The 43140-nt window shown below is 72.2% G+C and carries 41 protein-coding genes; 27 read left to right on the top strand and 14 right to left on the bottom strand.

Features of this window, described 5'->3' with window-relative positions:
- Nucleotides 1-113: 113 nt before the first annotated feature.
- The 7 genes from DZF91_RS00475 to DZF91_RS00445 all read left to right on the top strand — a co-directional run bounded on the left by DZF91_RS00475 (nt 114) and on the right by DZF91_RS00445 (nt 11503).
- Entirely contained in the window at nt 114-4718 is a 4605-nt protein-coding gene (locus tag DZF91_RS00475) for an SDR family NAD(P)-dependent oxidoreductase (protein WP_235833950.1), read from the top strand.
- Nucleotides 4719-4737: 19 nt separating this feature from the next.
- Nucleotides 4738-6168 carry a crotonyl-CoA carboxylase/reductase gene (ccrA, locus tag DZF91_RS00470; protein WP_117355541.1) on the top strand — a complete coding sequence of 477 codons (1431 nt, stop codon included), beginning with the start codon at nt 4738-4740 and terminating at the stop codon, nt 6166-6168.
- A gap of 53 nt (nt 6169-6221) precedes the next feature.
- The gene (locus DZF91_RS00465; protein ID WP_117355540.1) at nt 6222-6731 is read left to right on the top strand and encodes a nuclear transport factor 2 family protein; all 510 of its coding nucleotides are present in this window, start codon (nt 6222-6224) and stop codon (nt 6729-6731) included.
- Between the two features lie 119 nt (nt 6732-6850).
- Nucleotides 6851-7711, top strand: coding sequence for an alpha/beta fold hydrolase (locus DZF91_RS00460; protein WP_117355544.1), 861 nt, complete (start codon nt 6851-6853; stop codon nt 7709-7711).
- Between the two features lie 350 nt (nt 7712-8061).
- Nucleotides 8062-9474, top strand: a complete 1413-nt coding sequence (locus DZF91_RS00455; RefSeq protein WP_117355539.1) for a DUF7507 domain-containing protein — start codon at nt 8062-8064, stop codon at nt 9472-9474.
- Nucleotides 9475-9801: 327 nt separating this feature from the next.
- A complete protein-coding gene (locus tag DZF91_RS00450; RefSeq protein WP_147340918.1) occupies nt 9802-11139 on the top strand; it encodes a DUF7507 domain-containing protein in 1338 nt (445 codons plus the stop codon).
- Nucleotides 11140-11218: 79 nt separating this feature from the next.
- Nucleotides 11219-11503, top strand: coding sequence for a DUF6968 family protein (locus DZF91_RS00445; RefSeq protein ID WP_117355537.1), 285 nt, complete (start codon nt 11219-11221; stop codon nt 11501-11503).
- A gap of 58 nt (nt 11504-11561) precedes the next feature.
- Here DZF91_RS00445 and DZF91_RS00440 read toward each other — a convergent pair whose 3' ends face one another.
- Genes DZF91_RS00440 through DZF91_RS00425 form a run of 4 tightly spaced genes read right to left on the bottom strand, consistent with a single transcriptional unit; the run spans nt 11562 to nt 12980 of the window.
- Entirely contained in the window at nt 11562-11741 is a 180-nt protein-coding gene (locus DZF91_RS00440) for a DUF397 domain-containing protein (protein WP_117355536.1), read from the bottom strand.
- A gap of 28 nt (nt 11742-11769) precedes the next feature.
- Nucleotides 11770-11955: a DUF397 domain-containing protein gene (locus DZF91_RS00435; protein WP_117355535.1), complete on the bottom strand. Its 186-nt coding sequence runs from the start codon at nt 11953-11955 to the stop codon at nt 11770-11772.
- Between the two features lie 27 nt (nt 11956-11982).
- The gene (locus tag DZF91_RS00430; RefSeq protein ID WP_117355534.1) at nt 11983-12168 is read right to left on the bottom strand and encodes a DUF397 domain-containing protein; all 186 of its coding nucleotides are present in this window, start codon (nt 12166-12168) and stop codon (nt 11983-11985) included.
- Nucleotides 12165-12980, bottom strand: a complete 816-nt coding sequence (locus DZF91_RS00425) for a helix-turn-helix domain-containing protein (RefSeq protein ID WP_117355533.1) — start codon at nt 12978-12980, stop codon at nt 12165-12167. The genes DZF91_RS00430 and DZF91_RS00425 overlap by 4 nt, the downstream gene beginning before the upstream one ends.
- Before the next feature lie 138 nt (nt 12981-13118).
- Between DZF91_RS00425 and DZF91_RS00420 the strand changes: the two genes are divergently transcribed.
- The gene (locus DZF91_RS00420) at nt 13119-13523 is read left to right on the top strand and encodes an ATP-binding protein (RefSeq protein ID WP_199486310.1); all 405 of its coding nucleotides are present in this window, start codon (nt 13119-13121) and stop codon (nt 13521-13523) included.
- Between the two features lie 179 nt (nt 13524-13702).
- Nucleotides 13703-14641: an SDR family NAD(P)-dependent oxidoreductase gene (locus tag DZF91_RS00415; protein WP_117355531.1), complete on the top strand. Its 939-nt coding sequence runs from the start codon at nt 13703-13705 to the stop codon at nt 14639-14641.
- On the opposite strand, the gene DZF91_RS00410 is transcribed toward DZF91_RS00415, so the two are convergent.
- Nucleotides 14629-15171, bottom strand: coding sequence for a TetR/AcrR family transcriptional regulator (locus DZF91_RS00410; RefSeq protein ID WP_117355530.1), 543 nt, complete (start codon nt 15169-15171; stop codon nt 14629-14631). The genes DZF91_RS00415 and DZF91_RS00410 overlap by 13 nt on opposite strands.
- On the opposite strand from DZF91_RS00410, the gene DZF91_RS00405 reads away from it, so the two are divergent.
- The 5 genes from DZF91_RS00405 to DZF91_RS00385 all read left to right on the top strand — a co-directional run bounded on the left by DZF91_RS00405 (nt 15165) and on the right by DZF91_RS00385 (nt 20166).
- Nucleotides 15165-15794: a hypothetical protein gene (locus DZF91_RS00405; protein WP_158587815.1), complete on the top strand. Its 630-nt coding sequence runs from the start codon at nt 15165-15167 to the stop codon at nt 15792-15794. The genes DZF91_RS00410 and DZF91_RS00405 overlap by 7 nt on opposite strands.
- Nucleotides 15795-15836: 42 nt before the next feature.
- Nucleotides 15837-16481 carry a hypothetical protein gene (locus DZF91_RS00400; RefSeq protein ID WP_117355528.1) on the top strand — a complete coding sequence of 215 codons (645 nt, stop codon included), beginning with the start codon at nt 15837-15839 and terminating at the stop codon, nt 16479-16481.
- A 345-nt stretch (nt 16482-16826) separates the two neighbouring features.
- Nucleotides 16827-17882, top strand: coding sequence for an abortive infection protein (locus DZF91_RS00395; RefSeq protein ID WP_147340916.1), 1056 nt, complete (start codon nt 16827-16829; stop codon nt 17880-17882).
- Between the two features lie 289 nt (nt 17883-18171).
- Complete coding sequence (locus tag DZF91_RS00390) at nt 18172-18642, top strand: GNAT family N-acetyltransferase (RefSeq protein ID WP_117355526.1); 471 nt, start codon at nt 18172-18174, stop codon at nt 18640-18642.
- A 240-nt stretch (nt 18643-18882) separates the two neighbouring features.
- Nucleotides 18883-20166, top strand: coding sequence for a helix-turn-helix domain-containing protein (locus DZF91_RS00385; RefSeq protein ID WP_328589097.1), 1284 nt, complete (start codon nt 18883-18885; stop codon nt 20164-20166).
- A gap of 91 nt (nt 20167-20257) precedes the next feature.
- Here DZF91_RS00385 and DZF91_RS00380 read toward each other — a convergent pair whose 3' ends face one another.
- From DZF91_RS00380 to DZF91_RS00370, 3 genes are all read right to left on the bottom strand, one after another.
- Nucleotides 20258-21322, bottom strand: coding sequence for a sensor histidine kinase (locus DZF91_RS00380; protein WP_117355525.1), 1065 nt, complete (start codon nt 21320-21322; stop codon nt 20258-20260).
- The gene (locus DZF91_RS00375) at nt 21322-22002 is read right to left on the bottom strand and encodes a response regulator transcription factor (protein WP_117355524.1); all 681 of its coding nucleotides are present in this window, start codon (nt 22000-22002) and stop codon (nt 21322-21324) included. The genes DZF91_RS00380 and DZF91_RS00375 overlap by 1 nt, the downstream gene beginning before the upstream one ends.
- Nucleotides 22003-22172: 170 nt before the next feature.
- Nucleotides 22173-23654, bottom strand: coding sequence for a glutamate--cysteine ligase family protein (locus DZF91_RS00370; protein ID WP_117355523.1), 1482 nt, complete (start codon nt 23652-23654; stop codon nt 22173-22175).
- A gap of 274 nt (nt 23655-23928) precedes the next feature.
- Between DZF91_RS00370 and DZF91_RS00365 the strand changes: the two genes are divergently transcribed.
- The gene (locus tag DZF91_RS00365; protein WP_117355522.1) at nt 23929-25305 is read left to right on the top strand and encodes a sensor histidine kinase; all 1377 of its coding nucleotides are present in this window, start codon (nt 23929-23931) and stop codon (nt 25303-25305) included.
- A gap of 114 nt (nt 25306-25419) precedes the next feature.
- Here the strand turns inward: DZF91_RS00365 and DZF91_RS00360 are convergent, their stop codons facing one another.
- Complete coding sequence (locus tag DZF91_RS00360; RefSeq protein ID WP_117355521.1) at nt 25420-25968, bottom strand: YceI family protein; 549 nt, start codon at nt 25966-25968, stop codon at nt 25420-25422.
- 175 nt (nt 25969-26143) lie between these two features.
- On the opposite strand from DZF91_RS00360, the gene DZF91_RS00355 reads away from it, so the two are divergent.
- From DZF91_RS00355 to DZF91_RS00335, 4 genes are all read left to right on the top strand, one after another.
- Nucleotides 26144-26761, top strand: a complete 618-nt coding sequence (locus tag DZF91_RS00355; protein ID WP_117355520.1) for a TetR/AcrR family transcriptional regulator — start codon at nt 26144-26146, stop codon at nt 26759-26761.
- A 47-nt stretch (nt 26762-26808) separates the two neighbouring features.
- Nucleotides 26809-28773, top strand: coding sequence for a WD40 repeat domain-containing serine/threonine protein kinase (locus DZF91_RS00350; RefSeq protein WP_117355519.1), 1965 nt, complete (start codon nt 26809-26811; stop codon nt 28771-28773).
- A gap of 961 nt (nt 28774-29734) precedes the next feature.
- Nucleotides 29735-30880: a radical SAM protein gene (locus tag DZF91_RS00340; RefSeq protein ID WP_235833948.1), complete on the top strand. Its 1146-nt coding sequence runs from the start codon at nt 29735-29737 to the stop codon at nt 30878-30880.
- 14 nt (nt 30881-30894) lie between these two features.
- On the top strand, nt 30895-31446 hold the full coding sequence (locus DZF91_RS00335; protein ID WP_117355517.1) for a class IV adenylate cyclase: 552 nt from the start codon (nt 30895-30897) through the stop codon (nt 31444-31446).
- 64 nt (nt 31447-31510) lie between these two features.
- Here DZF91_RS00335 and DZF91_RS39250 read toward each other — a convergent pair whose 3' ends face one another.
- The 3 genes from DZF91_RS39250 to DZF91_RS38670 form a co-directional block, all read right to left on the bottom strand.
- Nucleotides 31511-31660 (bottom strand): hypothetical protein, encoded by a 150-nt coding sequence (locus DZF91_RS39250; RefSeq protein ID WP_158587814.1) that lies wholly within the window; start codon nt 31658-31660, stop codon nt 31511-31513.
- Between the two features lie 240 nt (nt 31661-31900).
- Nucleotides 31901-32332 (bottom strand): hypothetical protein, encoded by a 432-nt coding sequence (locus tag DZF91_RS00330; protein ID WP_117355516.1) that lies wholly within the window; start codon nt 32330-32332, stop codon nt 31901-31903.
- Complete coding sequence (locus tag DZF91_RS38670) at nt 32302-32496, bottom strand: hypothetical protein (RefSeq protein ID WP_147340914.1); 195 nt, start codon at nt 32494-32496, stop codon at nt 32302-32304. Before DZF91_RS38670 ends, DZF91_RS00330 begins: the two co-directional genes overlap by 31 nt.
- A 268-nt stretch (nt 32497-32764) precedes the next feature.
- On the opposite strand from DZF91_RS38670, the gene DZF91_RS00325 reads away from it, so the two are divergent.
- From DZF91_RS00325 to DZF91_RS00305, 5 genes are all read left to right on the top strand, one after another.
- Nucleotides 32765-33646: a Scr1 family TA system antitoxin-like transcriptional regulator gene (locus tag DZF91_RS00325; RefSeq protein WP_147340913.1), complete on the top strand. Its 882-nt coding sequence runs from the start codon at nt 32765-32767 to the stop codon at nt 33644-33646.
- A gap of 5 nt (nt 33647-33651) precedes the next feature.
- Nucleotides 33652-33855, top strand: a complete 204-nt coding sequence (locus DZF91_RS00320) for a DUF397 domain-containing protein (protein ID WP_235833947.1) — start codon at nt 33652-33654, stop codon at nt 33853-33855.
- 151 nt (nt 33856-34006) lie between these two features.
- Entirely contained in the window at nt 34007-35602 is a 1596-nt protein-coding gene (locus DZF91_RS00315; RefSeq protein ID WP_117355513.1) for an acyl-CoA synthetase, read from the top strand.
- 10 nt (nt 35603-35612) lie between these two features.
- A complete protein-coding gene (locus tag DZF91_RS00310; RefSeq protein WP_117355512.1) occupies nt 35613-36452 on the top strand; it encodes a MaoC/PaaZ C-terminal domain-containing protein in 840 nt (279 codons plus the stop codon).
- A 51-nt stretch (nt 36453-36503) separates the two neighbouring features.
- Nucleotides 36504-37370: a hypothetical protein gene (locus DZF91_RS00305; protein WP_117355511.1), complete on the top strand. Its 867-nt coding sequence runs from the start codon at nt 36504-36506 to the stop codon at nt 37368-37370.
- A 121-nt stretch (nt 37371-37491) separates the two neighbouring features.
- Here DZF91_RS00305 and sigE read toward each other — a convergent pair whose 3' ends face one another.
- Nucleotides 37492-38070, bottom strand: coding sequence for an RNA polymerase sigma factor SigE (gene sigE, locus DZF91_RS00300; protein WP_117355510.1), 579 nt, complete (start codon nt 38068-38070; stop codon nt 37492-37494).
- Between the two features lie 325 nt (nt 38071-38395).
- On the opposite strand from sigE, the gene DZF91_RS00295 reads away from it, so the two are divergent.
- On the top strand, nt 38396-39982 hold the full coding sequence (locus DZF91_RS00295; protein ID WP_117355509.1) for an acyl-CoA synthetase: 1587 nt from the start codon (nt 38396-38398) through the stop codon (nt 39980-39982).
- Here the strand turns inward: DZF91_RS00295 and DZF91_RS00290 are convergent.
- Nucleotides 39940-41355, bottom strand: coding sequence for a glycosyltransferase family 4 protein (locus DZF91_RS00290; RefSeq protein WP_117355508.1), 1416 nt, complete (start codon nt 41353-41355; stop codon nt 39940-39942). The two genes, DZF91_RS00295 and DZF91_RS00290, sit on opposite strands and share 43 nt — an antisense overlap.
- Nucleotides 41356-41467: 112 nt before the next feature.
- Here DZF91_RS00290 and DZF91_RS00285 point away from each other — a divergent pair, with 112 nt between their 5' ends.
- Nucleotides 41468-42553 (top strand): PIG-L deacetylase family protein, encoded by a 1086-nt coding sequence (locus DZF91_RS00285; protein WP_117355507.1) that lies wholly within the window; start codon nt 41468-41470, stop codon nt 42551-42553.
- Nucleotides 42550-43140 (top strand): lysylphosphatidylglycerol synthase domain-containing protein (locus tag DZF91_RS00280; RefSeq protein ID WP_199486309.1); only part of this gene is annotated, 591 nt, incomplete at its 3' end. The genes DZF91_RS00285 and DZF91_RS00280, both read left to right, overlap by 4 nt.

Genomic DNA, 43140 nt, shown 5'->3' with positions numbered 1-43140 from the left:
TGCGCCGCCGCGACGGGCGGGGACGCGCCCGGGCCGCCGTCGCCGCCCGCGACCGCGCCGGGCTGGTCGACGGGTTGCGGGCGCTGGCCGAGGGACGTCCGCATCCGGGCGTGGTGAGCGGCGCGGCCGTGGGTTCGCCGGGACGTCCGGTCTGGGTGTTCTCCGGGTACGGCGCGCAGCGCACGGGCATGGCGCAGCGGCTGCTGGAGGAGGAGCCCGCGTTCGCCGAGGCCGTCGACGACCTGGACGCGCTGTTCGCCGAGGAGGGCGGACCCGAGCTGTGGGCCGTCCTGGAGGAGGGCGAGCCGGTCGAGGGCGGCCCGGCCGTCACGATGCCGCTGCTGTTCGCGATCCAGATCGGGCTCGCGCGCATGTGGAAGGCGTACGGCGTGACGCCCGGCGCGGTCGTCGGGCACTCGATGGGCGAGGTCGCGGCGGCCGTCGTCGCGGGAAGGCTGTCCCTGGCGGACGGCGTGAAGGTCATCTGCCGCCGCTCCCGGCTGCTGGACCGGCTGGTCGGCGGCGGCGCGATGGCGGTGCTCGGCACGTCCGCCGCCGGGGTCGCGCGGCTCGCCGCCGGCCTGGACGAGGTGTACGCGGCCGTCCACTCCTCGCCCCGGCAGACCGTCGTCACCGGCGACGCCGGGCAGGTCGCGGCCGTGGTGGCGCGCGCCGAGGCCGAGGGCCTCCTCGCCCGGATGATCAAGGCGGAGGGCGCGGGGCACTCGCCGCAGGTCGATCCGCTCCTGCCCGACCTGCGCGACGCTCTCGCCAAGGTCGGGGCGGAGCCCGGCACGCCGCTCGCCGAGGGCGTCCGCCTCTACACGACGGCGCTGGACGACCCGCGCGCCGACGTCCCGATGGACGCCGGGTACTGGGCGGAGAACCTGCGCAACCCCGTCCGGCTCACCGACGCGATCGCGGCGGCGGCCGACGACGGGTTCCGGACGTTCATCGAGGTCAACGCCCATCCGATCCTCGCGCACGCCGTCGGCGAGACGCTGGAGGGCGTCGGCGCGTTCGTCACGCACACCCTCAAGCGCGCGCCGAGGGGCCAGGAGACCGACGACACCCTGACCTTCCACGCGCGGCTGGCCGAGCTCGCCGCGCACGGCCACCCCGTGGCGCCGCCCGCCGACGGCGCGGTCGCCGACGTGCCGTCCGCATCCTGGCGGCACGAGCGGCACTGGATCGACACGTCCCGGTCGCGCCGCGCCGCGCGCCGCGACGAGCACCCGCTGCTCGGCGCGCACGTCGAGCTGCCCGGCGAGGACCGGCACGCCTGGCGCGCCGACGTCGGCACCGCCGCCCAGCCGTGGATCGCGCCGGTGCACGGCCTGCACGTGCTGCCGCCCGCCGCGGTCGCGGAGATGGCGCTCGCCGCCGGGGCCGAGGCGCTCGGCGTCGAGGCGGTGCGCGTCCACAGCCTGTGGATGGAGCGTCCGCTCGCGCTCGACGCGTCCACGACGGTCACGACCACCTTCGACGAGGACGAGCGGCGCGTCGAGGTCCACGCGCTCACCCCCGCCGGGACCTGGACCCGGCTGGCCCGCGCGGACGTCGCCGAGGACCACCGCCCGCCCACCGGCCGGCCCGCCGGTCCCGCCGACGGTCCGGTGACCGCGATCGCGGGGGCCGAGCGCGGCAGCCGCCACTTCCGCCTGCACCCGGAGGTCTTCGACCGCGCCCTCGCCGTCCTGTCCGCGGCGGCGGGCGAGGGGACGTGGACCGTCGACGCGATCGGCGCGCTGCGCGTGCACGGGCCGACGCACCGGGGCGGCGACGTCCGCGCCGCGTTCGACGGCACCCACGGCGACCTGCGGATTCTCGGCCCGGACGGCGAGGTCCTGGTCGAGGCGACCGGCATCGCGCTGCGCCGCGTCGAGCGCGCCGACCTGCCCGTGCCGCTCTCCGCCAAGCTCGCCGAGGTCGTCTGGGACATCTCGGACACCCCGGAACCGGTCGTGTCGGACGCGTCCTGGCTGCTGCTCGCGGACGACGCCGACCCCCTCGCCGACCCCTTCGCCGCCGCCGTCGCGGCCGAACTGGAGGCGCGCGGCCACACCGTCGCGCGGCAGCCGATCGGCGCGGTCCCGTCCGGCGATGTGCACGGCGTCGTCCTGGTGCCGGGCGGGCTCGCGGACGAGGAACTGGTCCTCGCGGTCGCGCGCGCGTCCGTCGCCCTGCCGGACGGCCCGCGCCTCTACGTCGCCACGCGCGACGCGCTGCCGGTGCTGCCCGGCGAGGCCGGCGACCACCGGCGGGCGCACGTCCGCGCGCTCACCCGCGTGCTGGCGTTCGAGCGGACCGTCCAGCGCGCCACGCTCGTGGACGCCGCCCGGCCCGAGGACCTGGTGGCCGAACTCCTCGCGGACGACCCGTCCCGCGAGACCGCCTACCGCGGCGGCGTCCGCCGCACGGCCCGGCTCGACCGGGCCGTCCTGCCGGAGACCGGCCGGCGCAGGCGCGTCGTCCGGCGCGGCGGCGCGTACGTGATCACCGGCGGGTACGGCGGGATCGGGCTGGTCACGGCCCGGCTGCTGGCCGAGCGCGGCGCCGGGCGGATCGTGCTTTCGGGCCGGTCCGGACCGTCCGCCGAGGCCGAGAAGGCCATCGCGCGGCTGCGCGAGGACGGCGTGGACGTCGAGGTCGTCCTCGGCGACATCGCCGAGCCCGGCGTCGCCGGACGGCTCGTCGCGGCGGCCCGGGAGGGCGGCGCGACGCTGCGGGGGATCGTGCACGGCGCGGGCGCGATCGACGACCGGATGCTCACCGACCTCGGCCCGGACGACCTGCACCGGGTGTGGACGGCGAAGGTGGCGGGCGCGCGGGCGCTGTCCGAGGCGACCTGGGACGCCGACCTCGACTGGTTCGTCCTGCACTCCTCGGCCGCCGCGCTGCTCGGCTCGCCCGGCCAGGCCGCCTACGCCGCCGCGAACGCCGCGCTGGACGCGCTCGCCGCGCACCGCCGCGCGCACGGCCGCCCGGCCACCGCGATCGACTGGGGCACCTGGTCGCAGGTCGGCGGGGCCGCGGGCCTGCGGGTCGCGGTGATCGAGCCGATCACCCCGGACGAGGGCGTGCAGGCGCTGGAGGCGCTGCTCGCCGCCGACGCCACCGCCGCCGGGGTGCTGCGGTTCGACCCGTCCGCGGCCGTGGGCCTGTTCCCCGAGATCGCGCGCATGCCGTACTTCGCGTCGCTCACCGAGGCCGTGGCGGCGGAGTCCCAGGACACCGGCGACTGGCCCGGCATCGACGCCGTCAGGGAGCTCCCGCCGGACGAGGCGCGCGCCCGCATCGCCGCTCGGCTCCGCTGGCGGATCGCGTCCGTGCTCGGCTTCGCGCCCGACCGGCTCGACCCGGCCGTCCCGCTCACCGACCTCGGCCTGGACTCGCTGGTCGCGGTCCGGATCAAGAGCGGCGTCGAGCACGACCTCGGCCTGACCGTCCCGGCGTCGGTGCTGCTCAAGGGCGCGTCGGTCGACGTGTTCGAGGAGTGGGCCGCCGAGGAGCTGGGCCTCGCGGCGGCGCCGACTCCGGCCGCCGTTCCGCTCGCCGAGTCGAACGCGGAGGCCGGGTACGTGATGGCCCGCGACGCCGCCGAGCGCCTGGCCGTCCGGTTCTTCGAGGACGTCCTCGGCCTCGACCGCGTCTCGGTCGTCGCCGACTTCCACGCCGACCTCGGCGGCACCGACGAGCAGGCGGACGAGGTCGTCGCGCTGCTGCTCCGGGAGCTGGGCGGCGAGGCGACCCGGGGCGAGCTGTTCGCCACCCCGACGGCCGAGCACGTCGCCGAGTACATCCGGGCCGCGGACGAGGAGGCCGCGCGGCAGATCGTCCGGCCGCTGAAGCCGTCCGGGACCCGGCGGCCGATCTTCATCGCGCACCCGGCGGGCGGCACCACCGCCTGCTACCGGCAGCTCGTCGAGCTGCTGGGCGACGACCAGCCGGTGTACGGGCTGGAGCGGTTCGACGACGCGCCCTCGGTCGAGGAGCGCGCCGAGCGCTACGTCCGGCACCTGGTCGAGGCGCAGCCCGAGGGCGCATTCCGGCTGGCCGGATGGTCGTTCGGCGGCGTCCTGGCGTACGAGACGGCCCGGCGGCTGCGCGCGGCCGGACGCGAGGTCGAGTTCGTCGCGCTGTTCGACGCCGGGCTGCCGCTGCCGGTCGAGGACGAGTCCGACACGCTCGCCCGCCGCTTCGCCGCGTTCACCGAGTACATCAACGAGACCTACGGCCTGGACGTCGCGCTCACCTACGAGGAGCTGTCGGGGCTGCCGGAGGAGCAGCAGTTCGCGCTGGTCATGGAGCGGGCCGCGCCGCTGGCCGAGCTGATCCCGCCCGCCGCGCTGCACCACCAGCTCACCTCGCACCAGGACACCCGGTCGCTCGAGGCGTACGAGCCCCGTCCCTACGACGGGCGTGTCATCCTCTACTACGCGCCCGAGGAGACCCCCTGGGCGGTGAAGGACGCCCGGTACGTCCTGGACGGGACGAACGGGTTCGGCTCGCTCTGCTCCGACCTGGAGAAGGTCACGATCCCCGGTGTCCACCACCTGAACCTGCTCGACCCGCCCGGCGTGCGGCTCCTCGCCGCCCACCTGGACGGCCGCCTCGCCGCCGCCTCCGACGGCACCGCCCCCCACGGCGCCGCCGGCGGCGCCCCCGCTTCCGGTACCGCGTCCGCCCCCTCGGCCGCCCTGTCCACGGCCCACTGATCCCGCGGAGGAACCCCCCATGTCCGAGCTGCTCGACGCCGTCCGGTCCGGTGCGTCCGGCCGGGAGCTCGCCGAGATCGACCTGCCGACGCGCTACCGCGCCGCGTTCACCCGCAAGGACGAGGTGGGCGTCTTCGAGGGGCAGGCCGACAAGGACGTGCGGCGGTCGATCCACGTGGGCGAGGTCGAGATGCCGGAGATCGCGCCGGACGAGTGCGTCGTGGCGGTGATGTCGGCGGCGATCAACTTCAACACGGTCTGGTCGGCGATCTTCGAGCCGGTGCCGACGTTCGCGTTCCTGGAGAAGTTCGGGCGGCAGGGCTGGTACGGCGCGCGGCACGACCTGCCGTACCACGTGCTCGGCTCGGACGGCGCGGGCGTCGTGGTGCGCACCGGCGCGGGGGTGAAGCACTGGAAGGTCGGCGACCGCGTGGTCATCTCGCCGTCCTACGTGGACGAGGAGGACCACGGCTCCTACGACGACGGCATGATGTCGGAGTCGCAGCTCGCCTGGGGGTTCGAGACCAACTTCGGCTCGCTCGGCGACTTCTGCGTCGTCAAGGCCAACCAGCTGATCAAGAAGCCCGCGCACCTGACCTGGGAGGAGGCGGGCTCCAACACGCTGTGCGCCGCGACCGCCTACCGGATGCTCGTCGGGACGCACGGCGCCCGGATGAAGCAGGGCGACGTCGTGCTCGTGTGGGGTGCGACGGGCGGGCTCGGGTCGTTCGCCACGCAGCTCGTGCTCAACGGCGGGGGCATCCCCGTCGCGGTCGTGTCGTCGGAGGAGAAGGCCGAGATCGTCCGCGCGCAGGGCTGCCGGCACGTCATCGACCGCACCGGCCTGGACCTCGGCGAGGGCGGCCTGCGCAACCCCAAGGCGGGGCGCATCCTCGGCGAGGCCATCCGCCGCGAGGTCGGCGAGGACCCGGGCATCGTCTTCGAGTACCTCGGCCGCGAGACGTTCGGCGCGTCCGTCTACGTCGCCAAGCGCGGCGGGAAGATCGTCACCTGCGGCTCGTCCACCGGCTACAAGCACGAGTACGACAACCGGTTCCTGTGGATGCGGCTGAAGAGCATCATCGGCTCGCACGGCTTCAACTACCACGAGGCGGTGCAGGTCAACCGGCTGTTCTCGCTCGGGATGATCCAGCCGACGCTGTCGCGGTCCTACCCGCTGGAGGAGGCGGGCGAGGCGACCCGCGCCGTCCAGACCAACCAGCACATCGGGAAGGTCGCGGTGCTGTGCGGCGCGACCGCCGAGGGGCAGGGCCCAGCACATCGGGAAGGTCGCGGTGCTGTGCGGCGCGACCGCCGAGGGGCAGGGCGTGGACGACCCGGCGCTGCGCGAGCGGATCGGCGAGGACCGGTTCCACCTGTTCCGGCGCTGACCGGCCCCCGGTCCGCCGCTTCCGCCGCTGACCGGCCCCCGGTCCGCCGCTCGGCGTGATGTTCTTGCTACGTTCGGTGACGAGAAGATCATCAGCCTGAACGGAGACGGGCATGGCGCCACACGACCCGACCGCCGACGCACGGCTCGACGCCCTGGCCGACCGCGCCGAACTGGTCACCCTCCTGGACCGCTACGCGCGCGCCCTGGACGACCGCGCGTTCGACGCCCACTCCCTCGCGGCCCTGTTCACGCCGGACGCGACCGTGGGCGTCCCGTCGCAGGAGCACGAGGGCCTGACCGACCTGTCCCAGTACCTGACCGACTCGCTGGCCGCCTTCGGCACGACCCAGCACATCTACGCCAACCACCTCATCGAGCTGCGCGGCGACGAGGCGTCGCTGCGCGTCAACTCCAACGCCACCTACGTCCTGCTGGACACCGAGCGGGTGTACGTGGCGGGCGCGGTCGTCACCGGCACCGCCGTCCGCACGCCGTACGGCTGGCGGCTGAAGACGCTGACGCTCACGCCGACCTGGGACACCATCGCCATGTCCCCGGCCGCCGAGCCCTCCGGGTCGGGCGGGTCCGTCGACGCGTCCGACCTGGCCGACGACGAGTAGCCGCCGAATTCTCCGTCGGGGTGTGTCAAGACGACGGCGGCGGCTCCGACCAATGTGCGAGACCGGCCGAGTCCGGTCCGGACCGATGAGCCAGGGACCTCGCAGGAGTCGATATGGGCATGAGCACGCACACCCTCGAGACCACCGGAGCGAACCTCGTCTACGACGTCGAGGGGCCGCTTCCCACCGCCGACGGCCGCCCGCCGCTGTTCATGATCGGGCAGCCGATGTGCGCGGACGGCTTCCGCGCGCTGGCGGCCCGCTTCCCGGACCGCACGGTCGTCACCTACGACCCGCGCGGCCTCGGCCGCAGCACCCGCACGGACGGCCGCACCGACAACGACCCCGGGACGCAGGCCCGGGACGTCCACGCCATCATCGAGGCCCTGGGCGCCGGCCCGGTCGAGATGTTCGCCAGCAGCGGCGGCGCCGTGACCGCCCTCGCCCTGGTCACCGCCCACCCGGACGACGTGACGACGCTCGTGGCGCACGAACCGCCGCTGGTCTCCGTCCTGCCCGACGCGGACGCCGCCCGCCGTGCCATGGCCGCCGTCAGGGACGCCTACCAGGCGAAGGGCTGGGGCGCGGGCATGGCCGCCTTCATGGCCGTGACGAGCTGGCAGGGCGAGTACACCGACGCCTACTTCGCGCAGCCCGTCCCGGACCCGGCCGCCTACGGGATGCCGACCGAGGACGACGGGAAGCGCGACGACCCGCTGCTGTCCGGCACGTCCGACGCGATCATGGACTACGAGCCCGACGTCGCGGCCCTGGCCGCCGCCCCCGCCCGCGTCGTGGTCGCCGTCGCCGAGGAGACCGGCGACGCCCTCACCGCGCGTCCGGCCCGGGTGCTGGCCGCCCGGCTCGGCGGGGAGGCCCCGGTCTTCCCCAGCCACCACGGCGGCTTCGCGGGCCCCGAGACCGGTTATCCGGGCAAGCCCGAGGCCTTCGCTGACAAGCTCCGCACCTTCCTCTCCTGATCCCGGTGCCGGCCCGCCGGGAACCGTCGCCTTCCGCCGCCTGACCTCAAGGCAGGTTGAGGGAGCAGCGTGGTGCCTTGCGGGCCGTCGCCGACGCCCACGCCGCGGTCGGGAACCGCGCCACCCCCGGCAAGACGCTGCTCATCATCCGACGCGGAGCGGCGTCGCCCCCACGCGGAACAGTGCGGATTTCGTCAATCTCGGTTCTTCGGCGAAAAGAGGTGCGCCGCCCGCCGCGCAAAATCGCGCCCGTTGATCATTAATTGTTTCGCCGTTAAGCCCACGGCCGGGGTTGGACGGGGCATTATCGAGGCACCCCCCGAGCAGATCGACGAATTGAGTGGGGGAATATGTCCAAGATTAGCCTTTCGCGCCGTTCGGGGTCTGTACTCGCGGCGGCGCTGGCGGTCATCTCCTTCGGTGTCGCTCCGGCGGCGGGAGGAGCCGAGCGGGACGGGGTCCCGAACGCCGCGCGCGCGGACGGCCCGCCCCGCGCCGACGGTCCGGCCCGCGCGGACGGCCCGCCCCAGGCGGAGTTCCACATCGTCTCGCCGGGCCCCGGCGCGTCGCTCTCCGGGTACGTCGGCCCCGAGTCGATGGACCCGCTGCACGGCTACGTCCCCCGGGGCTACAGCCCCAGGGACTTCCACCGCCGGGTCATCCGCCACGCGGGCATCATCCGCGGGATCCGGGAGGACGGCAAGCTGGTGCGCGCCTACTGCTTCGACCTGGAGCACCCGACGCGCGGCCACATGCCGTACCGGTACGGCACGTGGGGCGAGGCCCGCACGCGGAACCTCGGCTACATCGCGCGCACGATCCACGACTACTACCCGAACACGGCCGAGCCGGCCGGGATGAGCGAACGGGCGAAGGCCGCGGCCGTCCAGGCGGCGATCTGGTTCTTCTCCAACAGGTACGTCCTCGACCAGGACCACCCGCTCTTCCCCACGACGTCCCGGATCGTCAGCCGCGTCATCAAGGAGGGGCCGCTGGAGGAGCCGGCGAGCCCGTCCCTGCGGGTCAGCGGCCCGGAGCACGTCCGCGCCAACTCCCTCGCCGGCCCGTACTCGGTCGAGGGCACCTCGGACAAGGCGTCCGTGGACGTCACCGGCGGCGAGATGTACCGCGACGCCGCGGGCACCCAGCCGATCCGGAGCGGCGCACCGCTGGAGAGGGGCGCGTCCTTCTACCTGCGGTCCGCCCACCCCGGCAAGGTGCGGGTGCGGATCCGGGCGCGCGTCGTCCACCACATCGGGCAGGCCGCCGTGTACGTCCGCGAAGCGGGCTACCCGGGGATGCCGCGCGAGGGCCAGAAGATCATCCTCGCCCGCGAGGACTGCGTGGACGTGGTCATCGAGAAGCTGGTCGTCATCGAAGAGGAGCTTCCGCCGCCGCCTCCGGTGGAGCACCACCCGTCGCTCGAGGTGCACAAGTGGGTGCACCCGGGGACCTACGGCCACGCGGGCCAGCGGCTGCACTTCAAGATCAAGGTCACGAACACCGGTGACGTCGCGCTGAACAACGTGCGCGTCGAGGACCACATGCGCGGCCTGTCGGAGGTCCGGTGCCCCCGGACGACGCTCGCGGCCGGGGAGTCGATGGTCTGCTCCGCGACGTACCGCGTCACCAGGAGGGACCTGCGGCACCACTCCGTGAAGAACTGCGCCGCCGCGGAGGGCCGGGCGTTCGAGGAGGGGACGCACGTGCGGTCCGGCTGGGACTGCGCCCAGGCTTACGGGCACGTCCCCGTGACCGGCTAGGTCCGACGTCCGGGGAGGGCGTCCGGGGCGATGGCCCCGGGCGCCCTCTTTCGCGCGCGGTGGCATGTCGCCCCTCGGCCCGGCGCTCGCATCGAGCGGCCCGCTGCCTGCCCGAAATGCCCGCCTTTGATAAATGACAAGAAGTGTCCCGATTTGTGGCTGCGCCGCCTCGAGAGCCAGGCAAAGAAATATGCGGCGGGCAACAAATGATCTGTCCTGATGATCGTGAACCGGCGCCGTGCGAGGAATGACCATCGCAGCGCGAAATGACCTGTCCATCGATCGGGGGCGATGCGCGTGCACGGTTTCTGGCGCCGTTCAGGGTGCGTGATCGCAGCGGTGCTGCTGTTCCTGTCGGCATGCGTCTCCCCGGCGGTCGCCGGGGTGGACCCGGGCCGGTTCCCGGTGCCCGGCCCCGTGGTGATCCCGCCCGAGGCGGACTTCGACCTCACCGGCCTGGGAGGCGGCACCGGCGTCGCGGGCTATTTCGGCCCCGAGACGCTCAACCCGCTCGACGGCTACCCCGCGGCCGGATACGACAAGACCGGCTTCGTCCGCAACGACCTCGGCTACGCGGGCATCATCAACGGCGTGGGGCGCGACGGGACCCCGCTGCGCACCTACTGCATCGACCTCGCCCACGAAGCGTGGGGCGGGATGGCGTACAAGTACGTCTCCTGGAGTGAGGAGCACGTGGAGAACCTCGGGTACATCGCGCGCATCCTGCACGACTACTACCCGAACACCGACGAGCCCGCCGACCTCAGCCCCGCGCTGAAGGCCGCGGCCGTCCAGGCGGCGATCTGGTTCTTCTCCGACCGGTACGTCCTCGCCGAGTTCCCGCCGCTGTTCCAGGCGACGTCCGCGATCGTCGCGCGGGTGCTCGCCGAGGGGCCGCTGCCGCCTCCGCAGGCTCCCGGACTGAGCTTCACGGGTCCGGACGGCATCCGGGCGGGCGTCGTCTCGGGGCCGTTCACCGTCCACACCACGGCGGCGACGGCGACCGTCGGCATCACCGGCGGTGAGATGTTCGAGGACGCCGCGGGCACCCGGCCGATCCCGAGCGGCGCCGAGCTGAGGAACGGCGACACCTTCTACGTGCGGTCCGCCGAACCCGGCACGCTGCGACTCTCGGCGCACGCGACCGCCGTCCATCCGGCGGGCGAGGTCGCGCTCTACGTGCGGGATCCGGAGGGCCAGCCGGGCTTCCCCGAGCAGGGCCAGAAGATCATTCTCGCCGCCGACGCCGAGACGCCCGTGGACGCCGAGAAGACGGTCGAGGTCACCGAGGCCCCGCCCGAGCCACCGAAGCAGAAGCCGTCACTCACGATCCGGAAGTGGGTGCGCCCGCACTCCTACCACCGTGCGGGCCAGCCGCTGCGGTTCACGTACAAGGTGACGAACACCAGCCGCGTCCCGCTGGACCGCGTCAAGGTGGACGACCCCAAGCCCGGCCTGTCCGAGGTGCGCTGCCCGCGCTCGTACCTGTGGCCGGGGCAGTCGATGGTCTGCACGGCGACGTACCGCGTCACCAGGAAGGACCTGTGGAAGCGGTCCGTGCGGAACTGCGCCGTCGTCAACGGCCGTGATCCGAAGTACGGAAGGTTCGTGAGGTCCCGCCGGGCCTGCGCGAGCGCCTACGGCCACGTCCCCGTGACCGGCTGACGGCAACACCCGAAGAGGACGCCCGGGTTCACCACTCGATGAACCCGGGCGTCCTGCTGACCAGCTAGGACGGTGGGCCATGGAAGTGATGGCGACACGGAGACTCACCCTGGAGCAGCGAGGTGGGCAAAGCGAAGTGCTCGTCCAACTGGCGCAGCCACAGCAGGACGAGCACGGAGATTTCGTATGCCTGCTCGAGATCGCCGGCCTGGGCGAGGAGCACCGGTACCCGTCCCATGGAGTGGACGGAATCCAGGCGTTGCAGCTTGCCCTGAAGACGGCGAGTGCCGTTCTCGACGCTCACGCTCGACAAGGAGCCACACTGCGCTGGAACGACGAGACCAACCTCGGCTTCGACTCGTAGCCCCCCTCACGCCAAGGGCCCGCTTCCACCGCGCTTCAAAGCGGCGGACGCCCTCTCGTCATGCATCGCGGCGAATGACCTCGATGAGACGGCGAAGGTCGTCCCGCACAAGGACGTGGTGCCCACCCTTGGGGTTCCTGCTGTCACGAACCCCCACGGCTCCACCGGCGTCGGCCAGCTCCACGCAGCTTCCGCCCGCGCCACTCTCGCTGTAACTGCTCTTGCGCCAGACGGTCATGGAGCCCTCCAACTCAGACGAGCGAGCATTACCGCTTTGAGCTTCGGATGGCTTCAGTGAGCTGGTGGAGGTCGGCGCGGGTGAGGGTGAGGTGGCCTGCGCGGGTGTTCTTGCCGTCGCGGACGCCCACGGAGGCACCGAGGTCGGCCAGCTCGACGCAAGTTCCGCCCGCCCCCTGGTCTTCGCTGTGGGTGCTCTTCCGCCACACGGTCATGCGCCCTCCGACCCGACGAACCGACTGCTATCGCCTTGAGTTTCGAATGGCCTCGGTGAGCTGGTGAAGGTCGGTGCGGGTGAGGGTGAGGTGGCTTCCACTTGGGTTCTTGCTGTCGCGAACGCCCACAGACGTGCCGAGGTCGGCCAACTCCACGCACGTCCCGCCCTGGTCCTGGCCTTCACTGTGGCTGCTTTTGCGCCAGACGATCACTTGCCCTCCCGCAGCTTCAGTAGATGCTCCCGGCTCTGGTCCTCGTTCCAGGCGCGTGCCGCGAGACGGTCGAATTGTAGGCCCGCGCCGATCGCGATGGCCTGATCGTCGATCACCCGGCCGATCTCAAATGCGCCGCCCGCGAAGACCATGAGTCGCCTTGCCGCCAGCCTGGTCCACCAGAAGGAACCGTCGATGCCGACGTGGGGAGTGGCCGAGTCTGGGAGAATCCGCACAGATATGTGCAACGATTCCGATAGTTCCAGAAGGTGGTTCAGTTGGGCGCGCGTCATCCGGCTATCGCCCATCCGACGAAGTGCTGGGACGTCCAGGAGGAGCCAGATCTGCGGATCATCGGCCAAGATAGCGGCTTGATGCTCCATCCTCCGGCCGACCGCTGCGTCCACGTTCTGAACGTTGCCAGCTGTGTGCCCCGCCTGAAGTAAGGCCCGGCTGTAGTCCTCGGTCTGGAATGGGATGGGGATGAAGGTGGGGTTGAAGATCTTGTGTTCAACGCCCGTCCGCTGAAAGCGCCTGACCCGCTGTGGCCAGGTCGGATCGGGCCCTAGCTCCGCGTAGTACTGGAGCAGTGTGAAGAGTCCGCCGGTGCGCCATGCTGCGTCCAGCTTCTTGCACTCACCGCTGTTGAGCTGCTTCTCGCCGGTCTCGTACTTGGAAACTTGGCCGATCGAGCAGCCGAGGATCTCCGCGATCTCGTGCTGCCGCATGTTCTTCTCGACGCGCATGAAGCGCAGTAGGTAGCTGATGAGGTCGTAGATCGAGTTGTGGGGATCAGGGGGTGGCTTGACCATGACCGGTCCCTTGTGATCTTCGGAGGTTTGCCGATGTTGTCGGCAACAGTGACAACGGTAGTCGGGTGACCTCAGAGTGTGATGCGGAACGCTGGAATTCACGCCATGAGGACGGGTCCGATGATTCGGAAAGCTCCTGTGGCAGATGACCGGGAAGGGCTGGTCGTCTGCCGGTTCGACGCCGATCTCTCCGCTGCCGGGAAGGCGCGGCGGCGGGTGGGGGAGGTGCTGCGCGGGTGGGGGCGCGACGACCTGGAGGACGACGCCGCGCTCTGCGTGTCCGAGCTGGTCACCAACGCGCTCAACTGCGGGGCCGGCGACATCCGCGTCCTGGTGGAACGGCTCGCCGGTGGCATGGTCGAGGTCGCCGTCTGGGACGACGGGCCGGGGGCTCCTGAGCTCCAGAGTCCCGATCTGACGCGCGAGACCGGGCGGGGGCTCGGCATCGTGCAGGTCCTGGCGGTCGCGTGGGGCACGCACGCCTCTGCCGAAGGCGGCAAGACCGTGTGGGCGCGGTTCGTCTCGTCGGACGGCACCTCGTGACCGCCATGTTGCACACGTCCGCGCTTCTGCTGTGCGTGCTGGGCGGGGCGTGCGTGGGGGCTTCGCTGACCGGCCTTCTCCTGTACATGTTCCGCCCGCGGTCGGCTGGACGGCATCGGCCCCGGCCGTGACGAGCCGCTTTGACCTGGAGCGCGCTCCAGCTTCTAGCGTCCGGTGGCATGACGATGGAACAGCAGCACAAGCTCGGTTCGGGGTTCGGCGCGCACAGCACGGCGCGGGACGTCCTCGCCGGGATCGACCTCACCGGAAAATCCGCGCTCGTCACCGGCGGGTACTCCGGGCTCGGGCTGGCGGGCGTCCGGGCGCTGGCCGAGGCGGGTGCGCGGGTCGTCGTCCCCGCTCGCAGGCCCGAGGTTGCTCGGGACGCGCTGCGGGACGTGCCGGGCGCGGTCGTCGGCGAACTCGACCTGGGTGACCAGGAGAGCGTGCGCGTATTTTCCGACCACCTGCTGGCGGACGGCCGGGCGTTCGACATCGTGATCACCAACGCGGGGATCATGGCGTGCCCCGAGACGCGGGTGGGTCCCGGGTGGGAGGCCCACTTCGCGACCAACCATCTCGGGCACTTCACGCTGGTCAACCGGCTGCGCCCGCTGCTCGCGGACGGCGCGCGGGTCGTCTCGGTCGCGTCGTCCGGGCACTTCCTGTCGGGCATCCGGTGGGACGACCTCCAGTTCCGTGACGGGTACGACCGGTGGCTCGCGTACGCGCAGTCGAAGACGGCGAACGCGTTGTTCGCCGTCCAGTTGAACGCGCTCGGGGTGCGGGCGTTCGCCGTCCATCCGGGGAGCATCCTCACGCCGCTGCAGCGGCACGTCCCGCGCGAGGAGCAGATCGCGCAGGGCTGGATGAGCGAGGACGGCACCCCCGTCGAAGGCTTCAAGACCCCCGAGCAGGGAGCGGCCACGGCGGTCTGGGCCGCGACGTCGCCGCTGCTCGACGGCCTCGGCGGGCTCTACGCGCAGGACTGCGACGTCGCCGAGCCCGCGACCGGCGACGACATGCTGGTCGGCGGGGTCAAGCCCTGGGCCGTGGACCCGGACGACGCCGCCCGCCTGTGGGACGTCTCCGCGGACCTCACCGGTCAGGGCGCGTAGGTCGCCAGGAACTCGTCCACGTACGCGTCGGTGTCGTGCGGGGCGGCCCCGACGCGGGCGAGGGCGGCGGTGCCGAGGTAGCTCGCGTAGGCGGAGGCGGCGCGGTGCCGGGCCTGCCCGGCGCTCATCCCCAGCTCGCGGAACGCCTCCTCCACGATCTCCAGCCGCCGCCGGGTGACCCGGCCCGCGACCGCGCGCACCGCCTCGTCCGCCTCGCACGTCAGCCGCAGCGCGGCGTCCGCGTGGCCGGTGCCGAGGGACAGCAGGAGCAGCGAGCGCAGGCGCTCGACCGGGTCGGCGATGCCGGTGAAGCGGGACGCGACGCGCTCGGTCTGCTCGCGCTCCCACAGCTCCAGCGCCGCGTCCAGCAGCGCGGACCGGTTCTCGAACAGCCAGTAGAAGCTCGACTTGGACGCGCCGAGCCGCGCCGCGACCGGTTCCACCGCGACCGCGGACGCACCGCCCTCGACCAGCGCCGCGAGCGCCGCGGCGGCCCAGTCCTCCCGGCTGAGGCGGGCGGTGCGTGGCATGGGGTCACTCTCCCTCGTTCTGGACGGTGCCGTACAGTCCTGTTCTGTACGTTACCGTCCAGAACGTCGAGGGGTACACGACCATGGACTGGCTGCTGGACCGGCTCCTGCCCGACCCCGACTTCCGCACCCGCTACACCCGCCGCGTGGACGCGTCGCCGGAGGCCGTCTGGCGCGCCCTGCTCGGCGTCCGCGCGGACGACCTCCCGCTGACCGGCGTCCTGATGCGCATCCGGACGGGCGGCCGTCGCCGTCCGGCCTCCGGGAGCTTCGTCGCCAACGCCGCGGTGCCCGAACTGGGCCGGACGGAGGGCCGCGAGATCGTCCTCGGACGGGTCGCCCGGTTCTGGAAGCCGCGCCCGGTCCCCGGACCGCCCGCCACCGCCACCGCCGACGGGTTCGCCGCCTTCTCCGAGCCGGGCTGGGCCAAGGCCGCGCTCGCGTTCCAGATCATCCCGGCCGACGGGCGGACGCTCCTCGTCGCCGACACCCGCGTCACCGCGACCGATCCGCGCAGCCGCCGGATCTTCTCCCTGTATTGGTCGCTCATCAGACTCGGCGGCGCCGGGCTGATCCGCGTCGAACTCCTTGCCGCCGTCGCCCGCATCGCCGAGCGCGGTTGAACCGTCGAGTCAGGGGGCTGGTCGATGAAAACGCGATTTCGGGTGGGTACGGGACTTCTCGCCGGTGCGCTGCTGGTCGGCGCGGTCTCGGCGTGGAAGTCGGACGTCCGCGTGCCCGGGGAGAGACGGCGGGAGGAGCCCGCGAGCAGCATCCGTCCGGCGGGGATGGCATGGACGTCCGACTTCGAGACCGCGCCCGCTCCCTCGACGCTCTTCTCGGCGGAGGTCTGGAGAACCCTGCGTGACGCGGACGATCCAGGATCGGAATGCCGTCACACGCCGGGCGACGGATACGACATGTGGAGCTGCCTGTTCCGCACCACGGGACGCGGGCCGCGGAACAGGGACGAGCTCTCGCTCGAGATGACGAAGTACGATCCTCGCCTCGGCGAGAGCGCCGTCGAGCACGCGGCGGCCATCTTCGACACGGCCCACGGCACGTACGCCGACTTCCCGGTGTCGGCCCCGTCCCCGTTGGGGGACGAGGCGTTCGAGGTGCCGGTCGAGAGCACCGAGACGCGGAAGCCGCACCTGGTCACCTTCCGCGCGCGGAACCTCATCGTCGAGCTCCGGGTCACCGTCTACCGGGAGGAACTCGACAAGTGGGAGCTGGCGGGCGAGCGCCGCCGCCAGACCTGGCTCTACGCGACCGAGCTGTCGCGGGGGCTGGCGCGCCTGCACCACTGACGGGCCCGAGTCGCGACCTTCGCGGGGGCGGGGTCGCGACTTTGGTCGGTGCGGGAGCGTCGGGTGGCCGATGTCCGGGACGCGTCCGGGGGCCGAGGCTTGCCTTGCGGGTGAGCCGAGGAGAAGGGCGCTTCGATGGCGGAATTCGAGCCGCGGCGGACGGACGCACGAGGGGGGCGGCCGGACGCAAGGGAGCGGCGAACGGAGACGACGCGGAGGCGGCGGCCGGAGGGACGGAGCCGTAGGCCGGAGGCGGGAGGGCCGCGGACGGCCGGGCGGTGGACGGTCGGACGGCGGGCGCTGATCGCCGGGGCCGTCGCGGCGGGCGTGGCCGGGATCGCGGCGGTGGGACGTCCGGCGGAGACCCAGGCGCGCGCCGCCGCGTGGATGCGCGGACGGTCGCCGGACCGGGCGGAGCGGACGGCCCCGAGGAAGGGCCTGGCGCAGCGCGGCGTCAACTACGACACCGTGCGCGAGGTGTGGAAGCCCGCGTTCGTGCGGCGGGAGATCCGGGCGATCCGGCGCGACCTGCACTGCAACGCGGTGATCCTGCTCGGGGACGATCTGCGGCGGCTGGAGTTCGCGGCGCGCTGCGCGGCGGACGAGGGCCTGTTCGTCTGGTTCGAGCCGCGCCAGTTCGACAAGGACGCCGCGCACACGCTGCGGTTCCTCCGGTCCGTGGCGCGGACGGCGGAACGGCTGCGGCGGCGGCACCCCGGCGTCGGCCTGTCGATGGGATGCGAGCTGACGATCTTCATGTCCGGCCTCGTCCCCGGCAGGACCTGGGAGGAGCGGGCCGCGAACCTGCGGACCCCGGCGGGCAAGGGGTACGACGAGCGGCTGAACGCCTTCCTCGTGCGCGCGCACGACGCGGTCCGGCCGCTGTTCGGCGGACGGCTCACCTACACGTCCGGTGTCTGGGAGTCGGTGCGGTGGAGCAGGTTCGACGTCGTCGGCGTGGACCTCTACCGGGACGCGTCGAACGAGGCGACCTATGTCCGGGACGTCAGGGCGCTGCACCGGTTCGGGAAGCCGGTCGTCATCACCGAGTTCGGCTGCTGCACGTACCGGGGCGCGGAGAAGCGCGGCGGCGAGGGGTTCTCGATCGTGGACTGGACGCGGGAGCCGCCCGTCATCCCGGACGGATACGTCCGCGACGAGCGCGTCCAGACGCGCTACCTCACCGAACTCCTCGACATCTACGAGGCCGAGGGCGTGTACGGCGCGTTCGTCTACAACTTCATCAACACCGACACCCCGTACTCGCCCGATCCGCGGCACGACCTCGACATGGCCGGGTTCTCGCTGGTCAAGGTGCGTGCGAACTACGCGAGGACGGGAAGGTTCGAGGCCAAGGACGCCTTCCGCGCCCTCGCCCGCCGCTTCGCCACCGGCGCCTGATCCGCCGCTTCGCCACCGGCGCCTGACCCACCGCTTCGCGGTCGGCGCCTGACCCGCCGGTTCGCAGCCGGTGCCTGACTCGCCGGTTCGCGGCCGTCGGGACACCGCTCGGCGGCGTCCACCTGGCGCTCGCGCTGCCCGTCCTGCTGCTGGCGGCGGCGGCCGGGCCACTGCTGGTGACGCGCCCGCGCACCACCGCCACTGCCTGACCCCCAAGGCGTGCGTCGCGGGCGGGACGGACTGCTGGGCGAGTGTTGATATGTCCCCTTGCTCGCGTACTTTTCTCCGCATGGAACTGGTGGTGGCCTCCTACGCCGATCCGGTCGCGCGCAAGCTGATCGACGAGCTGCAGCAGGAGTACGTCGTCCGCTACGGCGGGCCGGACGAGACGCCGGTCGATCCGGCCGAGTTCGCCGCGCCGCTCGGGCACTTCGTCGTCGGACGCGTGGACGGCGAGCCCGTCGCGTGCGGCGGCTGGCGCGCGCACGACGCGTCCGAGCCGGGGTTCCGGGACGGGGACGCGGAGCTCAAGCGCATGTACGTCGTGCCGCGCGCCCGGAACCGGGGGTTCGCGCGGGACCTGCTCGCCGGGCTGGAGGCGTCCGCGCGGGCGGCCGGACGCAGGCGCATGGTCCTGGAGACCGGGACCGCGCAGCCCGAGGCGCTCGCGCTGTACGAGTCGTCCGGCTACGAGGAGATCGAGAAGTTCGGCTACTACAGCTGCTCCGAGTCGAGCCGCTGCTTCGGCAAGCTCCTGTAGAGAGAACGCAGCGAGAACGCAGCGGGAACGCAGCGGGAACAAGGGCGGGACACCCTGCGCCGGAAGCTTTCGGCCAACCTCGTCAAGGTGGACGGCCGAATCTGGTCGGATCTCGCCATGGACGGATTGCTGACCCTCGGTGCTGGTGATGATTTTCCCCACACTAGACTCAAAAAGGAGCAATTTCCCCGGCTGTAGCGGTATGTCGAACGGGGAGTGACACCCCCCGGGAGGAGCGGCGTGGCGGAGGACGCGACGGGAGGCACCGGGACGGCCGGGTTCGGACGGCCCTGGACGGATCTGCCCAGGGAGCTCGCCGAGCAGATGCGGCCCAACCTCGACGAGGTCGCCGACGACATGATCGCCGAGATCCAGGGGCGCGTCCGCGAGTACGACCGTCCCGGCGACTACTCCGGGACGCTCCGGCTCGCCGTCGAGCGCGTCCTGCACCACTTCGTCGAGCGGGTCGCCGACGCCGGGTACGAGTCCGCCGAGATCACCGACTTCTTCCGCGCGATCGGGCGCGGGGAGGCGGGCGAGGGCCGCAGCCTGGACGCGATGCAGTCGGCCATGCGGGTCGGCGCGATGGTCGCCTGGCGGCGGATCGCCGACGGCGCGGCGAGACTCGACGTCCCGCCGCGCACGCTCGGCGCGGTCGGCGAGGCGCTGATGCTCGTCCAGGACGAGCTCGCCGCCGCCGCGGCCGAGGGGTACGCGCAGGCCAAGGCCGCCGTCGCGGGAGAGATGCAGCGCCGCCGCAAGCGGCTGCTCGACCTGCTGTTCGCCGACCCGCCCGCCGCGCCCGAGGCGATCGCCGACCTCGCCGCCGCCGCGCACTGGCCGGTCCCGCGCACGGTCGCGGCGGTCGCGCTCGGCCGTCCGCCCGCCGGGTCCAACCACCCGGCCTTCCCGCCGGACGTGCTCGCCGACCTGACCCGCCGCACGCCGAGCCTCGTCGTCCCCGACCCCGACGGCCCGGGCCGCGCCCGGCTCATCGACCGCGCGCTCGCCGGGACGCTCGCCGTCGTCGGCCCGACCGTCCCGGTCGCCGAGGCCGCCCGCTCGGCGCAGTGGGCGCTGAAGACCCTCGCGCTGGTGGACCGGGGCGTCATCGAGGCGGACGGCGGCGTGGTGCGCAGCGTCGAGCACATGTCCACCCTGATCCTGTTCCAGGACGAGGACCTCGTCTCCTCGCTCGCCGCGCTCCGCCTCGCGCCGCTCGCGCACCTGCGCGCCAGCCAGCAGGACCGGCTCGCCGAGACGCTGCTCGCGTGGCTGCAGTCCGGCCGCAACGCCAACGAGGTCGCGATGCGGCTGCACGTCCACCCGCAGACCGTCCGCTACCGGCTGCGGCAGCTCGAGGAGCTGTTCGGCGACCAGTTGCTGGACCCCGATCTGCGGTTCGACCTGGAGATCGTGCTGCGGGCCCGCGCGCTGCTCGCGTCCGGCGCGCGCGAGCACCTGCTGGACTCGGCGCGCGAGGCCGTCGGCGAGACCGGCGAGATCGTGTCCCTGCGCCGCTGACCCCGCGCCGGAGACCGCCGGAGCCGTCGCCGCCCGTCGGGACGCGTCGGTCGGGACGGTTCCGTCCGACGCGTCGGACGGGACGGTTCCGTCAGGACGCGTCGGACGGGCGGGGCGGCAGGGACACGCGGATGCGGCACCCGCGCGGGGTGTCGACGACGCCGATCCGGCCGCCGTGCATGTCCACGACCCAGCGCGCGATGGCGAGGCCGAGGCCGGTGCCGCCGTCCGGGGTCGCCGCGCCGGACGCGCCGCGCGAGAACCGCTCGAACACCCGCTCCCGCTGCCCCGCCGGGATGCCCGGCCCCTCGTCGCACACCTCCAGGACCAGCCCGCCCGGACCGTCCCCCGGCCCGGCCGTGACCGTCACCGCGCCGCCGGACGGCCCGTGCCGGACGGCGTTGTCCAGCAGGTTCGCCAGCACCTGGTGCAGCCGGTCGCGGTCGGCGACGCAGCTCAGCCCGGGCGCGATGTCGGCTCTGACCACGGTGTCGGGGAAGGCGGCGGCCACCTCGTCCACGAACCCGGCGACGTCCAGCTCGCGCAGGTCGAGCGGGACGGCCCCGGCGTCCACCTTGGACAGGTCGAGCAACTGCGCCACGAGCCGGCCGAGCCGTTCGGTCTGCTCCAGCGCCGACTCCAGCACCTCCGGGCTCGCCGGGGTCACGCCGTCCGCGACGTTCTCCAGCACGGCGTGCAGCGCGCTGATCGGCGTGCGCAGCTCGTGCGAGACGTTCGCGACGAACTCGCGGCGCTGCCGGTCCACGGCGGCGAGGTCGGCGGCCATCCGGTTGAACGCTCCGGCCAGCTCGCCCACCTCGTCCCGCGAGGTGGACCGCACCCGGCGCGAGTAGTCGCCGCGCGCCATCGTCCGCGCCGCCGCCGTCATCTCGCGCAGCGGCGCGGTCATCCCGTGCGCGATCAGCTGCGTGACCACCAGCGCGATGAACAGCCCCGCCGGGACGGTCACCCGCGCGCGGAACCCCAGCGGGTACCCCCACAGCACGATCGCGATCGCGACGCAGGCGGTCACCACGACCAGCACGCCGAGCTTCACCTTGATCGACCGCAGCGGGTCCAGCGGGCGCGGCAGCCGCTCCCACGCGTGCGCCGCCGACCCGCGCCTGCGCCGCGCCCGCTCCCACACCTGCGCCATCACGGCAGGGCCTCCAGGCTGTAGCCGACGCCGTGCACCGTGCGGATGAGGTCCGGGCCGAGCTTGCGCCGCAGCGCCTTCACGTGGCCGTCCACGACGCGGGTGCCGGACGCGTCGGCCCAGTCCCACACCTCCTCCAGCAGGACGGCGCGGGTGAGGACGGCCCCGGGACGCCGGGCGAGGCAGGCGAGCAGGTCGAACTCCGTCGGGGTGAGGTGCACCTCCGTGCCGTCCCGGCGGACGCGGCGCGCCCGCTCGTCCAGCTCCAGCGGGCCGAGCCGGGTGACGGGCGCGGCCTCGGCCAGCGTCAGTGTCGCCGCGCGCTCCACCCGGCGCAGCAGCGCGCGGATGCGGGCGACCAGCTCGCGCATGCTGAACGGCTTGGTGAGGTAGTCGTCCGCGCCGACGCCGAGCCCGACGAGCTTGTCGGTCTCGTCGTCGCGGGCGGTGAGCATCAGCACCGGGACGGGCCGGTCCGCCTGGACGCGGCGGCAGACCTCCAGGCCGTCGAATCCGGGCAGCATCACGTCCAGCACGATGAGGGCGGGGGAGGTCTCGCGCGCCCGCGCGACGGCGGACGGTCCGTCCGCGGCCGTCTCGACCGTGAAGCCCTCGGCGGTCAGCCGGTCGGCGACCGCCTGGGCGATGGTGGGCTCGTCCTCCACGACCAGGATGCGCATGCCCCGACCCTAGGAGCGCGGTGCGCGCGCTCCCAGGGCGGGTTGTGCGGATCCTGTGCCGATCGGCCCCGGCGGCCGTCGGCGACCGGCGGCCGTCAGGGACCGGTCACGGGCCGACCGACGGCGTGCAGGGACCGGTCATGGGCCGACCGGCGGCGTGCAGGGGCCGGTCACGGGCCGACCGGCCAGGTGTGCACGGGTTCGTTGGACTTCATGTGGCCGACGTACGAGCGGACCATCTCGCGCAGGGCATCGGGACGGCGCGGCCCGATGCGCCGCTCGATGGCCTCGACCGTGTCGGTCTGCCAGTCGGCTCCGGTGCGTCCGGCCAGGCAGCGGCCCTCGATGATGCCGAGCAGCCGGTCCCGGCGGGCCGGCTCGACGCCCCAGCGGTCCAGGCCCTCGTGGGCGAGCGGCAGCAGCCGGTGCAGCACCAGCTCGGCCGCGGGCAGCTCGCCGAGGCCGGGCCAGTACAGCCGGGCGTCGATGCCGTCCCGCGCCGCCCGGTGCAGGTTCTCCCGCGCCGTCGCGAACGACATGCGGGACCACACCGGGCGCTCCTCCTCGGCGAGGACGCGTAGCAGCCCGTAGTAGAAGGCTCCGTTGGCGACGGTGTCGGCGACCGTGGGTCCGGCGGGCAGCACGCGGTTCTCCACGCGCAGGTGCGGGCGCCCGTCCACGACCGCGTAGATCGGCCGGTTCCAGCGGTAGATCGTTCCGTTGTGCAGGGACAGCTCGGGCAGCTCGGGGATGCCGCCGCCGTCGAGCACGGACTCGGGGTCCTCCTCCTCGCAGATCGGGAGCAGGGCAGGGAAGTAGCGGGTGTTCTCCTCGAACAGGTCGAACACCGAGGTGATCCAGCGTTCGCCGAACCACACCCGGGGGCGGACGCCCTGCGCCTTCAGCTCTTCGGGGCGGGTGTCGGTGGACTGCTCGAACAGCGGGATCCGGGTCTCGCGCCAGAGCCGGTGCCCGAACAGGTACGGGGAGTTGGCGGCGAGCGCGACCTGCGGGCCCGCGATGGCCTGTGCCGCGTTCCAGTGCGCGCCGAACTTCTCCGGGCTCACCTGGATGTGGAACTGGACGCTGGTGCAGGCGGCCTCCGGGGTGATCGTGTCGGTGTGCATGCACAGCGGCTCCGGACCGTCGATGTCGATCCGGATCTCCTCGCCGCGCGCGGCGAAGATCTCGTCGTTGAGCAGCTTGTACCGGTTGTTGGCCGACAGCGCCTCCTCGCCGATGTCGGCGCGGCGGAGCGTCGGCAGGATGCCGATCGTCACCAGCTCCGCGCCGACCTCCCGGGCCTGCGCGTCGGCGTGGGTGAGATGGTCGCGGACCTCCTCCTCCAGCTCGCGGGCGTTGTCACCCCCGAGCTCCCGTGGCGGGATGTTGATCTCCAGGTTGAACTGGCCGAGCTCGGTGGCCCACGCCGGGTCGGCGATGGCCTTCAGCACGTCGGCGTTGCGCATCAGCGGGTCGCCGGCCGTGTCGATCAGGTTGAGCTCGATCTCCAGCCCGATGTGCGGGCGCTCGAACTCGAACTGCGACTCGCCCAGCATGCGGGCCAGCACGTCGAGGTCGCGCCGCACCTTCTCCCGGTACCTGCGCCGGTCCACACCGCTGATGGTCGCGGCGGAAACGTCCCGTCCCATGTCCTCGCCTTCTGCCGCGGATATGGTCTTGTGAGGCGGAATGTCCAGATCTGGCCGAGGGAAACCCCGAGCGGGGTTACGGGCGCGCCGATACGCGTGCTCCGCGCGGTCACCGAGTGCCGACGTGCCGTGTCGGACGGGGCCGTGGGACGCGTCCGCGCACCCCCGGGACGCCTGTGTGCCAGGGCGTCCGCGCCAGTCGGACGGGTCCGCGGGGAACGGGACGGCGGGAGTGCGGCCGTGCCACGCTGGGGGAAATGTGAGGAGGGGCACGATGCGGTTGCGGCCACGGTCGATCAGGACGCGGGACACACTCGTCGCCGCGGTGCTGGCGGCCGTGGTGTCCGGCGCCATCGCCGTCGGGGCCGACTTCGGCATCCGGGGCACCGTGCGCGCCGACCTCGTCCAGGACACCGCCCAGTCCGCGCGCCGCACCAGCGCCGCGATCCGCGACGGCTCGCTCGCCTCGCCGATCCCGGACGACACCGGCGGACGGGTGCTGATCCAGGTCGTCGGCCCCGGCGGCAACCTGCTGGACGCCACCCCCGCCGCCGGACGGCGCGCCCCGGTCAGCGACTACCGGCCGCCGCGCGACCAGCGCGTCCGGGACTTCCAGCAGTGCTCCGGCGGCGGCCTCGGACGGCGCTGCGAGATCGTCGAGGCGATCCGTGTCACCACCGCGCCGGACTCGGTCGTGGTGTACGCCGCGACGCCGGTGCCCGCGGTGCTGGCGAACGGCGCCCTGGAGGTGCTGCTGCTGCTCGGCGTCCTCGCCCTGTCGGCGCTGGCGGCGTGGGTCACCTGGCGGGTCGTCGGCCGGACGCTGCGCCCGGTGGCGCTGATCCGCGCCCAGCTCGCCGAGATCAGCGGCAGCGACCTGTCCCGCAGGGTGCCGCAGCCGTCCGGCGAGGACGAGATCGCCGAGCTCGCCGCGACCGCGAACCGGACCCTGGACCGGCTGGAGCGCGCCGTGGACCGGCAGCGCCAGTTCGCCTCGGACGCCTCGCACGAGCTGCGCACCCCGATCGCGGGCCTGCGCGCCAACCTCGAGGACGCCTCGATGCATCCCGAGGACACCGACCTGAAGGCCGTGGTCGAGTCGGCGCTGCGCGACACCGACCGGCTGGAGCACATCGTCACCGACCTGCTGCTGCTCGCCCGAATCGGCACCGGCGACGCGGCCCGCGAGGTGCTGGACCTCGGCGACCTGGCCCGCCGCGAGATCGACCGCCGGGACGGCGCGGCGCGCACGGCGGACGCTCCGCGCCTGGTCGCCGACCTGGCCCCGGGCGTGCGGGTGAACGGCGTCCGGATGCAGTTCGTCCGGCTGCTGGGCAACCTGCTGGACAACGCCGAGCGCTACGCCGACGGCACGGTCGCGGTCTCGGTCAGCTCGTCCGGCGGGTTCGCGGTGCTGACCGTCCAGGACGACGGCGCGGGCATCCCGGAGGGCGACCGCGAGCGCGTCTTCGCCCGCTTCACCCGGCTGGACAGCGCTCGCAGCCGCCACGCGGGCGGCACCGGCCTCGGCCTGGCCATCGCCCGCGAGATCGCCCAGGCGCACGGCGGCTCGCTGGGGATCGAGGACTCCGTCCGCGGGGCCCGGTTCGTCCTCCGGCTCCCGCTCGCCGCCGAGAAGGACCGGGCCTGAGCGCGAGGCCCGGGGTCATCCGTGCGACCGCGGCCGGAAAGCCCGAAGACCCGGAGGCCGGGCCTCCGGGTCTTCGTACGGCGTGCTCCCCGGTGCGGGGAGACCCCTTCGAGGTCAGGCGCGGACGGCCTGGATCTCCAGGGTGATGTCGACCTTGTCGCCGAGCAGGGCCTTGTCGCCGCCCAGCGGGACGTTGAACTCCACGCCCCAGTCCTTGCGGTTGATCTGGGTGGTGGCGGAGAAGCCGGCGCGGGTGCCGCCCCACGGGTCGGTGCCGACGCCGTGGAACTCCACGTCCAGGGTGACCGGCTTGGCAACGCCCTTGATCGTCAGCGTGCCGTCCACCTTGTAGTCGCCGCCCTCGGCGCGCACGCCGGTCGTGGCGAAGGTCATGGTCGGGTGGTTCTCGACGTCGAGCACGTCGGCGCTGCGGACGTGCCCGTCGCGGTCGGCGTTGCGCGTGTCGATCGAGGCGAGCTTGATCTCGGCCGTCGCGGTGGACGCGGCGACGTCGTCGGCGATCTGCACGGCGCCGGAGAAGTCGGTGAACGAGCCGCGGACCTTGGTCATCAGGTGCCGGATCGCGAAGGTGACCTCGGAGTGCGCCGGGTCGATGTTCCAGGTGCCGGCGGTCAGGCCGAGCTCGGTGGCGGCGATGGTCATGGCGTGCTCCTGCGGGGTAGTTCTTGAAACTTCAACGAGCTGACGTACCGGAGATTAGTTGAGACTTCAAGCAGTGTCAAGTCCGCCCGAAGCCGGGTCCATCCCGTGGAGCGTGCCCGCTTCCGCGCGCTCCTACATACAGGCCGACCTGCATGTTCTTCGGTAGGCTCCGGCCATGCCGCCATCCGTCCGTCCCCGCCGCACGCAGGAGGAACGCACCGCCGCGACCCGCGCGGCGCTGCTCGACGCGACCGTCGCCTGCCTGGTCGAGCACGGCTACCACGGCACCACCACGACCCGGGTGGTGGAGCGCGCGGGCGTCTCGCGCGGCGCCCAGGTGCACCACTTCCCGACCAAGAACGCCCTCGTCCTCGCGGCCGTCGAGCACCTGGCCCGCAGGCGCGCCGACCGTTTCCTCGCCGAGGACCTGGACCGCCTGCGCGCCTCCGCCGACCCCCTCGGCGACGCCCTGGACCTGCTCTGGCGGGCCTGCCGGGGTCCGCTGTTCGAGGCGTCCATGGAGCTGTGGATCGCCGCCCGCACCGACCCCGACCTGCGCGGGCACGTCGCCGAGTTCGAGCGGCTGATCACCGCCGGCATCCTGGAGATCAGCCGCGCCGTCTTCGGCGACCAGGTGGACGATCCGGACGTCCAGGGCGACATCCACGTCGTCCTGGAGACCATCCGGGGCCTCTGCCTGCTCGACTTCGTCCACCCGACGACCCCGGAGCGGCAGGAGGCCCGCTGGCACCGCTCCAGGGACCGCCTCCGCCGCATGATCGCCCAGCGCTGACCGGCCGCGCTGGGCCGTCCGGGGGACGGTTCGCTATCTTCACCCCCATGCGCGGTGAACCCGGGGTGTCGCTGGCGGGCCGCTACCGGATCCTCGGGCTGATCGGGCGCGGCGGCATGGGACGCGTGTGGCGCGCCTACGACGCCGAGCTCGGCCGCGAGGTGGCCGTCAAGGAACTGCGGCTCCCCGAGGAGGTCGAGGACGCCGAGCGCCGGGAGTGGTACGCCCGGGCCGAGCGCGAGGCGCGCGCCGCCGCCCGGCTCCGCCATCCCGGCATCGTGGCGCTGCACGACCGCGTGACCGGCGACGACGGGCGGCCGTGGCTGGTCATGGAGCTGGTCGAGGGCCCCTCGCTGGACGCCGTGATCCGCGCGGACGGGCCGCTGCCGCCCGCTCGCGTCGCCGCGATCGGACGGCAGATGCTCGACGCGCTGGCCACCGCGCACGCCCACGGCATCGTCCACCGCGACGTCAAACCGGCGAACGTGCTGCTGGACGGCGACCGCGCGATCCTCACCGACTTCGGCATCGCGGCGCTCGACGGCGACGCCACGCTCACCCGGTCCGGCGCGCTGCTGGGCACGCCCGCCTACATGTCGCCGGAGCAGGTCCGGGGACGTCCGGCCACCCCGGCCTCCGACCTGTGGTCCCTGGGCGCCACCCTCTACGCCGCCGTGGAGGGACGCCCGCCGTTCGGCGGCCCGACCCACGGCGCGATCTTCGTCGCCATCGCCACCGAGCCCCCGCCGCCCCCGAAGAAGGCCGGCCCCCTCACCGAACTCCTCACCTCCCTCCTCCAGAAGGACCCCGACGCCCGCCCGCCCGCCGAGACCGTCCGCCGCCTCCTCGACATCCCGCCCCCGCCCGCGCACACGCCGGCCGCTCCGGCGCCCGTGCCCACGCATCCGTCGGCCGCGCCAACTCCGAGCGTCCAGGCGCCCGGGACACTGGTCGCCCCTCCCGGGCTCCGGCTCCCGCGCGGACGGCTGGCGGCGATCGCCGCCGGGGTCGCAGTCGTCCTGGCGGCGGGCGCCGGGTTCGCCGTCCAGGGACTCGCCTCGAACGGGTCCCGGCCGCACGCGTCGCCGTCCAGCCCCGCGGCCACCCTTCCGGACGAGGGCCTCCTCGACACCCACTCGGCCACCGTCTGGGGCCTGGCGTTCAGCCCGGACGGGAGGACGCTGGCCAGCGCGGACGACGAGAGCTCCCTCCAGCTCTGGGACACCACCACCGGAACGCGCCTCGCGACCCTCGCGCACGACACCGGCGACCCCCAGAAGTCCCGCCACGTGGTGGCGTTCAGTCCCGACGGCAAGCTCCTGGCGGCCGAGGACGTCAACAACGTGATCCAGTTCTGGGACGTCGCCGGCCGCCGCATCGTCGGCGACCTGCCCGATCCCGACAACGCCGGAGCCATCTCCGCCACGTTCAGTCCGGACGGCCGGATGCTCGCCGTCGGCGTCTTCAATTTCGGCAAAGACGCCGCGATCGTCTCCCACGTCCGCGTCTGGGACGTCACCTCGCGCTCGCTCCTGTTCAGCACGTCGGAGAGCGGCCAGTTCATCGAGCAACCGGCGTTCAGCCCCGACAACCGGACGCTGGCGTACGGCGACGGCTCCAGCATCCGCCTCTGGGACGTGGCCCAGCGCAAGCGCACCGGCCGCATCGACACCCACCGCCGTATCGACGCCGTCGCCTTCAGCCCGGACGGCACCACGATCGCCGCGGCCGGGCCCAAGGTCCGCGCCGGGATCTGGGACATCGCCACCGGCAAGCTCCGCAGGGACCTGCCCGGAGGCGTCAGCGGCAGGCTGGCGTACGGCCGCGACGGCCGCTACCTGGCCACCTCCGCCGAGGAGGGCGGCTCCACGGTCCAGATCTGGGACCCGAACACGGGCAGAGCCGTCCGCAGCCTCGGCACGTTCAGCGGCTTCGCCCTGGCACTGAGCCCCGACGCCACCCGCGTGGCCTCCGGCGACGCCGCCGGCAAAATCCACGTCTGGCGCCTCTAACCCACCGGCCCAGGTGAACGGCGACCCCGCCCAGCCCGATGTGGTGCTGGAGCCCGACGGTGACGTCCTCCACCTGCCGCGCATCGGCTCGGGCCTGAACGGCTCTCCGGACGTCTTCTGAGTAGCGGAAACGGCGGGCGGGGAGTGGTGCTGGTCGCGGCCCGGGACATACGAGATTCCTGGGGTTCAACGCCATGAGGCTGCGAACCACCCCGGACATGCAGCGGCTCCAGCGGGGAGTCCCGCTGAGACGCCCGCAGCCGATCAGAGAACGTCTTGCTCGATGCGCTCGAAGATGTCGGCATCGGCCTGCTGCCCCCACTCCGGCAAGGCATCTCTGTGCTCGCGTCAGCTTCGCCGTGCTCCCTCCCGAGACGGTTGTGAAGTCGGCAACCTGCCTGTAAAAACCGCACTCGCGGCCGGCCGCTCCCGCTCGGGGGTGTCTTCCCCATGGCGCCACGTACCCCGGCTTGGGCTCACCGGGATAGTGCTTCGTCACTCCAGCGAGCCAGCCGCTCCGGAAGACGCGGCCTTGTTCGTTCTGTCGGCCCTGATGCGCTTCGGCGTGTGCCTGTATGGCGGTACTTCTCCTAGTTGGGCCATGCGGTCGCTGAGCTGCGCCGCGCGGCTACTGGGCCGGGAGGCGAGGTCAGGTCGCAGACCTCGAAGCTTGCGGACCGCTTGAGCAACCCGTTGGAGCGTGTCGGCGGGGCCGGAGGCAAGGGCCGAGGATTCTTGCTCAGGAGAATAGAGATCATTATGAACCCTGCCCTGATCAGCATATTTGAGCGATATTGGTTTCTGGGGCAGAGTGGGAGAGGCGACCGCCCCGCCAAGCGCGCCGCACACGGCCGCCACAAGATCGAAGCGCTCCTCTTGACCCGCTACAGAGGCGAGGACGGGCGTACCCGACGTGAGCCCGTCGAGTGCCCGCAGGCAACGGAAAGCGGAGAGGTGACAAGTGGTCACGATCGCATCCGTAAATCCCCCGGATGACTCCGGTGCCGCCAGGTCGGCGTCGTTCAAGTCCGACCATCGAGTGCCCGTCACCACCTATGTCCACACCGACCGAACACTGCGCGCAAAGATCATCGACGGTTGTGGCATGACGTGTACCTTTTGCCATAATGAAGGAACGCCGGTCGTAGCGGATAACCTGCGCACCGCTAACGGCTATGCTGCTCAGGGTGCCTCGGGACGGGTGTCCATCTACCTTGGTACGAACGGTGCGCGTTTCTTGCCCGCAACCGTGGTGCCTGACGCATACTTTGCATCAACGCTGACGCTCCTGCGCGATGCGTTGGATCTCAACGAGCTGCATCTCACTGGAGGTGAACCGACGCTGCACCCCCAGCTGGCTCAGATCGTGCAGATCGGCGTTCAGGGCGGTCTTCGAGTGTGTGTCACATCGAATGGCGAGCGGGGGGCCGCGGTATGGGAGAGCTGTGCTCGAGCTGGGCTCGACCGTGTCAACTTCAGTATCTTCGGAACCACCCCCGACGAGCTTGCCCAGGTTCAGCATTCCCGCTTCGCCAACATCCGCCGAGCTGAACGGAAGATCGCCGCACTGAAGGATTCGGTCACAGCAGCAGAGCGCGCTGGGATCCCGGCAAGCGCAAACATCGTTGTTCCGAACTATGCTCACGCTCCACGAGTACTGCGACTGCTGGAGGAATACTCGCCATGGCTCGACGTTCGGCTGCTGAATTCACTCGCAGACGGGGCCGAGTCGATTGAGGCCATCACCCGGATCCTCGCCGACCTCGGCGCCGTTGCCACTGCGCATCACCTCACCGCCGGCGTCTCTGGAAGTCGAACGGCCTATGAATTGCCGGACGGCCGCACGATATGGTTCAAGCAAATCCGGAGCGTCCGCTTGCCCGAGACGTGCTCAGGGTGCAGATTCAACAATGATAGCGACTGTCAAGAGGGCTTCTACGGTGTCCGGCTCTACCGCGACGCTCGTGGGGGATATCAGGTTGGTGTCTGCATTCAGCGCATGGATCTCTGCATGCCGGTCGCAGACTTCGTCCGGCATGATCTATGCAGGGAGGTCTTGGCTCTGCGCGATGCCGAGTACCGCCGGCTATCTAAAGACCGATTCTAGTGGAAGGACTTGATGTGCCCGCAGAATATGAGGTCAAGGTACTCGATATCGACCCGACCTCTGTGGCGAACCTGATTTGCTCCAAAGGTGGCCGACAGGTCAGTGCATCGAGGCTTCAACGTCGCTATGTCTACGACATCATCCCAGGTGATGAATCAAAATGGATCAGGCTTCGCGACAACGGCACGAAGGCCACCCTCGCCGTCAAAGAGATCTCCCACGACGGCATCGACGGCACGTACGAGGTCGAGGTCGGAATCGACGACCTCGAGGCGACGAACGAACTGCTCGGCTTTCTCGGATTCCAGCCAAAGGCATACCAGGAGAACCGTAGGACGAGCTTTGTCCTCGATGGCGCCCAACTGGAGATCGACGAGTGGCCCATGATTCCACCGTACCTGGAGATTGAAGCTGGCACTCCCGAAGAGGTACGACGTGTCGCCACCCTCCTTGGCTTTGAGGGTTCGCAGCTCACGAGTGAGAACACCACGAAGGTTTACAAGCGGTACGGCATCGAACTCGGTGAACATAAAATCGTCAGCTTCTCGCACGACGGCGCAAGCTGAGCCAGGCATTCTCAAAGAGCATTCAGCACGTCATCGCCCAGGTCGGCAGGGCAGGTGACTCGGCTCAGGTGTAGGAGTCGCCGAAGGCGCCCATGGCTTCACGGAACTCGGGCGAGCGGACTCGGTCGGCCACGTCCAGCAGGTCTTGTACGCCGGACGCCTCGATCCAGATGCGGCGTCCGTCCAGACGGCCGCCGAGGCCGAGCAGGGCCACCTACAGTGTCACGCCCATGTAGCCCTCAACGCGGTGAGGCTGGACGTCGAGGAGCCAGCCCGCCGTCACCGGGGATTCGGCCCTCGCCTCATGGGCGCGCCGCACACGGGCTTCCCCGTCCTCACAACTGTCAGGTTGCAGCATCCAGCCCAGATCCGCCCCCGCGCCGCTTCGCCGGAGCCGGACTCGCCGGGCGCACGATGGCCACCTCATGCCGGGACCTTGATCGGAGTGCTCGCGTCACGCATTGGCCTCACCCTCGGCACTGTCGGGCGGCGTCGGCCCCATGCGCCGAATCGCCTCGCTGACGATGTCCAGGTACTCGGTGTGTGCGAGCGCGGTGATGATCCGAATGCGCGCGGGAAAGTAGCCGAACGCCGCCAAGCGGCCAGTGAAAGCCGCTTTGACCTCCTCCCATGCCGCGTCCAGCGCGAGAAGGACGGGGAGTGTTTCCGCGTGTTCCAGGGCGTCCACCGCATCGGCGCTCGCAAGCGCGCAGATGAGTTCGCGCATGCGGTGCGACGGCCGTCCGTCCGCCCACGCGACATCCCACACACGCCCCCAGGCGCCGACGACCACAGGCACCAGAACGGCAGGGTCCGCGAAGCGGGTGGTCCGGTTCTTGTACGAGCCCCGGCCGCTCACCGCGCACCTCCCGTACTCAGCGTCCATGCGATCAGGCGAAGTACGTGGTGCGCGTCGGCCACAGGACCGAGGGACGTCCGTCCCGTCCACACGTAGCACCACGCGCCGTGCTGGTAGTCGACGTGGACCTTGATGGGCGGAACGCCGACGATCGAGAGCGACACGATGTCCCACTCGCGAGCTGCGCTCATTCCGTAGCGCGGGGCCGTGTTCACGAGAGCGTCGAGCGCCTGCGCCCGAGGATGGCGAGGACGGGAGACAGGTGACGTAGGCGGGGTTGCGGCTTCGGGCTGGACGGCCCGCGCGGCCCGTGCCGCGTGCCGTCCGCCGCGCCGCCGTGGTACGAGGCGCATACGAAGACCTCCGTAACGGATTGTGCGAAGTGGGTTACAGAGTGCGCGTCACGGAGGTAGCTTCGCCACAGGTCCCGGCTCATTCGGTCAAAGAAATAGATCTTGAATGGCGTCCCTCCAGCATGCCAATGGCCAGCAGAAACGTCCCCTCGATAAGCGCGATGAAGCTGTGCGGGATCTCGACGCCGCACACTCGCTCTGGGATCTCATAGCGGTGGAACTCGACCGGCAGATCTACGTACAGAGCACATCCAAAGCGGGCATGGCTCGCATTCTCGGATGTACGCCCGGCCACGTCACCCGGCTACTCAGGGGGACGCGCCGGTTGACTCCCGAGAATGCTGTGAAGCTCGATGACGCGTGGGAACTGCGCGGGCTGCTCTCGCATCTGGTCGCGCACGCCCTGGCGCGTCCGGAGGATGCTTGGCTTCCGTCGTTGGCCGCATATGAGAAGCGGGCACTGCGTATCCGCACGTGGGATCTCGGAACCATCTCCGGTCTCTGGCAAACCTCTGAGTACGCCGCTGCCTTGTTCGGCCAGGCATACAGCGCCGGCCTGCTCAAGGACGTGGACAAGGCGCTCACGAGCCGGATGGAGCGGCAGACGAACGTGTGGGGCCACGACGACCCACCACGTATCTCCGCGTTCATCTCCTGGATGGCGCTTGAGTCCTTTGTGGGAAGCCCTGAGATCATGCGCGGCCAGTTCGAGCATCTGTTGGACTTGGGTGGGCGTCCGGGCGTGAGCATCCGCGTGGTGGGGCGCGAGCCCGGGTGGCACATCGGGCATGACGGCGGCTGCCAGCTCATGACCGTCGGCGGCGGGGACGTGGCGTTCGCAGAGGCGACCGGGGCGGTCGGGAACATCTTCCTTGCTCCGCGCCGTGTGGAACACTACGCGCGTCGCCTCGAAACCATGGGGGACATAGCCTACGACGTATCGGCAACACGAGCCGTTATTGAGGAAGTGATGAACCGTTGCGGCTGACAGATGTGGAATGGCGCAAGGCTTCACGGTCAAGCTCGGACGGTGGGTCGTGTGTTGAGTGCGCTGACCTTGGACGCGTGGTGGGTTTTTCCGGGCGGGTCGGGGTGCGTGACAGCAAGGACCCGGGCGGTGCCACGTTCGCCGTCCCGAGGTCGGCGGTGCGAGACCTGCTGGGACGCATCAAGGCGGGCGAGCACGACCTGGCGTGACCCCTCGGTGGACGAGCCCCCGGAGATCTTCGGGGGCTCTTTGTGTCTCGGTAGGAGGTACTCGTCTGAACCCGGGGGCCTGTTTAGGAAACAGTCGAGCTTGTATGTTTCCGACCGGAACGGTTCGCCGCACCACCCTCCGGAGGACGGCATGGCGCGCAGCTTCAACCTGGCCGACCTGTTCGAGATCGTCGCCGCGGCGGTGCCCGGGAAGCTCGCGCTCGTCTCGGGTGAGCGGCGGCTGACGTACCGGGAGCTGGACGAACGCGCGAACCGGGTCGCCCACCACCTGGCGGCACAGGGTGTGGGGCCGGGTGACACCGTCTCGCTGCTCGCCTACAACCGCGCCGAGTGGCTGGAGGCGCAGATCGGCGCGTACAAGCTGCGCGCCGTCCCGGTGAACGTCAACTACCGGTACACCGCCGGCGAGCTGGCCTATGTGATCGGCGACTCGAACTCGGTGGCGCTGGTCGGCGAGCGGTCGCTGATCGCCCGGCTGGGCGCAGCTCGCGACGGGCTCGCGGATCTCCGGCACGTCCTGGTGGTCGAGGACGGCTCGGACGACGACGTCCCCGACGCGGTCGAGTACGAGAGCGCCCTCGCCGCCGCGTCGCCGGAGAACGATTTCGGCGAGCGGTCGCCCGACGACCTCTACCTGCTCTACACCGGCGGCACGACCGGGATGCCCAAGGGCGTGATGTGGCGGCACGAGGACATCTTCATGTCGGCCATGGGCGGCGGGAACGCGATGGGCGACCCCGTCCCGACGCCCGAGACGCTGGCGGAGAAGGTGCTGGACGGCGGCCTGAACACGATGGTCTGCGCGCCGCTGATGCACGGCGCGGGCATGTGGGTCGCCTGGGCCGCGCTCACCACCGGGTCCACGCTCGTCCTGTGGACGGGCCGGAGCTTCGACGCGGCGCAGGTGCTCGCCCTCGCCGCCGAGGAGCGGATCGTCACGCTGAACGCGGTCGGGGACGCCATGGCCCGGCCGCTGGTCGCCGAGCTGGAGGCGCGTCCCGGCCGGTACGACCTGTCCCACCTGCTGGTGATCGCGACGGGCGGCGCGGTGACGTCCCCGGACGTCAAGGCGCGGCTGCACGAGCTCGTCCCGTCCCTGCTCATGATCCTGGACGCGTTCGGCGGGTCGGAGACCGGCGCGTCGGGGCAGGCGGTCGCGCCGGCCGCGGACGGGCAGCCGCGGTTCGTGCCGCGCGGCGACGACACCGCCGTGCTGGACCACGCGCTGCGCCCCGTCGGGCCGGGGTCCGGCGAGATCGGGCAGCTCGCCCGCCGGGGCCGCATCCCGCTCGGCTACTGGAACGACGAGGCGAAGACCGCGAGGACGTTCGTCACCGACGACGAGGGGGTCCGCTGGGCGCTGCAGGGCGACATGGCGCGGATCGAGGCGGACGGCTCGGTGGTGCTGCTCGGCCGCGGCTCCCTGGTGGTCAACACCGGCGGCGAGAAGGTGTTCGTGGAGGAGGTCGAGGCGACGCTGAAGCGGCACCCGGCGGTGTACGACGCGCTGGTCGTCGGCGTCCCGGACGAGCGCCTCGGCAGCCGCGTCGCCGCCGCCGTCTCGCTCGCGCCGGGCGCGTCCGCGACGCCGGAGGAGCTGGTCGCGCACGCCCGCCGGACGCTCGCCGGGTACAAGGTGCCCCGCGACATCAGGATCGTGGACCGGGTGCGGCGCTCGCCCGCCGGGAAGGCCGACTACCGCTGGGCCAAGGGCCTCTACCAGTAAGGAACCCCCAATGACCGAGATGAACAAGGACAACCTGGGCGTGTGGAGCGCTCCGTTCGACTTCGCCGTCGAGCGCGAGCGGACGGTCGAGTACGCCGCCGCCACCAACGACGGCAACGCGCGCCACGTCAGCGGCGAGCTGGCGCCGCCGGTGTTCGCGATCGTCCCGGTGTTCCAGGGCATGATCGACCCGCTGTTCAAGGTCGTCCCGGACAGCCTGATCCCGTTCGTCGTGCACGGCGAGCAGGACATGGTGTTCCACCGGCCGATCGAGCCCGGCATGAAGCTGGTCTCGCGCGCGAAGGTCACCGGGTACTCGTCCAAGGGCTCGGGCACCACGGTGTCGCTGAGGCTGGAGACCCGCACCGACGGCGGCGACCTGGTCAACGAGCAGTGGATGGTGTCGTTCTTCCGCGGCTTCCAGGCGGGGGAGACGGTCGGCGAGCAGGCCCCCGCGCACCGCTTCCCCGAGGAGCTGCGGTCCGCCGCGCCGGTCGCCGAGGTCACCCAGCACGTGGACGACGACCAGACGTTCCGCTACTCGAAGGCGTCCGGCGACCCGATGCCGATCCACCTGGACGAGGAGTTCGCCAAGAGCGCGGGCCTGCCGGGGATCATCGCGCACGGCCTGTGCACGATGGCGTTCACGTCCCGCGCGGTGATCGAGTCGGTGGCGGACGGCGACCCGACCCGGTTGAAGCGCCTCGCGGTGCGCTTCTCCAAGCCCGTCCTGCCCGGTCAGGACGTCACGACCCGCATCTACGGCAGCGGCGCCGGGACGTACGTCTTCGAGACGACGTCCAGCTCCGGCGATGTCGTGATCAAGGACGGCCTGGCCGAGATCGCCTGATCTCCGCACTCCGGGGACGGTCTGTCGGACCGTCCCCGTACGCTCCTCCCCGTGGCGGAGATCATTGACTACGGGATGTTCGCGGAGCGGTTGAAGGCCGCGCCGAATCGCTGGGACGTGCTGCGCGAGTTCCACGAGGAGTGGGGCTACGCGGTGCAGCCCGGCGCGCCCCGGTGGGATCGCTGGACCGAGGACGAGCACAAGGCGTACGTCCGCGCGCTCCACGGCGGATCGGAGGACGACCGGTTGGAGGGCGTCGATCCCGCCCTTCCGATTCCCGCCGCGCTGGACGAGTGGTGGGAGTTGCCGTTCAACTCGTTCACGCATGACGCCCAGTACTACGAGACCAATCCGGTCTATCCGCCGACCGTGCGGCCCGACCCGTCCGGGTACGGCGCCGCCGGCTCGCTCCAGGTCGGCTCCGGCCTGGTCCCGCCGGACGCCGACCAGCGCGTCTGCGTGTTCATGGCGGAGAACCAGTACTGCAACGAGTGGGGTTACCTGGCGGCCGAGGCGCACGAGCCCGACCCGCGTGTCCTGGTCAGCGTGTCCGACGACGAGTGGGCGCTCCAGGCGCGGTCGATCTCGGAATTCTTCCTCCAGCTGGCCGTCCAGCGGCTGCCGCACAGGCTCGGGTGGTCGGTGGAGGTCGACGCCGACGACGTCATCGACGGCGACCTGGACGACCTGGTCGCCCGGATCGCGGAGCGGATGCCCGAACTCGGTTTCGAGCCGTGGGCCGAACTCCAGCAGGACGCGATCGTCTACGGCGGCCCGGACGTGCTGGTCTTCGTCCCGGACCGCGTGCAGTACTACATCAGCCTCGCCGGACGCACCCCGCAGGCCGTCGTCGCCCAGGGCGAACGCCTCGGACTCAAGCTCGAAGAGCACTACCTCTACGGGCCCGGCGAAGACTAGCGAGGCTTCGAGGTCCGGCGGAAAGGTTTGAGCCGTGCGGGACGCTGCTCCGCACGGCTCAAGTTCGGTGGGCACCCAGGGCGGCAGCGGCGCAGGGCACGCTTCCGCGGTTCCGGTGGGGTTATGGCGCGGTGGTCAGGCACTCCCGGGACGGCGCGGTCGCGTTGGCGGCGGCCGGAGCGGCGGCGGCCGGGCGGCGGTGCTCCAGCGCGACGCGCAGTTGCGCGCGGCCCCGGTGGATGCGGCTGCGGACGGTGCCGAGCTTCACGCCGAGCGAGGCCGCGATCTCCTCGTAGGTGAGGCCCTCGATGTCGCAGAGCACCACGGCCGCGCGGTACTCGGGCGCGAGCGAGTCGAGCGCGGCCTGGATGTCGGCGTCCAGGTGGCGGTCGTCGTAGGTCTGCGCGGGCGACGGCTCGCGGCCCTCGAGGCGCTCGTCGGCGTCCTCGGCGAGGGCGTCGAAGCGGATGCGCTGCTTGCGGCGCGCGCGGTCGAGGAACAGGTTCGTGGTGATGCGGTGGAGCCAGCCCTCGAACGTCCCCGGCGTGTAGGACGACAGGGACCGGAACACCCGGACGAACACATCCTGGGTGAGGTCCTCGGCGTCGTGCCGGTTCCCCGTCAGCCGGTACGCCAACCGGAACACCCGCGTGGAGTGCTGGTCGACGATCTCCTCCCATGTCGGAGGCGTCCACGCCATTGCGCCTGCGCTCACCGCTACCCCCGTCTGATACGTAATCGTTACGGCTCAGCATGCCCCTTCCCAGATAAGAGCGGTGTAAGAACGCGGATCCCTTGCGGGCCAGGGCCTCACGGCCTCCGCCGGCCCGGCCGCGCACCTACCGGAGAACCGGCCGTTGACCTGCGAATTCACCGCTCTCGGCAGAGGTCGGGGTAAGAGGTGACAGGAGTTCCTTTTGTGACCCATCTCATTAGACGGGGTGTCCACAGCTATTGAGCGGACGCCGGATCGCGGGCAATCATCGGGGGCACCCGGTACACCCCCACCCCGAGGACGTGTGGCCATGGCGCGGAGCTACAACCTGGCGGATCTCCTGGAAATCCTGGCCGAGGCGGGCCCGGACAGACCGGCGCTCGTGGCGGGCGACCAGCGCCGGACCTACGGGGAGCTGAACGAGCGGGCGAGCCGGGTCGGGCACCACCTGGACGCCGCCGGGGTGCGGCCGGGCGAGCACGTGGCGATCCTCGCCTACAACCGGGCCGAGTGGATCGAGACGATGCTCGGCGCCTTCAAGATCCGCGCCGTCCCGATCCCGGTGAACTACCGGTACGTCGCCGCCGAGCTGCACCACGTGCTGTCGGACTCCGACGCGGTCGCGCTGGTCGGCGAGCGGTCGCTGCTGGCCAAGGTCCGCGACATCCGCGGCGACCTGCCCCGGCTGCGGCACCTGGTCGTCCTGGAGGACGGCTCGGACGCCGAGATCCCCGGCGCGGTCGAGTACGAGAAGGCGCTCGGCGAGGTCTCCGGCGACGACGACTTCCCCGAGCGGTCCAGCGACGACCGCTACATCATGTACACCGGCGGGACGACCGGCTACCCCAAGGGCGTCGAGTGGCGCAGCGAGGACATCTTCTTCGGCGCCCTGGGCGGCGGCAACGTCCTCGGCGACCCGGTGACCAGCCCCGAGGCGCTCGCCGCGAACGCCGAGCAGCCGCCGATGGCGGTGCTCGACTGCGCGCCCGTCATGCACGGCGCGGGCCAGTGGGTGGCGTTCATGGGCCTGTTCAGCGGGGCGAAGGTCGTCCTCTACACCGACCACGCGTTCGACCCGGCCAAGGCGCTGCGGCTGCTCGCCGAGGAGCAGGCGAACGTGATGATGATCGTCGGGGACGTGATGGCCCGCCCGGTCGCCAAGGAGCTGGCGTCCGGCGACCACGACACCTCGTCGCTGTTCGCGATCGCGTCCGGGGGCGCGCCGCTCACCGAGGGCGCCAAGGACGAGCTGAAGCGGCACCTGCCGAACGTCGTCTTCCTCGACAACTACGGCGCGTCCGAGACCGGTGCGTGCGGGCCGTCGGTGGGCGGCAAGGAGGGCACCGCCCGGTTCATGATGAAGCCGGGGATCACCGTGCTGGACGACGACCTGAAGCCCGTCGGGCCCGGCCAGATCGGCAGGCTCGCGCGGTCCGGGCACATCCCGCTCGGGTACTACAACGACCCGCAGAAGACCGCGTCCACCTTCTTCACCGACGCCGACGGGGTGCGCTGGTCGGTGCCCGGCGACTTCGCCGAGCTGGAGGAGGACGGCACGATCGTGCTGCTCGGCCGCGGCTCGCTGATGATCAACACCGGGGGCGAGAAGGTGTACCCCGAGGAGGTCGAGGTCGCCCTCAAGGACCACCCGGACGTCTACGACGTCGTCGTGGTCGGCCTGCCCGACGAGCGGTTCGGGCAGCGCGTCGCGGCCGTCGTCGCGCCGCGCCCGGGCACGTCCCCGACGCTGGAGGACCTCGTCGGGCACTGCCGCGACCGGCTCGCCGGGTACAAGCTGCCGCGCGAGGTCCGGATCGTCCCCGAGGTGCAGCGGACGGCCGTCGGCAAGTCCGACTACAAGTGGGCGAGGTCGGTCTTCGCCGACGCCGCCTCGTAGCAGGAGTCGAACGCCGCGAGGACGGCGGGCCACGAGCACCGGACGGGCGAGGTGGCCCGGTTGTGCGCCGCGATCCGGCCCCGCAGGTCGGGGTCGGACGCGAGCCGCGCCAGCGCCGCCGCCAGCTCGCGCGGCGTCGTGCCGAGCAGCCCCTCGCGGCCCGAGGTGACGAAGTCGGCGACGCCGCCGCCCGCCCGTCCCACCACCGGAACCCCCGCGAGCCGCGCCTCCAGCGCCGCGAGCCCGAACGACTCGCGGGACGCCGGGGCGAGGAACACGTCCGCGCCCGCCAGCACCGTCCGCACCCGGGACCGGTCGAGCCGCCCGGTGAGCCGCACCCAGCCGGTCATCCCGTGCCGCCGCAGGTAGCGCTCCATCCGGCGGCGGGCCGGGCCGTCCCCGACGACCGTCGCGCGCAGCGGCGCCGACGCGGCGGCCTCGCGGAGCACGCGCAGCAGGTTCACCGGCTCCTTGCGCGGCGCGAGGCGTCCGACCGCGACCACGTGCGGCGTCCCGTCCGCCGCGATCGGCTCCAGGCCGGGGATCGCCGCGTCGTCGCAGGTGGACGGGGTGGCGGCCTCGGCGCTCCACGACGACAGGTCGATGCCGTTCGACACGACGCGGACGGGGAACCGGCCGGCCACCACCGCGCGGATCGGGCGCGCCGCCGCCTCGCTCACCGTCGTCACGACCAGCCCGCCGCCGTGCCGGCGCGCCCAGCCGGGGACGAGAGCCCGGTACACCGCGCGGCTCACCGGGCCCCACATGCTGTGGACGGTCAGCACGACGGGCGACCCCGCCATCCCCAGGCTGTGGACGGCGCGCCACGCGAACGGCGAGACGGCCCCGGCGTGCACGTGGACGACGTCCGGCTTCAGCTCCTCCAGCAGCGGGGCCAGCGACCGGCCGACCGGCAGCTCCCAGGGCAGCGGCGCGACCAGCCGGACCACCGGGAACGGCGGCTCCCCGGTCTCCCCGCCCAGCGCCGTCCCAGACGAGGCCGCGGTTCCAGGCGAACCCGTGGTGCCGGGCGAACCCGTGGTGCCGGGCGAACCCGCGAGGTCGGCCGGAGTCGTGAAGCCGGGCGGCGTCGCGAAGCCGGGCGGCGTCGCGGTGCCAGGGGAAGCGGCCGTCCCCGGCGATGCCGCGATGCCGGGGGAAGCCGCCGCTCCGCTCGATGCCGCCGTCCCTGGCGGGGGCGCGGAGCCCGGCGCGGAGCCCGGCGTGGACGGGTCGGAGGGGGCGCCGGGGGTGGCGGTGACGACGGTGACGTCGTGGCCCGCCGCGAGCTGGGCCCGCGCGAGCTCGTCCACCTGCACCTCGATGCCGCCGAGCCGGGGCGCGAAACAGTCGCTGACATGGAGAATCCGCACCCCACGACCGTGCGGGGGACACCTGCGGCGACCCTTCAACCGCGCGGGCGCATGGGGGAGCCTTGACCCGGAGCAGGGGCGCGCTTCACGCACGCCGGGAATCTAGATAGCCGTGCGACGAACCTGTGTCTTCTTCCATGCCCACCCGGACGACGAGGCGCTGCTCACGGCGGGCACCATGACCCGCCTGGCGGCCGAGGGACACCGCGTCGTCCTTGTCGTCGCCACGTCCGGGGAGCGCGGCCTGACCGCCGATCCACCGGCCGAGGCTCCGGACGGAGGCTCACGGGAGGGCACCGGGGCGCGCGCCGAGCAGGGCGTTCACGACGGAACGGCGCGGATGGCCCGGCTGGGCGAGATCCGGACGGCCGAACTGCACGCCTCAGCGCGGGCGCTCGGCTGCGAGCGGGTCGTTCTGCTTGGGTACGAGGACTCGGGGCTGGACGGCAGCGCGCCGGGCGGGTTCGCCCGCGCGCCGGTGCCGGAGGCCGCCGCCGAGTTGGCCGGGGTGCTCCGCCAGGAGGCCGCCGACCTGCTGGTCGTCTACGACCCGGCGGGCGGGTACGGACACCCCGACCATGTCCAGGTGCACCGGGTCGGTAGGGAGGCCGCGACGTTGGCCGGAACACCCGTCGTCCTCGAGGCGACCGTCGACAGGGACCTGCTGCTGCGCGTCCTGCGCCCGCTGGCGGCGCTGCGGCTGCTGCCGCGTTCGCTGGACGTCGCGTCGTTCGAGCGCGCCTACGCGTCCGCCGCCGAGATCACCCACCGGGTCCGGGTGCGCCGGTTCGCCGCCGCGAAGCGGACCGCGATGGCGGCGCACGCGTCCCAGGCGACCGGCGGCGACTCCGTGCGGACGCTCGCGGCGCTGCTGCGGCTGCCCTGGCCGGTTTTCCGCCGCGCGTTCGGCACCGAGTGGTTCGTCCGGCGCGACCTGCCGCCCGGGACCCGTCTCGGCCATCCCCTCGACGCCTGGCCCGCGCCCTCGGCCCGCCCCGTCGCCCTGTCGGGCTCCGTGCCCGGTCCGGCCACCGAAGCCACGCCGGGCTCGGCCGCCACCGCCACACCCGGCCCGTCCGCCGAGGCCATACCGGGCTCGGCCGCCGCCACGCCCGGCCCGGCCGCCGGTTCCGCATCCGGTCCGGTCTCCGGATCCGCGTCCGCCGCCGACGGTTCCGCGCTCACGGCGGAGTGTTGAGTCGGCCCGCGCGGGTCGTCCTGTCGGTGCTGTCGCTGGCGGGGGCGGTGGGGCTGCTGGCCGCGCTGCCCTACCTCGTCGGCGTGGACTGGACGGAGATCGGCCGCCAGCTCGGCCGGCTCGCCCTGTGGGAACTGGCCGGGCTCACCCTGCTCTGGCTCGCGGGGCTCTGGGCGTACACGTACGTGTTCACCGCGTCCCTGCCGGGCCTCGCGCACCGGCAGGCGCTCCTGATGAACGCGGTCGGCAGCGCGGTCAGCAACCTGCTGCCGTTCGGCGGCGCGGCGGGCCTCGCGGTCACCTTCGCGATGGCCCGCGGCTGGGGCCACCGCAACGCCTCGATCACGGTGTCCGCGCTGGTCACGGGCCTGTGGAACGTGCTGGCGCGGCTGCTGCTGCCCGCCGTCGGGATCGTGGCGCTGCTGGTCGCGGGCGAACTGCCGGACCGCCGGACGGCCGCGATGGCGCTGCTCGCCGCCGCCGTCATCCTCGGCATCCTCACCGTCCTCGTGCTCGCGCTGCGCTCGCCCCGCGCGGCGCGGGCCGTGGACCGGCGGCTGCGCGCCGTCGCCCGCCGCCTGCCCGGC

The sequence above is a fragment of the Actinomadura logoneensis genome (assembly GCF_003428695.1).
GTDB lineage: Bacteria > Actinomycetota > Actinomycetes > Streptosporangiales > Streptosporangiaceae > Spirillospora > Spirillospora logoneensis.
This window is presented reverse-complemented; position numbering and strand designations above follow the sequence as displayed.

Bases quoted from the DNA above. Each gene is read 5' to 3' on its own strand.
- ccrA (WP_117355541.1), top strand. From the start codon at position 4,738: ATGTCCGAGCTGCTCGACGCCGTCCGGTCCGGTGCGTCCGGCCGGGAG.
- DZF91_RS00465 (WP_117355540.1), top strand. From the start codon at position 6,222: ATGGCGCCACACGACCCGACCGCCGACGCACGGCTCGACGCCCTGGCC.
- DZF91_RS00460 (WP_117355544.1), top strand. From the start codon at position 6,851: ATGAGCACGCACACCCTCGAGACCACCGGAGCGAACCTCGTCTACGAC.
- DZF91_RS00455 (WP_117355539.1), top strand. From the start codon at position 8,062: ATGTCCAAGATTAGCCTTTCGCGCCGTTCGGGGTCTGTACTCGCGGCG.
- DZF91_RS00445 (WP_117355537.1), top strand. From the start codon at position 11,219: ATGGAAGTGATGGCGACACGGAGACTCACCCTGGAGCAGCGAGGTGGG.
- DZF91_RS00440 (WP_117355536.1), bottom strand. From the start codon at position 11,741: ATGACCGTCTGGCGCAAGAGCAGTTACAGCGAGAGTGGCGCGGGCGGA.
- DZF91_RS00435 (WP_117355535.1), bottom strand. From the start codon at position 11,955: ATGACCGTGTGGCGGAAGAGCACCCACAGCGAAGACCAGGGGGCGGGC.
- DZF91_RS00425 (WP_117355533.1), bottom strand. From the start codon at position 12,980: ATGGTCAAGCCACCCCCTGATCCCCACAACTCGATCTACGACCTCATC.
- DZF91_RS00415 (WP_117355531.1), top strand. From the start codon at position 13,703: ATGACGATGGAACAGCAGCACAAGCTCGGTTCGGGGTTCGGCGCGCAC.
- DZF91_RS00410 (WP_117355530.1), bottom strand. From the start codon at position 15,171: ATGCCACGCACCGCCCGCCTCAGCCGGGAGGACTGGGCCGCCGCGGCG.
- DZF91_RS00390 (WP_117355526.1), top strand. From the start codon at position 18,172: ATGGAACTGGTGGTGGCCTCCTACGCCGATCCGGTCGCGCGCAAGCTG.
- DZF91_RS00380 (WP_117355525.1), bottom strand. From the start codon at position 21,322: ATGGCGCAGGTGTGGGAGCGGGCGCGGCGCAGGCGCGGGTCGGCGGCG.
- DZF91_RS00375 (WP_117355524.1), bottom strand. From the start codon at position 22,002: ATGCGCATCCTGGTCGTGGAGGACGAGCCCACCATCGCCCAGGCGGTC.
- DZF91_RS00370 (WP_117355523.1), bottom strand. From the start codon at position 23,654: ATGGGACGGGACGTTTCCGCCGCGACCATCAGCGGTGTGGACCGGCGC.
- DZF91_RS00365 (WP_117355522.1), top strand. From the start codon at position 23,929: ATGCGGTTGCGGCCACGGTCGATCAGGACGCGGGACACACTCGTCGCC.
- DZF91_RS00360 (WP_117355521.1), bottom strand. From the start codon at position 25,968: ATGACCATCGCCGCCACCGAGCTCGGCCTGACCGCCGGCACCTGGAAC.
- DZF91_RS00355 (WP_117355520.1), top strand. From the start codon at position 26,144: ATGCCGCCATCCGTCCGTCCCCGCCGCACGCAGGAGGAACGCACCGCC.
- DZF91_RS00350 (WP_117355519.1), top strand. From the start codon at position 26,809: ATGCGCGGTGAACCCGGGGTGTCGCTGGCGGGCCGCTACCGGATCCTC.
- DZF91_RS00330 (WP_117355516.1), bottom strand. From the start codon at position 32,332: ATGGACGCTGAGTACGGGAGGTGCGCGGTGAGCGGCCGGGGCTCGTAC.
- DZF91_RS38670 (WP_147340914.1), bottom strand. From the start codon at position 32,496: ATGAGCGCAGCTCGCGAGTGGGACATCGTGTCGCTCTCGATCGTCGGC.
- DZF91_RS00325 (WP_147340913.1), top strand. From the start codon at position 32,765: ATGGCGTCCCTCCAGCATGCCAATGGCCAGCAGAAACGTCCCCTCGAT.
- DZF91_RS00315 (WP_117355513.1), top strand. From the start codon at position 34,007: ATGGCGCGCAGCTTCAACCTGGCCGACCTGTTCGAGATCGTCGCCGCG.
- DZF91_RS00310 (WP_117355512.1), top strand. From the start codon at position 35,613: ATGACCGAGATGAACAAGGACAACCTGGGCGTGTGGAGCGCTCCGTTC.
- sigE (WP_117355510.1), bottom strand. From the start codon at position 38,070: ATGGCGTGGACGCCTCCGACATGGGAGGAGATCGTCGACCAGCACTCC.
- DZF91_RS00295 (WP_117355509.1), top strand. From the start codon at position 38,396: ATGGCGCGGAGCTACAACCTGGCGGATCTCCTGGAAATCCTGGCCGAG.